50 protein-coding genes and 1 riboswitch (1 of these 51 running past the window's edge) are annotated in these 57,671 nt (G+C 36.1%); of the genes, 2 read left to right on the top strand and 48 right to left on the bottom strand.

What is annotated here, in order from left to right; translation table 11 throughout:
- From RRY75_RS04245 to RRY75_RS04125, 25 genes are all read right to left on the bottom strand, one after another.
- On the bottom strand, positions 1-1,278 hold the 5' portion of the coding sequence (locus tag RRY75_RS04245; protein ID WP_332527844.1) for a PTS transporter subunit EIIC. It extends 144 nt beyond the left edge of the window; the window shows 1,278 of its 1,422 coding nt (coding positions 1-1,278); the start codon lies at positions 1,276-1,278; the stop codon falls past the left edge of the window.
- Between the two features lie 62 nt (positions 1,279-1,340).
- Positions 1,341-2,240 carry an N-acetylmuramic acid 6-phosphate etherase gene (gene murQ, locus RRY75_RS04240; RefSeq protein WP_332494532.1) on the bottom strand — a complete coding sequence of 300 codons (900 nt, stop codon included), beginning with the start codon at positions 2,238-2,240 and terminating at the stop codon, positions 1,341-1,343.
- Positions 2,241-2,288: 48 nt separating this feature from the next.
- A complete protein-coding gene (gene pbp4b / locus RRY75_RS04235; RefSeq protein WP_332494530.1) occupies positions 2,289-4,268 on the bottom strand; it encodes a penicillin binding protein PBP4B in 1,980 nt (659 codons plus the stop codon).
- A gap of 139 nt (positions 4,269-4,407) precedes the next feature.
- Entirely contained in the window at positions 4,408-5,460 is a 1,053-nt protein-coding gene (locus RRY75_RS04230; RefSeq protein ID WP_332494529.1) for a MupG family TIM beta-alpha barrel fold protein, read from the bottom strand.
- Between the two features lie 10 nt (positions 5,461-5,470).
- The gene (locus tag RRY75_RS04225; RefSeq protein ID WP_332494527.1) at positions 5,471-6,310 is read right to left on the bottom strand and encodes a MurR/RpiR family transcriptional regulator; all 840 of its coding nucleotides are present in this window, start codon (positions 6,308-6,310) and stop codon (positions 5,471-5,473) included.
- Between the two features lie 340 nt (positions 6,311-6,650).
- Positions 6,651-7,631 (bottom strand): DHH family phosphoesterase, encoded by a 981-nt coding sequence (locus tag RRY75_RS04220; RefSeq protein WP_332494187.1) that lies wholly within the window; start codon positions 7,629-7,631, stop codon positions 6,651-6,653.
- A 202-nt stretch (positions 7,632-7,833) separates the two neighbouring features.
- Entirely contained in the window at positions 7,834-9,189 is a 1,356-nt protein-coding gene (locus RRY75_RS04215; RefSeq protein WP_332494186.1) for an extracellular solute-binding protein, read from the bottom strand.
- 58 nt (positions 9,190-9,247) lie between these two features.
- Positions 9,248-10,075 (bottom strand): carbohydrate ABC transporter permease, encoded by an 828-nt coding sequence (locus RRY75_RS04210; RefSeq protein WP_332494184.1) that lies wholly within the window; start codon positions 10,073-10,075, stop codon positions 9,248-9,250.
- A 12-nt stretch (positions 10,076-10,087) separates the two neighbouring features.
- Positions 10,088-10,966, bottom strand: coding sequence for a carbohydrate ABC transporter permease (locus tag RRY75_RS04205; RefSeq protein WP_332494182.1), 879 nt, complete (start codon positions 10,964-10,966; stop codon positions 10,088-10,090).
- Entirely contained in the window at positions 10,960-12,003 is a 1,044-nt protein-coding gene (locus tag RRY75_RS04200) for an ABC transporter ATP-binding protein (RefSeq protein ID WP_332494181.1), read from the bottom strand. The genes RRY75_RS04205 and RRY75_RS04200 overlap by 7 nt, the downstream gene beginning before the upstream one ends.
- A 358-nt stretch (positions 12,004-12,361) precedes the next feature.
- Positions 12,362-14,536, bottom strand: coding sequence for a ribonuclease R (gene rnr / locus RRY75_RS04195; RefSeq protein ID WP_332527892.1), 2,175 nt, complete (start codon positions 14,534-14,536; stop codon positions 12,362-12,364).
- 159 nt (positions 14,537-14,695) lie between these two features.
- The gene (locus tag RRY75_RS04190) at positions 14,696-15,325 is read right to left on the bottom strand and encodes a cytidylate kinase-like family protein (RefSeq protein WP_332494178.1); all 630 of its coding nucleotides are present in this window, start codon (positions 15,323-15,325) and stop codon (positions 14,696-14,698) included.
- A 236-nt stretch (positions 15,326-15,561) separates the two neighbouring features.
- Positions 15,562-15,798 carry a preprotein translocase subunit SecG gene (gene secG, locus RRY75_RS04185; RefSeq protein ID WP_332494176.1) on the bottom strand — a complete coding sequence of 79 codons (237 nt, stop codon included), beginning with the start codon at positions 15,796-15,798 and terminating at the stop codon, positions 15,562-15,564.
- Positions 15,799-15,892: 94 nt separating this feature from the next.
- Positions 15,893-17,587, bottom strand: coding sequence for a M3 family oligoendopeptidase (locus tag RRY75_RS04180; protein WP_332715765.1), 1,695 nt, complete (start codon positions 17,585-17,587; stop codon positions 15,893-15,895).
- Between the two features lie 171 nt (positions 17,588-17,758).
- Positions 17,759-19,078 carry a phosphopyruvate hydratase gene (gene eno, locus RRY75_RS04175; protein ID WP_332492650.1) on the bottom strand — a complete coding sequence of 440 codons (1,320 nt, stop codon included), beginning with the start codon at positions 19,076-19,078 and terminating at the stop codon, positions 17,759-17,761.
- A gap of 356 nt (positions 19,079-19,434) precedes the next feature.
- A complete protein-coding gene (gene gpmI, locus RRY75_RS04170; protein ID WP_332492652.1) occupies positions 19,435-20,970 on the bottom strand; it encodes a 2,3-bisphosphoglycerate-independent phosphoglycerate mutase in 1,536 nt (511 codons plus the stop codon).
- Between the two features lie 26 nt (positions 20,971-20,996).
- Complete coding sequence (gene tpiA / locus RRY75_RS04165) at positions 20,997-21,743, bottom strand: triose-phosphate isomerase (RefSeq protein WP_332492654.1); 747 nt, start codon at positions 21,741-21,743, stop codon at positions 20,997-20,999.
- A gap of 173 nt (positions 21,744-21,916) precedes the next feature.
- Positions 21,917-23,158, bottom strand: coding sequence for a phosphoglycerate kinase (locus RRY75_RS04160; protein ID WP_332492656.1), 1,242 nt, complete (start codon positions 23,156-23,158; stop codon positions 21,917-21,919).
- A 145-nt stretch (positions 23,159-23,303) separates the two neighbouring features.
- Positions 23,304-24,317 (bottom strand): type I glyceraldehyde-3-phosphate dehydrogenase, encoded by a 1,014-nt coding sequence (gene gap / locus RRY75_RS04155; RefSeq protein ID WP_332492658.1) that lies wholly within the window; start codon positions 24,315-24,317, stop codon positions 23,304-23,306.
- 74 nt (positions 24,318-24,391) lie between these two features.
- Positions 24,392-25,423, bottom strand: coding sequence for a sugar-binding transcriptional regulator (locus RRY75_RS04150; RefSeq protein ID WP_332492660.1), 1,032 nt, complete (start codon positions 25,421-25,423; stop codon positions 24,392-24,394).
- A gap of 163 nt (positions 25,424-25,586) precedes the next feature.
- A complete protein-coding gene (locus RRY75_RS04145) occupies positions 25,587-27,272 on the bottom strand; it encodes a Na/Pi cotransporter family protein (protein ID WP_332492662.1) in 1,686 nt (561 codons plus the stop codon).
- 285 nt (positions 27,273-27,557) lie between these two features.
- Positions 27,558-28,640, bottom strand: a complete 1,083-nt coding sequence (mnmA, locus tag RRY75_RS04140; RefSeq protein WP_332492663.1) for a tRNA 2-thiouridine(34) synthase MnmA — start codon at positions 28,638-28,640, stop codon at positions 27,558-27,560.
- Complete coding sequence (gene nifU / locus RRY75_RS04135) at positions 28,633-29,088, bottom strand: Fe-S cluster assembly scaffold protein NifU (RefSeq protein ID WP_332492665.1); 456 nt, start codon at positions 29,086-29,088, stop codon at positions 28,633-28,635. Before nifU ends, mnmA begins: the two co-directional genes overlap by 8 nt.
- Before the next feature lie 43 nt (positions 29,089-29,131).
- Positions 29,132-30,310 (bottom strand): cysteine desulfurase NifS, encoded by a 1,179-nt coding sequence (nifS, locus tag RRY75_RS04130; protein WP_332492667.1) that lies wholly within the window; start codon positions 30,308-30,310, stop codon positions 29,132-29,134.
- A 50-nt stretch (positions 30,311-30,360) separates the two neighbouring features.
- On the bottom strand, positions 30,361-30,807 hold the full coding sequence (locus RRY75_RS04125; protein ID WP_332492669.1) for an RrF2 family transcriptional regulator: 447 nt from the start codon (positions 30,805-30,807) through the stop codon (positions 30,361-30,363).
- 191 nt (positions 30,808-30,998) lie between these two features.
- Between RRY75_RS04125 and RRY75_RS04120 the strand changes: the two genes are divergently transcribed.
- Together RRY75_RS04120 and RRY75_RS04115 are read left to right on the top strand one after the other, a co-directional pair.
- The gene (locus RRY75_RS04120) at positions 30,999-31,391 is read left to right on the top strand and encodes a NusG domain II-containing protein (protein WP_332492671.1); all 393 of its coding nucleotides are present in this window, start codon (positions 30,999-31,001) and stop codon (positions 31,389-31,391) included.
- 11 nt (positions 31,392-31,402) lie between these two features.
- Positions 31,403-31,915 (top strand): Gx transporter family protein, encoded by a 513-nt coding sequence (locus RRY75_RS04115; RefSeq protein WP_332492673.1) that lies wholly within the window; start codon positions 31,403-31,405, stop codon positions 31,913-31,915.
- An 810-nt stretch (positions 31,916-32,725) separates the two neighbouring features.
- Here RRY75_RS04115 and RRY75_RS04110 read toward each other — a convergent pair.
- From RRY75_RS04110 to RRY75_RS04000, 23 genes are all read right to left on the bottom strand, one after another.
- Positions 32,726-33,787 carry an ADP-ribosylglycohydrolase family protein gene (locus RRY75_RS04110; protein ID WP_332492675.1) on the bottom strand — a complete coding sequence of 354 codons (1,062 nt, stop codon included), beginning with the start codon at positions 33,785-33,787 and terminating at the stop codon, positions 32,726-32,728.
- 37 nt (positions 33,788-33,824) lie between these two features.
- Positions 33,825-34,091 (bottom strand): hypothetical protein, encoded by a 267-nt coding sequence (locus RRY75_RS04105; protein WP_332492676.1) that lies wholly within the window; start codon positions 34,089-34,091, stop codon positions 33,825-33,827.
- A 372-nt stretch (positions 34,092-34,463) separates the two neighbouring features.
- The gene (gene ilvB, locus RRY75_RS04100) at positions 34,464-36,128 is read right to left on the bottom strand and encodes a biosynthetic-type acetolactate synthase large subunit (RefSeq protein ID WP_332715756.1); all 1,665 of its coding nucleotides are present in this window, start codon (positions 36,126-36,128) and stop codon (positions 34,464-34,466) included.
- Between the two features lie 35 nt (positions 36,129-36,163).
- Positions 36,164-37,825: a dihydroxy-acid dehydratase gene (ilvD, locus tag RRY75_RS04095; protein WP_332492680.1), complete on the bottom strand. Its 1,662-nt coding sequence runs from the start codon at positions 37,823-37,825 to the stop codon at positions 36,164-36,166.
- A gap of 213 nt (positions 37,826-38,038) precedes the next feature.
- Complete coding sequence (gene ilvE / locus RRY75_RS04090; protein WP_332492682.1) at positions 38,039-38,914, bottom strand: branched-chain-amino-acid transaminase; 876 nt, start codon at positions 38,912-38,914, stop codon at positions 38,039-38,041.
- Positions 38,915-38,952: 38 nt separating this feature from the next.
- Positions 38,953-40,035: a 3-isopropylmalate dehydrogenase gene (gene leuB / locus RRY75_RS04085; RefSeq protein ID WP_332715755.1), complete on the bottom strand. Its 1,083-nt coding sequence runs from the start codon at positions 40,033-40,035 to the stop codon at positions 38,953-38,955.
- A 10-nt stretch (positions 40,036-40,045) separates the two neighbouring features.
- Positions 40,046-40,537: a 3-isopropylmalate dehydratase small subunit gene (gene leuD, locus RRY75_RS04080; protein ID WP_332492686.1), complete on the bottom strand. Its 492-nt coding sequence runs from the start codon at positions 40,535-40,537 to the stop codon at positions 40,046-40,048.
- A gap of 11 nt (positions 40,538-40,548) precedes the next feature.
- Positions 40,549-41,808: a 3-isopropylmalate dehydratase large subunit gene (leuC, locus tag RRY75_RS04075; protein WP_332492687.1), complete on the bottom strand. Its 1,260-nt coding sequence runs from the start codon at positions 41,806-41,808 to the stop codon at positions 40,549-40,551.
- A gap of 146 nt (positions 41,809-41,954) precedes the next feature.
- Positions 41,955-43,481 carry a 2-isopropylmalate synthase gene (locus RRY75_RS04070; RefSeq protein ID WP_332492689.1) on the bottom strand — a complete coding sequence of 509 codons (1,527 nt, stop codon included), beginning with the start codon at positions 43,479-43,481 and terminating at the stop codon, positions 41,955-41,957.
- Positions 43,482-43,512: 31 nt separating this feature from the next.
- Positions 43,513-44,514 (bottom strand): ketol-acid reductoisomerase, encoded by a 1,002-nt coding sequence (gene ilvC / locus RRY75_RS04065; RefSeq protein ID WP_332492691.1) that lies wholly within the window; start codon positions 44,512-44,514, stop codon positions 43,513-43,515.
- Positions 44,515-44,568: 54 nt separating this feature from the next.
- Complete coding sequence (gene ilvN, locus RRY75_RS04060) at positions 44,569-45,063, bottom strand: acetolactate synthase small subunit (protein WP_332527510.1); 495 nt, start codon at positions 45,061-45,063, stop codon at positions 44,569-44,571.
- Between the two features lie 13 nt (positions 45,064-45,076).
- The gene (gene ilvB / locus RRY75_RS04055; RefSeq protein WP_332492695.1) at positions 45,077-46,684 is read right to left on the bottom strand and encodes a biosynthetic-type acetolactate synthase large subunit; all 1,608 of its coding nucleotides are present in this window, start codon (positions 46,682-46,684) and stop codon (positions 45,077-45,079) included.
- Between the two features lie 435 nt (positions 46,685-47,119).
- Positions 47,120-48,121 carry a tetratricopeptide repeat protein gene (locus RRY75_RS04050; protein WP_332492697.1) on the bottom strand — a complete coding sequence of 334 codons (1,002 nt, stop codon included), beginning with the start codon at positions 48,119-48,121 and terminating at the stop codon, positions 47,120-47,122.
- A gap of 122 nt (positions 48,122-48,243) precedes the next feature.
- Positions 48,244-48,579, bottom strand: a complete 336-nt coding sequence (locus RRY75_RS04045) for a DUF4870 domain-containing protein (RefSeq protein WP_332492699.1) — start codon at positions 48,577-48,579, stop codon at positions 48,244-48,246.
- A 316-nt stretch (positions 48,580-48,895) separates the two neighbouring features.
- Complete coding sequence (locus tag RRY75_RS04040; RefSeq protein ID WP_332492701.1) at positions 48,896-49,975, bottom strand: ethanolamine utilization protein EutH; 1,080 nt, start codon at positions 49,973-49,975, stop codon at positions 48,896-48,898.
- 32 nt (positions 49,976-50,007) lie between these two features.
- Entirely contained in the window at positions 50,008-50,607 is a 600-nt protein-coding gene (locus RRY75_RS04035; protein ID WP_332527509.1) for a lysine exporter LysO family protein, read from the bottom strand.
- Positions 50,600-50,875: a LysO family transporter gene (locus RRY75_RS04030; RefSeq protein ID WP_332527508.1), complete on the bottom strand. Its 276-nt coding sequence runs from the start codon at positions 50,873-50,875 to the stop codon at positions 50,600-50,602. The genes RRY75_RS04035 and RRY75_RS04030 overlap by 8 nt, the downstream gene beginning before the upstream one ends.
- Before the next feature lie 63 nt (positions 50,876-50,938).
- Positions 50,939-51,607 (bottom strand): HD-GYP domain-containing protein, encoded by a 669-nt coding sequence (locus RRY75_RS04025; protein WP_332527507.1) that lies wholly within the window; start codon positions 51,605-51,607, stop codon positions 50,939-50,941.
- Positions 51,588-51,887, bottom strand: a complete 300-nt coding sequence (locus tag RRY75_RS04020; RefSeq protein ID WP_332492709.1) for an HD domain-containing protein — start codon at positions 51,885-51,887, stop codon at positions 51,588-51,590. The genes RRY75_RS04025 and RRY75_RS04020 overlap by 20 nt, the downstream gene beginning before the upstream one ends.
- A gap of 136 nt (positions 51,888-52,023) precedes the next feature.
- The gene (locus tag RRY75_RS04015) at positions 52,024-53,334 is read right to left on the bottom strand and encodes a uracil-xanthine permease family protein (protein WP_332527506.1); all 1,311 of its coding nucleotides are present in this window, start codon (positions 53,332-53,334) and stop codon (positions 52,024-52,026) included.
- A gap of 22 nt (positions 53,335-53,356) precedes the next feature.
- Positions 53,357-53,458, bottom strand: a riboswitch (purine riboswitch).
- Between the two features lie 186 nt (positions 53,459-53,644).
- Positions 53,645-55,513: an ABC transporter ATP-binding protein gene (locus RRY75_RS04010; protein ID WP_332527505.1), complete on the bottom strand. Its 1,869-nt coding sequence runs from the start codon at positions 55,511-55,513 to the stop codon at positions 53,645-53,647.
- A 1-nt stretch (position 55,514) separates the two neighbouring features.
- Positions 55,515-57,329 (bottom strand): ABC transporter ATP-binding protein, encoded by a 1,815-nt coding sequence (locus RRY75_RS04005; protein ID WP_332527504.1) that lies wholly within the window; start codon positions 57,327-57,329, stop codon positions 55,515-55,517.
- Between the two features lie 57 nt (positions 57,330-57,386).
- Positions 57,387-57,671: hypothetical protein (locus tag RRY75_RS04000; RefSeq protein ID WP_332715748.1), on the bottom strand; the 285-nt coding region annotated here is incomplete at its 5' end.

Raw genomic sequence — 57,671 nt, 5'->3', positions numbered from 1 at the left:
AGCTGTAGCCATTACTTTTGTTAGCATAACATAGGCACCACCAAATCCTGCCCCCAGACCTGCTGTAATAAAAGGTTTACCCATTGGAAGGGTTACACCATAGATAAGCGGTTCACCAATACCTAATATTCCAGCTGGAAGTGCACCAGCAATAACTTGTTTAATTCTTTCATTATTAACTTTTTTAGCTTTTAAGTAAATAGCAATTGCTGCACCTACTTGACCTGCACCTGCCATAGCTAGAACAGGGAATAAAGTTACTCCACCAAGTGCTTCTAACTGAATCGCATAAATAGGGATCAATCCATGATGAAGCCCTAAAAGTACCATTGGTAAGAATAATGCTGCTAATACATATCCTGAAATCAAACTAATAATAGGGTTCGTTGAGTTAATTAATACATTAAGTCCTGCAATGAGCCAATCTGATGCAATGCCTGATACTGGCATAATAATAAATAAGAAAACAAGTGTTGTTATGATTAATGTAATGATTGGCGTTAAAATAAGGTCTAGTACATCTGGTACTTTTTTACGTACAGCTTTTTCAATTTTGGCTAAAATATATACACCTAGAATAACACCAATAACGCCACCCTTACCATTTCTCAAAATTGAATTAAGTGGTGAGTCCTCGTTAAATAGGCCCAGTATTTTAGAAATTTCATCTACTGCTGGCATAATGGACATGGCACCAATCATACCTCCAAGAGCAGGTGTTGCACCAAACTTCTGGGCAGCATTAATACCCGTAAAGATTGCGAAATAACCGAGGAATCCGCCTCCCATTAAAGATAAGAATAACCTTAAGGTATCCCATACTTGATTAACAGGGAGCGTACCCCCACTTTGTAAATTTGTAATAAGTCCTGAAAATCCGTTAAAAATACCTGCAGCAATAACTGCTGGAATCAGTGGGATAAAGATCTCACCAATTGTCTTTAGGGCACTCTTTAATTTATTCCCTTGTTGCTTACCTTTCATAGCCTGTTTATTGGCTTCCCAGTCACCTATTTGTGGTGCTTTGCCTCCCATAAACTCTACACGCAAAATTTCTTCACACTTTTTTGCTTTTCCTGGTCCTACTATGATTTGAAGGTTTTGCCCTTCTGTTACAACACCTAAAACACCTTGAATCCTTTTGATAGCTTCTACATCTACTTGTTTCATACTTTTCACATCAATACGTAGTCTAGTCATGCAGTTCGCTTCTGTTACAATATTAGTGACTCCCCCTAGTTTCTCAACTATTTGTGCTACTAATTCATTGTTCGTCATAATCCACTCTCCTCAAATTAAATAGACTTCCCTCTTTACATACTTACGTACAAGTATTGATTTTATGAATGTTTTATAGCCTCTCTAATGTGTCCTTTAGCCTGTTCTAACTGCTTAGTGGCCTGCTCCTTATCACAATTTAATAGAATCATTGTAATTGCAAGCTTTACACTTCCTCCTGCTGCCTCTAAATACACTCTTGCCGCTTCCCTCTCACAAGATGTTGCTTCCGTCACTATATTTTCTGCACGTACACGTAGTTTCTCATTGGTCTGTTGTACATCCACCATTAGATTTTTGTACACCTTACCAATTCGCACCATAGATACTGTTGAGAGCATATTCGCTACTAACTTTTGTGCTGTTCCTGATTTGAGTCTTGTAGAACCTGTCAAAACCTCTGGACCTGGCACTACTTCTATAGCTACTTGTGCTACTTTTCCTACTGCTGACCCTTTATTACAGGCTATAGCTACCGTATGAGCCCCTACTTCATTGGCATATTCAAGTGCACCTATGACATACGGTGTGCGCCCACTTGCCGCAATCCCTACAACAGTGTCATTTGTACTTAAGTGAATGGCTTGTAAGTCTGCAATTCCTAACGTCCTACTATCTTCAGCACCTTCCACTGCTTTTATAAAAGCTTGATGTCCTCCAGCTATCAAACCAACTACTTGATCTGGATGAGTCCCAAAAGTAGGTGGGCATTCTACTGCATCTAATAGACCAATACGCCCACTTGTTCCTGCCCCTACATAGATGAGCCTTCCACCACTTTCTAACGAATTGGAAATAAGCGCTACAGCCTTTTCAATGTGCTCTAATTCCTGGGCTATAGCCACAGGTACAGCTGCATCTTCTTCGTTCATTACCTCTAAAATTTCTCGTGTTGACATCGCATCTAATTCTAGTGTCTTAAGATTGCGTGTTTCCGTTGTCATACCTGCTAGTTGTATCATCTTGTATGCCTCACTTTCTCTCTGAATCTCTTTTAAAGCTTTCGTACCTTATTTCAGCTTATCTAATCTCTTCCTAAGCTGTATTTTTAACTCATGCTCTGGCAAGGCATCATAGGCTTTTTCTGCCCTTTCTTTACGTTCCTTTTGATCTTTTCCACTAGCTTCAGCCTGAGTCACCAATACATCTACCAATGCAGCTGTTGCCTTATAATCAGCTTCTGTACAGTTACTATTAGCCTCTATTGCCTCACCTAACATACTACTTCGGTCTAAGGACATTTGCAAAAGAGATTCTGCTAATGCTTCCTCTGTTGTTCCTACTATACCTTCATACACTAAAGTACTTAGCGTACCTGCTGCGTCAAATTGGAAGGCATCCCCCTCCATGCGATTTAGACTTTTATTGGTATCTGCTATCGGTGTATTTTTAGTATTAGAAAGCCATACAATTAATAAGTCATTCTTCATATCAATACTTGTTGCTGTTCCTGTCCAACCGGTATGACCAATTGTAGCATCAGGTGCTTGTTCTCCAAATGACCAAGCGTAGCCACCATTACCTTGTCTTCTCCATCCTAAACCATAGGTGTCATTTGTAGCTGATGGTGTTGTAAAAGTATCAATGGTTTTTTGATCAAACAACATTACCTGACCATATCCGCCTCCATTAATCATAACCTGCATAATGACTGCTAAATCTCTTGCATTACTAAATAATCCTGCGTGTCCAGAGATTCCACCCATTGCATAAAATGCCTTTTCATCATGGACTTCTCCTTGTACTACTTCTGTCCTAATATTACTAAATTGAATATGCCCTTCTCTTGTGTTTCCGAACAACTCTGTAGCTGCTGTCTGTTCTTTTTCAAATCCATTTTGTAAAGGATTAAATACAGTGTGTATTAAACCTAATGGTTTATAAAGCTGCTCTTGGCAATAGGTATCTATACTTTGCCCTGATACTTCCTCTACAATAAGTCCAAGCAACATGTAATCTACGTCTGAATATACATTCTTTGTACCTGGTGTATATTCCAAAGGTGTTTTTTTAATCATCTCTAAGATTTGATTAGCATCTTGGGTATACACATCATTGATTTTATCTTCATTTTTATCTAAAAGATTAATTGTCTCACCTTGTACTTGAATGGGATGTAGGTAATTTTCATTATGATATTGAGGATCTGGAATAAAGCCACCCGTATGCGTTAATAAGTGCTTAATGGTCAACTGAGTTTTATCTTTATCAAACGCATCGAATCCTGGAATAACCGTAGCTATTTTATCACCGATATTTAATTTCCCTTCGTATACTAACCTTTGAATTGCATAATTAGCTGCATACATCTTTGTATTTGAGGCTAAATCATATAAAGTATCTGTCGTAACAGCTACTTTATCTTTAACTTTTCCATTTTGATCATAAGCCTTGACAGTTCCATAAGCTGTATCCTTTATAATGACACCATCTTTAGCAACAAGAAGTTGCCCTCCTGGAATACCTCCTGCCTTTATCTCTGCTTCTAAAATAGCATCAATCGTATCAAATACTTTTCCATCTACACCAACACTTTCTGGTGTTCCCTCTCTAAGTGTTGGATAGGGTACATCTATTTCTATGGTTGCACTTACTGGCTGAACCTCAGAAATTTGCAAAGTATTATCTCCATTCTTCACAAGGTGGGATATATCTACTTTGATTGTTTTAGTTACATCCTTATCTAAATGCTTAGATAAATCAATTTGAACACCATTAACAAAAACTTTCATACTTTCTACTTGATTAAGGGTTAAATAAATTTCACCTTGTCCTGCATAGGCTTTAAAAGTTTCTCGATTGTTAATAATAGTTGCAGAAGAACTTCCTCTTTCTGGTATGACTACATTGGCAATCTGTCCATTAGTGGGGTTAATATCTACTGTATCTACCTTTATAGATTGTGAAGCTGCATAAAGAGGTGTAGCTCCTAGCATAGCTGTAAAAACAAGTGTGCATGCTACCCCTTTAGTAAGTATACTTTTCCTCATATAACTTCCCCTCTTTCAACCTTTATAGCTTCATCATACACACCTTGTATATTTGTTTCAATATTTTACCTACATCAAGGTACATTGTTGCATAATATGGATAATTTTTCCTATTTTAGTATCAATTTTGATATCTTAATTAACTGATTTCATATTTTATCAGTTTAATCTTTTGGCCATTTTTAATAATTTCCGTTAGCTTCACATACTCTTGTACAACCTTACCTATTACATTCACTCTATAATCCCTAGGTAGCGCCTCTCTTATAACTTGAATTTCTCCAGAATATCTTCCATAGTGCCTATTGTCGCAAGTAATACTTCCAACTATACGTTCTAAGCAATTTATAGGTTCTATGAGTGTCCCTTGTGTTGCAAATTCTCTAGACTCTTGCAAACGATAGGCACATTCCGGTGAATCTATTCTAATGGTAAAGACTTGCTCATATAAGGATTCAAATGACTTCTCGAGCATACACGGCAAGCTCACTATATGGGTAGTTTCATACACTTCTATCATTTGTTGGTCTAAAGGCTCTAAGGCTAAGTCTGATAGTAAAATGTTGTCCATAGCCATCCCAAGGCTCATCTCAAAGTAACTCACTGCAGTAGGCAAATAGCGTTCACTTTCTACAGTTGGAAGTCCTTGATAAATAGGCCCTCTACTTTTCTTATGATTAGGGATGAATCCAAAGACTTGGATGAACTCTTGTTGTAACCTCTGATTAATGGCTGTAAATTGTTTAGAAGATAGGCCTGTGTATTCTCTAGGGTAGTAGTTATGAATAGCAAAAATATCTTTTGAAACTTGTTTTAATTTTTGTGCTAAAGCACTATCTACTGTAGATGCATTAAATACAATTGGAAATGACTTAGCTAACGCCATCATCTCTTCATCATTAAATCCGTAATCTATTCGAATCATATAAAGTTCAAGTCGCCTCGCTAACTTGACTATATCTGCTTCCTTGAATAATTCTAAAGTTCTTTTTGAAACATCTCCTATTACTTTGAATCCCTGTTCATTCAACCACACTAACATGTCTGTCGCCTGTTGCACATACGCCTCATTCATTTCCTCTGCTATATGCAATGAAGTGAAAATATAAGTCTCCTTATTTTTGAGTGTTGCTAAAAAAGCTTTTTGTTGTGGAAAAGTAGATATATACACTGAATAACCCAAATAGCTCATCTTTTCTCCCCTATTCCTTTTCTAACTGTGTTTTCCCTATGTTTCGATAGGCTTGGTCATAACTATGATTAATATATGCTAAATAAAGCATGTCTACCATACACAATTGTGCAAGTCTAGATGTCATTGCCCCACTTCTTCTCAAAGGTTCATTAGATGCAATATACAGATTATGGTCCGCCAATGTGGCTACTTTAGATTGTCCAAAGCGAGTAATAGATATAAGTGTAGCCCCTACTTCTTTAATTTGTTCACTACACTTCACCATCTCCTCGGTTTGTCCTGAATAGCTAAATACTATGGCTAAATCATGGGGCTTCATGTTACGTGCTTGCAAAATTTGCAAGTGATAGTCTTCAAAGGCTAGACTTAACTTCCCTACACGCATCATTTTCTGCTGCAAATCTTTTGCTGCTAGAAAAGAGGCCCCTATGCCAAAGATATAGATTTGTTCTGCCTGCGTTAGGAGCTTAATACACGTTTCAAATACTTCTAGGTCTATGAGGCTCTTTGTCTCTTCAATAGAGATAATATGTCTATATGTAATTTTATCTATGATGTCCTTACTTTTTTCCTCCTTGGTCAACTCATTTTGTTCAGGTATTTTTGTACTTTCCCTCAATGTAATTTCTGCAATTAAATCTTGCTTAAATTCTTTAAAGCCCTTGAATCCAATTTTTTTGACCAATCGTATGACTGTGGATGCAGAGGTATAAGCTTCTTTAGCCAACTCATGCACACTCATTTTCACTACTTGGTCCATATGATTTTGAATATATTCAATGAGTTCTTTTTCACTATCACTTGCAAGTCTTTTATACTCTTTTAACCTAGTCCGTACTGGTTTCATGATGGCTCCTTATGATTGTTTCAAATGGTCATTCTATTTGTTAACTCTAATTATACTAAAGTAACTTATACATTTATATAGTTGTACAAAATATTCAATTTTATTTTATCTCGATGTACTTTTATCTTTATAATTTTTTATTATCTATGAGGATCATAGCGGTATTTCTCCTATACACAAAAAATACCGCTGCTCTAATTCACCTCTATCAGCTAAAATAAGAGAGCGGAATATAAGACTAATTGTTACATTAGTTTTATATCCCGCTCTCTTATCAATTGCTTTATCTACTTTTTGTATAACCTTTTATGCATTTCGCAATAACAACTTATGCTATTTTCTATTTACTTTCTTTATAATCAGCTAAATAAGCACCACAGTTTGCTTCAAAGTCTTGAATAATAGATTCCACAGTATCCCAGCTGTCTATAGTAGCACCACCTGCTAAGAAGTGCCCCCCACCACCATACTTAGCTGCAATTTCATTGACACGTGGCCCAATTGAACGGAACTCGCACATAATCTTTCCTGTTGTAGGTACTTCTGCAAAGAAGTGCCAGTTAATCACGCCTTCAATATCTTGAAGTGTATTGACCATTCTAGCTGCTACCATATAATCCATTTCATATTGCTCAATAATCTCTTTTGGAATTTTTAGAACGGCTACACCATTTTCACGTACTTCAAAGTTACTATAAATGTATCCCATAAACTTAACTGCATTCATTTTACGTTTATAGAAAGCAGCATAGAGAGGTTTTGTATTTAAGTCATATGTTAAATGCTCCATCTTCTTAAACACATTAGTTGGATTCTCTAAATATACAAATCGTCCCGTATCAGCTACAATGCCAATATAAAGTGCTTCTCTTGCTACTTTATTAATCTGTAAGCGCTTGTCACATTCTAAGAATAAATCTAAGAGCATAAGGCTCGTAGCTGGATAATTAATATCTACCCAAGCAAGGTTTGCAAACTCTTCACCAAATGAATGGTGATGGTCAATCTTAATCACATAGCCACACTCTGAATAACTTTGATCATCTACACGATGTGCATCGCCTATATCTAATAAGATTGCTAAACAATCCTTGTTAATATTCACTTGACTTGGGTCATCCATTACACCAATATAAGCTAAGTCTGGATTATGCTTACCCATTAAATATACCTTTTTTCCCGGGAAACTTTCTTCAATCATATTTTTAAGTGCTACTTGTGCACCATAAGAATCTGGGTCTGGATAGACATGTCTATAAAGTGCTATTGTATCATATGCTTCAATTTTATTAATAATCTCTTCGATAAGTGTCTTATTCATATTGATTTCTCCTATATTCTATTATATCCATCTTCACTTAAGTTTCTTCTGCTAGCTTTAAGCTATGTATCATTAAGGGCATCCTAATCATGTTATGCCTATTATAAAAGTTTATTATTCAATAAGGAAGTATTTGCTTTCTTACTCAATAAAGGAGTTGTCCCTTCGGACAACCCCTCTACAATTAAACTTTTATGAAAGACTATTGTCTTTGGATTGATGTACCAACTTCTGATACAGACTCTTGAATGAATGTATCCATATCTGCAATGTTACCTGTTACGTATGCTTCAAATTTTTCTTGAATGGTGTTACGTGCAGATTGAGCATTGTTAATAGCTGGTGTGTAGTAAGCATATTGTAATGCAAGTTGTGCTACTGGGTATACTGTTGCAAATGCTGCATTAGGATCAGCTAAGATACTTGTAATCGTTTCTGTTTGTGCTGCTGATTTACGAACTGGAAGATATCCTGTTGCTGCTGCAAATTTTGCTGTGTTTTCTGTGTTTGTAGCAAATTTAATAAATTCATATGCTCCATATTGTTCTTGTAAAGAAACATCATTTGTGATAAATAATGAGCCACCTTGTTGGATAACTGCTTTATCTTTACCTTCGAAGTATGCTGGTTCTACAGCCACAAGTTCGAATTGACCATTTGTATCAATGAATGATGCACCTGCAGATGAACCTTGGTACATTAACATTTGTTGATTGGAGAATGGTCCAGATAAGAAACCGTCTTCACCTGGTGTACGGAAGTAACCATTTTGAACTTGTTCTTTGTAGAAGTCCATATATGTTCTAACCCATTCGTTGTCAACATTGATTGTTCCATCAAGTTCTACGAAGTTCATACCCTCTTCTTTAAGTGTTGATATAAATCCATTTGAACCACTATCAAATCCGAATCCTGGGATACCAAGTTGTTCTTTAGATGCTTTTGATACTTCTGCTAATTTTTCCATTGTCATACCTTGAATATCTTCTACAGTGTAACCGATTTTTTCAAGTAAAGTTTTATTTACATAAATAACTTCTGTTGATTTTGTCATTGGCATACCATAAAGTTTGCCCTCTTCCCATTGAGCTACTTCACTAATGAATGCTTCAACAAAATCATTTTGAAGGTCTGGTAAAATACCTACTTCTGGATGAGCAGCGAATGCACCCATATCATAAATTTTACCTTCATTAATTAACCCTGTTGCAAGGTCAGGATAGACATTAATAATTGCTGGCAACGTATTTGATTGTGATGCAGCAATTACTTTTTTATTCATATCATTTACTTTACCTTGTGGTATAGCACTTACTGTAATGTTCATATCATTTGTTGCATTGAACTCATCAACAATTGCTTGAAGTGTTTCTTGTTGTTTACCTGACATATAGTGCCATAACTCTACTGTTACAGGTCCTGTCATCTCTGGTAATTCTACAACAACTGGTGCTGTTCCTGTATTTCCAGCGTCTGGATTTGTTCCACTTGAACATCCTACTAATGCAGATGCAGTCATAAGTGCTGCCATAGCAGATGCGAATACTTTTCTTTTCATTTGTTTCACCTCATAATAATATTAGTTTAAATGCTATTTATATAATTTTATATAAATTTTAACCTTTAACGCCGCCTACTGAAATACCACTCATAATCTTCTTGTGTAAGAAAATGTAAGCAATCATAACTGGTAATGTAATAATAGTCGATGCTGCCATTAATAATTCATAACGATTTCCTGCATCTGATTGGAATGCTGTAAGACCGTTAGAAAGTAGACGCATACTTTCTTTATTCGTTACAAGAAGTGGCCATAAGAAAGAGTTCCATGAGTTAATCCCTACAAGTATACAAATTGTAATAATTGACCCTTTTGCCATTGGCACTATAATGCGCCATAGGAATTTCCAGTCATTTGCACCATCTACTTTAGCTGCAAAGTAAAGTTGCTTTGGAATTTTTAAGAAGAATTCTCTTAACATATAAATATAAAGTACGTTTGCCATATAAGGTACTACTAAGGCTTGGTACGTATCCATCCATCTTAATGCTGAGATTGTTTTAAAGTTTGTAATAATTAGTACTTCTCCTGGAATCATCATAGAAGCTAAAAAAAGTGAGAAAATAAAGTCTCTCCCTTTAAACTCAAGATGTGAAAAAGCAAAAGCTGATAAAATGGCAATAATAACTGAACTTATAATACTTAATGCTGTGACAATAAGTGTATTGATAAAGTATCTGCCAAATGGTGCCATTGTTAAGGCAACGCTGTAATTGTTCCACATAAACTCATTTGGAATAAGTGTAGGTGGTGTTTGAATCACTTCAAATCCTGACTTTAATGAGGACGCTATCATCCAATAGAATGGAAATAACGTTACAATAGCAAAGATTGTAAGTAGAAAATATTTTAGTGCTACTTTTAGGTTCATTTTCTTTTCCATAGCGTTCTCCTTTTAATAATGAACTTTATTACTTGCAATAGTTCTTTGGATAAGTGTTACTGTTAAAATGATAACAAGTAACACAACTGCTGCAGCAAAGGCAAGTGGGAAGTCTTGGTCCCCGTAGAATCTATCAATAATATACATTACAACTGTAGATATACGACCATTAAGCGTACGTCCATTAAAGAGAACAAATACTTCTGTATATACTTTGAAACCAGCAATTAAACTAATGATATAAGTATAAAGAATAATTGGAGATACTAATGGTATTGTAATCTTTCTAAAGATAGTACTATTTGTCGCTTGGTCAATTTTAGCTGCTTGGTAATATTGTGGATTAATAGATGCAATACCTGTTGTTAAAATAAGGGTATTGAATGCCAAACTCTTCCATACAGCAAAAATAACTAAAGCAGGCATAGCCCAATTAGGGTCTGAAAGCCAGTTAATAGGGTTGATCCCTATAAGTCCTAATAAGTGATTAATAATCCCATATTGACTATTGAATAGCCATGACCATACAACACCAATGGCTACAAGACTTGTTACATAAGGTAAGAAGTAGATACTTTGGAATACACCTTTTATTTTTTCATTTTTTAAGTTTGCTAATGCATTTGCAAGAATTAAACTTAATCCTACAGATAATAAAGGTACAATCGCCGCATATACAACTGTGTTAAGAAGCGATTGAATAAATCTTTTATCTTTAAATAAATACCCATAGCTACCAAACCCAAAAGAATAACCTGCTGCTTTTGTTTCATCAAAGCTGAATACAATGGCATTGATAATAGGATAAAATACGAATACACCTAAAATCACAAGGGCTGGTAATAAGTATAAATAACCTTTATAACTTTTACTTCCTTTTTTGTTTAGCATTTTGTAATGAACTCCTCTGTTTCAGTATCAAATACATAAGCTTTACCTACTTTAGGTCTTATTTTAAGTGTTGTCCCCTCTTCAATCATAAACTCTTTGTCTACAAGCATTTTGAAGGTTTCACCTTTAAATCCTAAGGTAAGTAGTCTTTCACGACCTAAAACTTCAACAGTTTCAACAACTGTTTCAAATCCCTCTTCACTTACTTCCATATCTTCTGCTCTAAAGCCTAAGTCTACAGATTTTTTATTTGTTGGAAGTCCATTAAATACGCAGTGATCTACCTTTGCAGTTCCATTGTTTAAGTCAAGTCTAATAAAGTTCATTGCTGGACTACCAATAAATGAGGCCACAAATTTATTACATGGATTCATGTAAATCTCTGTTGGTGTAGAAACTTGTTGAATACGTCCATCTTTCATTAAGATAATTTGGTCAGAAATACTCATAGCTTCTTCTTGATCATGGGTTACAAAAATAGCTGTTACACCTGTTTCTTGTTGAATACGACGAATTTCTTGACGTGTTTCTACTCTTAACTTTGTGTCTAAGTTTGAAAGTGGCTCATCAAGTAAGAGATTTTCTGGTTTTTTTGCAAGGGCGCGCGCAATCGCCACACGTTGTTGTTGCCCACCTGAAAGTTGACCTGGTTTACGATCTAACAAACCATCAATTTTAACGATTTTTGCTACTTCTATAACACGTTTTTCTGCTACTTCTTTATCCCATTTTAAGTTTTTAAGAGGGAATAAAATGTTTTCTCTTATTGTCATGTGTGGATAAAGTGCATAGTTTTGGAATACAAGACCTATACCTAGTTTTTCTGGTTCAAGGCCTGTTACATCACGTTCACCAAAGTAGATTTTTCCACTTGCAGGCTTATGAATTCCACAAATTGTAAAAAGTGTTGTAGACTTTCCACATCCTGATGGTCCAAGTAATGAAATTAACTTACCTTTTGGAATCTGGATAGTTAAGTCATTAATAGCAGTAAAATCTCCAAATTTTACTACTAAATTTTCTAATCTAATTCCCATTTATTCGCACCTCATTTGTTATAATGTTGTTAAAGTTCATATTAGATTGGCTAATTCATGACATATGTCATCTTTTTTATATACGTATCTTATATTAATAGATGGTTTCCATAAAGTCAATCACTTCATGAATAATGTTCCAAATTATATGCTACTCCAACCTTTGTCTTGTGTAACACTTATTTTATGACACTTCTATTTCTTTATTTGTTAGTATTATAACTTTTTCCCTTTTTCATGTTATTAAATTAAAGTTTTTTTACCCATTTCAACTCTTTATCATAAAAAGGCAAAATAAAAACGTGCAACTCTATCTATTTTGCACGTTTTTACATTGCTTATTCACTTTAGACTATTCTTATTTTTTGATTTCAACATCTTCTTCTAATTCCTCATCTACAAATCTAAAGTCTACTGTACGAGTAAGGCGATTGGTATTTAACACCTCTACTTTTACAGGATCACCTAGTCTATAAACTTTCTTAGTATGCTCTCCAATCCATCTTAAACCTGGCTCATCATAAATGTAGTAGTCATCATCCATCTCACTCACATGGACTAAACCTTCTACTGTATTTGGAAGTTCTACATAAACACCCCAAGAAGTAGTACCTGTAATAACACCATCAAATACTTCTCCCACAAAGCCTTCCATATATTCAGCCTTTTTAAGCTTAATGGTTTCACGCTCTGCCTCTTCTGCTCTTCTTTCACGTAGAGAAGATTGTTTAGAAACAGTATCTACATGGTCAAACATCTTTTGTTCTTTCTCACCTTGCATCTTACCATGTAAGTTGTACTTAATGATACGGTGAATTTGAAGGTCTGGATAACGTCTAATAGGTGATGTAAAATGACAGTAGTACTTAGCTGCAAGACCAAAGTGTCCTGTACATTCCCCGCTGTAACGTGCTTGCTTCATAGAACGTAATAATAAACGACTAATGATATTTTCTTCTGGTTTATCTTCTATCATCTCTAAGATTTTTTGCATATCTTTTGGATGTGTCTTTGCTTGCCCCTTCATGTTGTAACCAAAGTTAGTCAAGAACTCATTGAGAGATGCAATCCTTTCTGGATCTGGGTCCTCATGGGTACGGTATACAAAAGGCTTTTCTTGCCAGAAGTAGTCCTCTGCAATGGTTTCATTACAAAGCAACATAAACTCTTCAATAATACGTGTCGCTACGTTACGGTCATAAGGCTTGATATCAATTGGATGACCGTCTTTATCTAAAATGACCTTTGTTTCCTCAAAGTCAAAGTCTACAGCACCTCTTTTTATACGTTTCTCTCTTAAGATTGCTGCAAGCTCTTCCATTGTTTCAAACATTGGTACAAAGTCTTTGTATCTTGTAATAAGCTCTTCGTCATGATCCATCAAAATTTTCTTAACTTGTGTGTAGCTCATACGCTCATCAATTTTAATAACAGTCTCTGCAATTTTATGCCCTTGTACATGCCCATTAGCATCTACTTCCATTAAGCAACTTAGTGCTAGACGGTCTACTCCTGCATTAAGGGAACAGATTCCATTACTTAACTTATGAGGAAGCATAGGGATTACACGGTCTACAAGATAAATACTTGTGCCTCTTTCAAGGGCTTCCTTATCTAGTGGTGACTTTTCTTGTACATAGTGCGTCACGTCTGCTATGTGTACCCCAAGTTCAAAGTGACCATTGTCTAACTTTCTAATGGAGATGGCATCATCTAAGTCTTTAGCATCTTCCCCATCAATCGTTACCATAGGTACATGTCTAAGATCTAGACGCCCTTTCTTATCTCTATCTGCGACTTCAGCTGGTACATCTTCTATCTCTTTCATCACTTCTTCTGGGAATTCAGTTGGTAAGTCAAACTGATAGATAATAGATAGGATATCTACTCCTGGGTCATTGATATGCCCTAAAATAGATATAATCTTACCTTCTGGATTGCGCTTTTCCTCTGCCCAGTCAATAATTTCAACAAGTACTTTATGCCCTGTTACAGCACCTTTTGAATATTTTTTAGGAATAAAGATGTCTCTGGCATATTTGTTTTCATCTGCAATGACAAACCCAAAGTTTTGACTTTCTTCATATCTTCCAACAATACATTGTGGACCACGTTCAATAATTTTTATAATTTCACCTTCAACGCGTTTGTCCCCTACTGCTGGTTTTGTGATGCGGCACATAACTGTATCCTTATGGAGCGCTCCATTGACATTGCTTGCTGAGATGAAAATATCTTTTTCCTCACCCTCTACTGTCACAAATCCAAATCCTTTGGCATGCCCCGTAAAAGTACCTGTCATTAAATTCAAAGTTTTTGGGACTACAAATTTACCTCTTTTATTACGAAGTAGTTTACCTTCGGCAATGAGATCTTCTAATATTTTTTCTAAAATAGGTCTATCTTCTTGTGATACATGAAAAAACATCATAAACTCTTTTATTTTAAGGGGTTGATACTGTGGTAATCCGATAAATTCTAATATTTTTTGTTTACGTGTTTCGTAAATTGTTTCATAATCCTTTTTGGACATTAAGTCACCTCTTCCATATTGCTTCAAAGCCTATTATATATTATTTTTAACATCTATACTAATTTTTATTACACTCTACCTAATAAAATTAATATTAAATGATTATATTCTCATAAAAGAAGGTCTACACCATCATTAGTGTAGACCTCTTCCTAATTTTTAAGCATCAAATTTCATTTTTATATAAGATTGAATCAATTTAACTGTATTATCAATGCCAAGTGTCCCTGTATCAATTGTCAAATCATATTGTGTGGCATCTTTCCATTTAAATCCTGTGTAATTTGTATAGTAATTTGAACGTTCCTTATCTACTCGCTTCATTTCCTTTTCGATATTCTCTACTTTTGTGAAGTGGTAAACTTCTTGAATCATGGTCTTCTTAAATACTTTATCTGCGTGTAAAAAAACTGAAACCGTACGTGGATGATCTTCTAATATTTTGTTAGCACAACGTCCTATAAAAACACATGAGGATTCTTTTGCCATCTTCTCTATCAAATTCACCTGTGTCACATAAAGGTCATTATTCGTTAAGCTATAAAAGTAACAAGGTACAGCCATACCATGGTAACTTCCCATATTGATACTTGAAGTTTGCCAAATAGACGGTGCCTTTTCATCAAATCCCTTAAGGTGCTCTTCTGTAACCCCCATTAATTTAGCTGCTTCAGTAAGTATAAGTCTATCTACAAATTTCATATTTAAAGCTTCTGCTAACTTTTCCCCAACAAGTCTGCCACCACTTCCAAATTCTCTATTGATTGTAATTGTAACTGGTTGTTTCATACTAACCCCTCCACTCTATATAACTTTCTCTATTATGTTTTTACATTGCATTATTTTATCCTTTAATATATTATATACCAAATCTACAATTTTCGCATCTTTATTAGTATATTAAATAAATTTATATTAAATTTCAAAATTAACAATATCTCTTACTCTTCCTATAAGTTCGTGATTTATCCTATCAAAAAAGCTCTCCAAATGGAGAGCTTTTTGCTTACTACGTATTGAATGTATTAGATGAGTGTTAAGACAACTGCTAATACAACAAAGAGTCCTGCTGTAATCTTTGTCCATGTCTCAAACTTACCTTCTAAAGTATGCTTTTTGTTCTTGTTCCAGTAACTCTCTTGGTTTGTAGCAAATGCTGCGCCAAGACCTGCTGACTTACCTTCTTGAAGTAATACAACAACAATAATTGCAAGTGCAGCGAGCACATAAACACCTGTAAGAACCATTTTTAAAATATCCATGGTTTTGCCTCCTTCTTACCTTCATACGTTTTACACTTATTCTATCATAGCATAGGCTTGTTTAAATTGCAATAAACGATATATCACGCTTTTCTTACAATTTACTGTCATCTATTGCCATCAAATAACTTTCAATATCACCAATAATATTTTTAACACAGCCATCAGCAAATGGTGAAATAAGCCCACCAATTTCTACAATTTCTAAGAAGGATTTTGTCCCTCCGACTTTACAAGTCTTAAGGTAGTCCTCCCATCCTTTTTCACGGTCTTCGTTCATTTTTTTCCAAAATTGAAGGGCACAAATTTGAGCTAATGTATAGTCAATGTAGTAGAATGGTGAAGCAAATATGTGGCCTTGCTTAAACCACCATGCTCCACGTTCTAGAATGTCACATTCATTGTAATCTTTGTGTGGTAAATATTGGTTTTCTAGCTTACGCCAAGCTGCCTTACGCTCTGCTGGTGTCATTTCTGGATTTCCATAGACAATGTGTTGGAATTCATCTACTACGATTCCATAAGGAATAAACTTGATTGCACTACTTAAATGTTCATACTTATATTTGTCTACATCTTCCCCAAAGAAATTTTCCATCCAAGGCCATGTGATAAACTCCATACTCATAGAATGAATTTCGCAACTTTCATAAGTTGGGAAGTATAGGCCTGGCACATCTATCCAACGAGAATTATAAACTTGGAAAGCATGTCCTGCTTCATGCGTCAAGACATCCACATCTCCGGAAGTACCGTTGAAGTTTGCAAAAATGAATGGTGTTTTGTAGGAAGATATAAGCGTACAATATCCACCTGCTTGCTTGCCTGGCTTTGTCTCTAAGTCCATAAGTTCATTTTCTGTCATAAAGTCAAAGAACTCTTTTGTTTCTGGTGAAAGTTCACTATACATCTTCTTCCCATTTTCTAAGATGAAGTGTGCATCTCCCTTTGGTGTTGCATTACCTGTTTCAAACACAAAATCAATATCATAATAACTTAGTTTAGAAAGCCCTAATCTTTTTGCTTGTTTGTCATAAAGCTTATTTGCTACAGGTACAATTTCTTCTAATACTTGCTTTCTAAAAACTTTAACCATCTCTTCATTATAGTCTGTACGATTCATCATATGATAGCCATACTCTATATAGTTTTTAAAACCTAGTTTCTTAGCTTGTCTATCACGTACTTTGACCATTTTATCAAAGATGGCATCAAATTGTGCTTCATATTCTTCAAAGAACTTATAATAGGCCTCACTTGCACACTTACGCGTCTGTCTATCTTTTGCAATCATAAATGGGCGCATACTTGATAAGTTATACGTTCCACCTTCAAACTCAATTTCTGCTGAAGCAATCAACTTATCATACTCAGTTGTAAGTTTATTGAGTTCTTGCATTTCCTCTAAAATAAGGTTAGAAAAAGTTTTCTCTCCATTTTCTAGAATATCAAAATATTGTTTGCTAAAAGTTTCTTCTAATGCGTTTCTATAAGATGAGTTTAAAAGGACTTTTTCAAGTGCTTTCATTTGTTCTAAGTAAAGAGGCATATACTCATCCCAGTATTCACTTTCTTGTTCATAAAAGGCATCTTTGGTATTAATAGAATGTCTCACCTCTACCAAATCATTACATGTGTAGATTTCATTGATATAGTGATGTGCCTCTTTGATTTTTGCAACTTGCTCTTCACTGCTAGTGGCATTTGCAACCGCTTCTGTCATCACTTCCAACTTACTTTTAAATACTTCAAAATCTGGTCTTTCATACTTAAGCTCTGAGAATTTCATAGTTTTTAATTCCTTTCTAAACCTATAAGTTTTCATAATTTTATTATAAATGAATCTACTCTATCTAACAACTAGCAAAAAATAAGCCTAAAAGTATTTTAACTTTTAGGCTTATTCACTATTCGTCGCATTTTTAATTCTAAACTTAGTCTTCGTCTTAAGAGTGTTATGTTATCTAGTGAGGTTAAAGAAAGAACGAAGACCTCTATATTCTGCTACTTCATCTAGTTCTTCTTCTATACGAAGAAGTTGATTATATTTCGCTGTACGGTCAGAACGTGCTGGCGCCCCTGTCTTAATTTGACCTGCATTAACCGCTACTACTATATCTGCAATAATCGCATCTTCTGATTCCCCAGAACGATGCGATACCACTGATGTATAGCCTGCTCGGTTTGCCATTTCAATCGCATTAAAGGTTTCTGTAAGTGTACCGATTTGATTCACTTTGATAAGAATAGAGTTGCCCACTTTTTTAAGAATACCTTTTTCAAGGATTTTTGTATTGGTTACAAATAAGTCATCCCCAACAAGCTGTATACGGTCTCCTAGCCTTTCGCTAAGGAGTGCCCAGCCTTCCCAATCCTTTTCACCTAAACCATCTTCAATGGAGATGATAGGGAATTGGTTTACAAGATTTTCGTAGTAATCTACCATTTCTTCTGATGTACGCACAATTTCAGTACCTTTCATCTTGCTTTCGCCTTTGAAATAATACTTGCCGTCTGCATCATTGTAAAGTTCTGATGCTGCAGCATCCATTGCAATACGTACTTCTTCTCCAGGTTTATAACCTGCTTTTGTGATTGCTTCTACAATAAGGCTCAGAACTTCTTCTGATGTTGCAAGGTCTGGTGCAAAACCACCTTCATCACCTACACCTGTAGCTAAACCTTTGTCATTAAGTACTTTTTTCAGTGTGTGATAAATCTCAGCACACATACGAAGTGCTTCTTTAAAGGAAGTTGCCCCTACTGGCATAATCATAAATTCTTGAAGGTCTACTGTGTTATCGGCATGCTCACCACCGTTTAAGATATTCATCATAGGTACGGGAAGCACTTTTGCATTGATACCTCCTAAGTATTGATAAAGAGGCATGCTTTGTGCCTTTGCAGCTGCTTTTGCCACTGCCATAGAAACACCTAGTATAGCATTTGCACCTAATTTACTCTTGTTTGGCGTGCCATCTAAGTCAATCATAATTTTGTCTATTGCAGCCTGATCAAGGGCATTCATACCTATAACTTCTTCCGCAATGATATCGTTGACATTCTTAACGGCTTGTTGTACACCTTTCCCTAAGTATCTAGACTTATCTCCATCACGAAGCTCTATGGCTTCTAGTTCACCTGTAGAAGCGCCTGAAGGTACGATGGCGCGCCCAACGTAATCTCCCTCAACGACTACTTCTACTTCAACTGTTGGATTCGCTCTAGAGTCTAACACCTCTCTTGCAAACACATCCAAAATCTCAATGTAACCTTTCATATGCATATGACTCCTTTCGGCCTACATGATTATCGTGTTCTATTCTATCCACTTTCCATGTAAATCATACGAGAAACCACTAACTATTATGCAAGATTATCATCTTTACTTATCCAGATACTTTATCTTGCCCATAAAGTATCTTTACCTAGAAGCGCTCAGTACCCTTTTAATATCTTTATTACTACGGTCTTATTCTTACAAAAGTCACTACGTTATCTTGTGCTTCATTTCTTCCTAAATCGCTATGTCATCCCTCTGGGCCATACTCCTTCAAGACTACCTAGTGCTTTGGTTCAAGTAACTTCTATCTGTCTTTTCTACGACTTACACATGCTTACATACAATCACTTACATTATTTAACGAGTAAAGATTCCCCATCCATTTCTGCTGGTTGTTCCATACCCATCATTTCAAGTAAAGTTGGTGCGATGTCAGCAAGCTTGCCGCCTTCTTTAAGTGTCACACCTTCTTTGTAGTTTACAAGTACAAATGGTACTGGGTTAGTCGTATGTGCTGTGAAAGCTCCATTTGTTTCATAATCTTTCATTTGTTCTGCATTCCCATGGTCAGCACAGATAAATGCATAGCTATTTGTTTGTTCGATCGCAGTAATTACATCATCTACTGCTTTGTCTACAGCTTCGATTGCACGAATTGCTGCATCCATATCCCCAGTATGACCTACCATATCTGGGTTAGCAAAGTTACAAATAATCATATCGTATTTGTTTGAACGAATTGCATCTTCTAATTTAGAAGATACTTCAAATACACTCATCTCTGGTTGAAGGTCGTAAGTTGCAACTTTTGGAGAAGATACAAGTACACGGTCTTCGTTTGCGTATGGTTCTTCTACACCACCGTTGAAGAAGAATGTAACGTGAGCATATTTTTCTGTTTCAGCAATACGAAGTTGAGTTTTACCTGTATTTGCAAGGTACTCACCAAATGTGTTAGTAAGTGTTTGTGGTGTAAACGCTACTTCCTTATTGGCAATTGTAATATCGTATTGTGTGAAAGTTACAAAGTGAGTTTTCACTCTATCTCTTTCAAATCCTTTGAATGCATCATCACAGAATGCACGAGTCAGTTCACGTGCACGGTCAGGACGGAAGTTAAAGAAGATTACTGAGTCGCCTTCTTCTACTTTTGCTACTGGCGCACCATCTTTAGTGATAATTGTTGGAAGTACGAACTCATCGTTTACTTCTTGAGCATAAGAATCAGCAATAGCAGTTACTGCATCAGTTGCTACTTCACCTTTTCCGTTAACGATTGCATCGTATGCTTTTTCAACACGATCCCATCTGTTGTCACGGTCCATAGCATAGTAACGACCAGATACTGTAGCGATTTCGCCTACACCGATTTCTTTAATTTTAGCTTCAAGTTCAGCTGTAAAGTCTTTACCTGAAGTTGGTGCTGTGTCACGGCCATCTAAGAATACATGTACATATACTTTTTCAACGCCAAATTTCTTTGCCATTTCTAAAAGTGCGTAAACATGTGTATTGTGGCTATGTACGCCACCATCTGATAAAAGTCCAAGTAAATGAAGTGCTTTATCATTATTTTTTGCATTGTGCATCGCACCCACTAATGCTTCGTTTTCGAAGAAATCTCCGTCTGCAACAGCCTTTGTGATACGTGTAAGTTCTTGGTATACAATACGTCCAGCACCCATGTTAAGGTGACCTACTTCTGAGTTACCCATTTGTCCATCTGGAAGACCTACCGCCATACCACTTGCGTAGCCTGGTACTGTAGGGTATTTTGCCATGATTGCATCAATGTTTGGTTTTTTAGCATTTGCAATGGCATTGCCATCTTTTAAATCATTAAGTCCAAACCCATCAAGGATAAGGAGTAAAGTTGTTTGTTTATCCATTTTGAATCTCCTTCTAAAAGAGGGTCTTATTTGTAGTTAACGATTGAAGCAAATTCTGGTTTAAGACTTGCTCCACCTACTAAACCACCATCGATGTTGCCCATGTTGAATAACTCGTTAGCGTTAGCACCATTTACAGAACCGCCGTATTGTACACGAACTTCGTCTGCAACTTCTTGTGTGTAAACTTCTGCAACAACTTGACGGATTGCAGCACATACTTCTTCTGCTTGAGCTGAAGTAGCTGTTCTACCTGTACCGATAGCCCAGATTGGTTCGTATGCAATAACAACTTTTTTAGCATCTTCTGCTGTTACATCTTTAAGTGCGATTTTTGTTTGAAGACGTACAAGGTCGATTGTTACACCTTGTTCTCTTTCTTCTAAACTTTCACCAACACATACAACTGGTACTAAGTTGTGTTCAATAGCTTTTAATGTTTTTTTGTTAACTGTTTCATCTGTTTCAGCGAAGTATTGTCTTCTTTCTGAGTGACCGATTACTACATATTTAACACCAAGTTCTACTAACATGCTTGGAGCGATTTCGCCTGTGTAAGCACCGTTTTCTTCGAAATGCATATTTTGAGCACCTACAGCAATGTTTGTATCTTTTACAGCTTCAAGTACAGCTGGAAGACATACATATGGAGGACATACTACTACGTCAACTTCATTTGTATTAATTTCATTTTTAAGTGAATTGATAAGTTCTACAGCTGTAGCTGGAGTCATGTTCATTTTCCAGTTACCTGCAACGATTTTTTTACGCATAAGTAATCTCCTTTTTAAGTCACTAATGACTTTTATCCTTTTATAAAGAAAGTTAAAATTTGTAAGTTATGAATAGAGGTGACGAATACTCTAGCTCATGAAAGAGATAGAGTACTCGCACTACCCCTTAAATTATTTATAAATAATTTAAGCTTTATTATGTTTAACTTGGATTATTTACATCCACAGTTGCATCCGCAACCTTTATTATCAGCTGCAGCAACACCTGGAAGTTCTTTACCTTCTAAGAACTCTAAAGATGCTCCACCACCTGTTGAGATATGGCTCATTTTATCAGCGAAACCAAGACGTTTAACAGCATTTACAGAGTCTCCTCCACCTACTACTGTTGTAGCATCTTCAAGGTTAGCTACAGCGGCACATACTGCAAGCGTACCTGCTGCAAAGTTTTCGAATTCGAATACACCCATTGGTCCATTCCATACAACTGTTTTAGCACCAGCTAAAGCAGCTTCGTACATTTCAATTGTTTTTGGTCCGATATCAAATCCTGACCAACCAGCTTCGATTGTTTCTACTACAGCTCTTTCTGTGTCGTTAGCAAATGTTTTACCAACTACGTGGTCAACTGGAAGAAGGAGTTTAACGCCTTTTTCTTCAGCTTTTTTAACCATTTCTAAAGCGTAATCCATTTTGTCTTCTTCAAGAAGTGAGTTACCAACTTCTTGACCTTGAGCTTTAAGGAATGTGTACGCCATACCACCACCAATGATAAGTGTATCCACTTTTTCAAGAAGGTTATTGATAACAGCAATTTTATCAGAAACTTTAGCACCACCAAGGATAGCTACGAATGGGCGAACTGGCGTTTCAACAGCTTCGCCTAAGAATTTGATTTCTTTTTGCATTAAGTAACCTACTACGTTATCTTTACAACATTTTGTTACACCAACGTTTGAACAGTGTGCACGGTGAGCTGTACCGAAAGCATCGTTTACGAATACTTGGTTTTCGCAAAGAGCAGCTAATTCTTCTGCATATTTAACAGCAGCTTCATCTTTACCGTATTTTGTTTCTTCTGCTCTGTAACGTGTGTTTTGAAGTAATAATACTTCGCCATCTTTAAGTTCAGCAGCAACTTTTTGTGTTGCTTCACCTGTAACTTGTGCGTCGTCAACGAATTTAACATCTAAGCCTAATCTTTCTGTAAGAGCCGCAGCAACTGGAGCTAAAGAAAGCTCTGGTTTAGCTTCTCCTTTTGGTTTACCAAGGTGTGAGCAAAGAATAACTTTTGCACCTTGTTCTAATAATTTTTTGATTGTTGGAAGTGCACCATCGATACGGTTATAGTTTTGGATAACGCCTTCTTTAAGAGGTACGTTAAAGTCACAACGTACTAATACTTTTTTGCCTTGAAGGTCTTTAAGATCTTCAACTGTTTTTTTGTTTAACATTTGTGTTGCTCCTTTCAATATGTGTTTGATTTTAAATTTATATGTGAATTAAAATGGATAAGATTTTAATTTTTTTCAAAGAAAAAAGGGCCGGTCCTATAATCCTTACAAGACCGGACCCTTTTAGGATCTTGTTTACAATAAATTATTTGCTAAGTTCAGCAAAGTATTTAATTGTTCTAACCATGTTGCTTGTGTATGAGTTTTCGTTGTCATACCAAGAAACAACTTTTACTAAAGTTTTGTCGCCAAGTTCAGTTACTTTTGTTTGTGTAGCATCGAATAATGAACCGTATGTGCAACCGATGATATCTGTTGATACTAATTCTTCTTCTGTGTAACCGAATGATGGTGTAGCAGCAGCTTTCATTGCAGCGTTAACGTCTGCAGCTGTTACTTTACCGTCTACTACAGCAACTAATTCTGTTAAAGAACCTGTTGGAACTGGTACACGTTGAGCAGCTCCGTCTAATTTACCAGCAAGTTCTGGAATAACAAGACCGATAGCTTTAGCAGCACCTGTTGAGTTAGGAACGATGTTACAAGCAGCAGCACGTGCTCTTCTTAAGTCACCTTTTGGATGAGGACCGTCTAAAGTCATTTGATCACCTGTCCAAGCATGGATAGTTGTCATGAAACCTTTTTCGATTTTAGCAATGTTGTTTAATGTGTTAGCCATTGGAGCTAAACAGTTTGTTGTACATGAAGCAGCTGAGATAATTGTATCTTCTGCTGTTAAGATGTTTTCGTTTACGCCGAAAACAACTGTTGGAAGGTCGTCACCAGCTGGAGCTGAGATAACAACTCTTTTAGCACCTGCATTGATGTGTGCTTGAGATTTTTCTTTTGATACGTAGAATCCTGTACATTCAAGAACTACGTCTACACCGATTTCTCCCCATGGAAGATCTGCAGCATTTCTTTCAGCGTAGATTTTGATTTCTTTACCATCTACTACGATTGAAGATTCTTTTGCTTCTACTGTTTCAGCTTTAGCATATCTACCTTGAGCTGAATCATATTTTAATAAGTGTGCTAACATTTTAGGATTTGTTAAGTCGTTGATTGCTACTACTTCATATCCTTCAGCACCAAACATTTGTCTAAATGCAAGACGTCCAATACGTCCAAAACCGTTAATTGCTACTTTTACAGCCATTGATACATCCTCCTTAAAATAACTATGAATATTATTTTTTATATACAAAGCGCTTTCATTAGTATGTAACCTAACTAGCGAATTGATACCTCTATCATTTTTTTGGCAGCTCCTTCATCAAGAATAAGGTAACTGTCTTTAAGTAATTCTTTTGTAGCCAATAATGCCACTGCTTTTGACGAACCACCTGCAAGTACTACTCTTGTTGAAATACGTTTAACCATTTCTAAATCCAACCCAATATTGGTTGCACTATAGATGACTTCACCTTTTTCATCAAAGTAATATCTGAAAGCTTCTGCCACAGCACCTTTATGTTGGAGCAGCGCGATAACTTCTTGTGATTCATTCCGTCTTTTAGCCATTTTCATAGCATCGCCCAAACCCAATATAATCATATCTGATTTTGCCATTTTTTGCAATGTTTTTTGGATATGAGGCTCTTGTTTGATTGTTTCAATAGAATTTGCACTTAAATTATCTGGAATATTTAAAACTTCATGCTTTCCATTAATCTTTTTCGCAAATTCTCCCGCTAATATATTAGCTTGATACTCCATACGTTTGCCTATACTTCCTCGAGCTGGAATGATTGTTGTACGAGTGGGTTCTTTCTGCTTTGCAGGCATAAGCTCTACCATTTTAGCAATAGTACTGCCTCCTGTTATAGCAACAACATCATCCTCACCTAATAAACTTAATACTAAATTGCTTCCCGCCTTCCCAATCTGCCATTTGGCACTTTCATCTTGGTCTACATTCCCTGGAACAATCGTAACTTTTCTAGCACCTATTAATATTTCTATTTCACTTTCAAGTGCACTTAGTGCATGGAGCGTTTGTAATGGCTCGTATAACTCATCTAACAACACTTTGCCACTTGTGGTCACAATCATTCCACTATGTGCTACTTCTATAAGCCCTTGCTTATTAAGTAAATCTGTAGCTGTTCGAATCGTTCGTTCTGAATATGTAGTAAGGTTTGCAAGAAGTCTTCGACCTATAGGCTCATTTTCCAAAATTGTTTGTAAGACAGCATACCTTATTTTAAAATCTTGCATACCTTCGGGGATAATTTGTTCTAGTCTTAGCATGGTATCTTTCATTTCAATCACCTTGCGGGACTTTTTCCGCCCCGTTATTTTATTTTGTTCCCACTCCTACATTCTATCCATTTATACATGATTTTTCAAGACTTTATTAAAAATTTAACAATTTTTTTAGATAAAGCAAAAACGCACAAGAAAATCTTGTACGTTTTTATGTATTTTATACCATTGTTTCACTAGCCATATAAATTTTCTTTTCATCTAACACAGAATTCCCAATATTAGATGCATGGTCAGAAATACGTTCTAAGTTACTAATTGAATCTAAGAATACTACTCCTGCCATAGAACTACATTTATTTTCTGAAAGACGTTTAATATGTCTTGCTCTTAAATCTTCTTCTAATTGATCCACTTGTTGTTCAATTGGTTGTACTTCTTTTGCTATAGCACGATCATCAAATTCACAAGCTTGAAGTGCTGTATCAAAGCATTTGATTGCTAAGCTTGAAATTGTTTTTAATTCTTTCATTGCACTTTCAGAGAATTCTACTTCATCTCTTATACGAATCTCGGCAAGTTCTGCTAAGTTTTCTGCATGGTCGCCTACACGTTCAATATCACTCACAGTGTGGAAGAGACTATTGACAACACCATGTTCATTTTCTGAAATTGGCAAATTAGAGAGCTTGATTAAATAATGGTTAATCCCATGTTGTAATTGATTAATAACTTTTTCTCTTTTGAATACTTCTTGAATCTTAGTTTCATCTTTTTCAAAGATAGCTTCCATACCCATTTTGGCATTATGACTTGCCATTTCACCCATACGTACAACTTCTTTAATTGCATTTTGCACAGCAAAAGATGGTGTTTCAAGAATACGTTCATCTAGATGTTTAAGCTCACTTTCATTCTCTTCTTCCCCTGTATCAGGTATAAGTCTCTCTGCAATTTTTACAAGTAGACCTGCAAATGGGAATAATAAAAGTGTGTTTAAGATGTTAAAGATACTGTGAACAACACTAATCTTCGTTGGATCAATAAGCGATGTACCAAATGTCGCAAGTTTTGGCATAAGTCCACCGAATGCTGCAATTGCTATAATCGCAAACACTACCGACCCTATGACATTGAAAAGCAAGTGTATTACAGCTGCACGCTTACCATTTCTACTTGCTCCAATACTAGAAAGCATAGCTGTCACTGTTGTACCAATATTTTGTCCTAAAATAATATAAATAGCTGTGTTCCATGGCACAAGACCACTTAATGCAAGTGTCTGTAAAATCCCTACAGACGCTGATGAGCTTTGAATCACGGCTGTTACAATTGTTCCGACTAAAATACCTAAGAAAGGATTTGCACCCAAGCTTACGAAAAGCTGTTTAACAGACTCTAGTTGACTAATTGGTTTCACTGCATCCCCCATAAGATCAAGTCCTAAGAAAAGTGCACCAAAGCCAAATACAATTTGGCCAACTTGTTTTACCTTTTGTTTCTTACAGAATAAAACCATAATAACACCTATACCTATACAAAGTGGTGCTATTGTAGATGGTTTTAAGAATGACACCCAATCTCCTAAAGACACAATCCAAGCTGTTACTGTTGTACCAATATTGGCACCCATAATAACTCCAACGGCTTGTCTTAAAGACATAAGGCCTGCATTAACGAAACCTACAACCATTACTGTGGTTGCTGACGAACTTTGGATAATAGCTGTGACACCTGCACCTACAGCAACACCTAAGAATGGGTTACTTGTTAAGGCACTAAGAAGATTCTTCATTTTGCTACCAGCTGCTTTTTGAAGTCCCTCTCCCATGTAGTCCATCCCAAACATAAAAAGACCAAAACCACCAAGAAATGCTAGAGCTATCTGAAATACATTAATATCCATCGGTATCCTCCCATGTTGTTTTCATACAGGGACATTCTAACACGAACTATTTTGCCATACAACAATTACATTTACACTTCACATTAATTTGTACAATTTACCCTATATCTTCATTATTTATCCCCAAAATATAGACTATGTGTTAAATTCATCAAATAAAAGAATTAATTATTCTATTAATTTAGAGCCCTATTTAAAACAGATAAAATATATCTTCAAATACGAAAAAAGGCATGAAATTACTGACTGAACAGCTTTCTCACACCTTGTAAAATTTTGTATTATTTATCTAATGATAGTACCGCCACCTACTACAATGTCACCATCGTAAATAACAAGTGCTTGTCCTGGAGTAATTGCACGTTGTGGCTCCTTAAAAGTACACTTAATAGTCTCTTCGTCTATCATTTCAATGGTACATGCTTGTGGTGGATGGCTGTAACGAATTTTAGCAGCTACTTCCATCTTACCTTCTAGCTTTTCAAACGGCATAAAGTTTAACTTATTTGCATAGACTTCACAAGTAAATAAGTCTGTATTATCCCCTACAACAACAGTATTGTTAACGGGGTCAATTTTAGATACAAAAAGTGGCTTGCCATAAGATAATCCAAGTCCTTTGCGCTGTCCAATGGTATAGTGAATAATACCTTTGTGTTCACCTAAAACTTTTCCTTCTTTTGTAACAAACTTACCTTTTTGTTGCTTCTTGCCTGTCTCTCGTTCAATGTAACCTGCATAATCATCATCTGGTACAAAGCAGATTTCTTGACTATCTGGTTTACTTGCTACAGTAAGTCCAATCTCTTTGGCAATAGCACGTATTTCATCTTTTGTATAGTCTCCTAGTGGCATCAGTGTATGCTTTAACTGTTCTTGTGTTAAGTTATATAATGCATAAGTTTGGTCTTTTGCCATTGTCTTAGAAAGCTTAAAGGCATAGCGTCCTGTTACTTCATCTTTTACAATGCGTGCGTAATGCCCCGTTGCAATATAATCTGCTCCAATTTGGAGAGATTTATGAAGCATAGACTCCCATTTTACATACCTATTACAAGCTATACACGGATTAGGTGTATGACCTTTTTCATATTCTTCAATGAAATAGTCTATAACATGTTTCTTAAAATCGTTTCTAAAGTTCATTACATAGTGTGGAATATCTAGCTTTTGACAGACACGTCTTGCATCGTCTACAGCTGAAAGACCGCAGCATCCCCCGTCACTGTCTTCTGGTGCATCTTCTTGCCAAATCTGCATCGTCATTCCAATAACTTCATAGCCTTGTTCTTTAAGAAGGTAGGCAGCAACTGAGCTGTCTACCCCCCCTGACATTCCAACAACTACTCTACCTTTACTACTAGGCATGACAAGCTTCGCCCTCTTCATCATCATGTCCGTGGTCATGGTGATCTGTCTCTTTAGGTTCTTCTAAACCTTCAATTTTAATATCATTTTTTGTGGCATAATCCCAAAGTGCAGCTTGAAGTGCTTCTTCTGCAAGAACTGAGCAGTGTACTTTTACTGGTGGAAGTCCATCAAGCGCTTCCATAACTGCTTTGTTTGTTACTTGTAAAGCTTCTTGAATTGTTTTACCTTTTACAAGTTCTGTAGCCATTGAGCTTGTTGCAACCGCAGCGCCACATCCAAAAGTTTTGAACTTAACGTCTTCGATAAGGCCATCTTCAATTTTAAGGTATACTTTCATGATATCGCCACATTTAGCGTTACCTACTGTACCAACACCACTTGCATCTTCAATTTCACCTACATTACGTGGATTCATAAAATGATCCATTACTTTTTCACTATACATATTTTTCACCTCGTTAATAGTTTTATCTTATTTTTATAACTTATTATTTGTTTTCTTTAAGAAAATCTTCGTATAATGGAGACATATCTCTCATACGTTGTACAATTGTTGGTAATTTCTCAAGTACGTAGTCAATCTCTGCTTCTGTTGTTTTCTCACCTAAAGTCATACGGAGTGAACCATGTGCTTTTTCATGTGGTAAGCCAAGGGCTAATAGCACGTGTGAAGGATCTAATGATCCTGATGTACAAGCTGAACCACTAGATGCTGCTACACCATTCATATCTAACAGAAGAAGAAGTGACTCCCCTTCAACAAATTCAAATCCAATGTTGACATTGTTTGATAGACGTTGAACTGGATCTCCGTTTAGTTTGGCATAAGGAATAGCCTCTAAAACGCCATTTATAAGTTTATCGCGTAGTCCTTGAATACGTACAACTTTGTCATCAAAGTCTGTATATGCAAGTTCTATTGCTTTTGCAAGACCTACAATACCTGGTACATTTTCTGTTCCAGCACGTCTACCTCTTTCTTGGGCACCACCATGGATAAGATTTGTGATTTTAAGTCCTCTTCTAATGTAGAGTACCCCAATCCCTTTTGGTCCATAGATTTTGTGTCCTGACATAGAAAGTGCATCAATGTTTTGGTCTTTTACATCAATTCTTATTTGACCTACTGCTTGCACAGCATCTGTATGGAATGCAACACCACGTTCTTTAGCAATTTGACCAATTTCTTTAATTGGCATAATGCTTCCAACTTCATTGTTTGCATACATAATTGTAATAAGAATAGTATTTTCTTTTATAGCTGCTTTAAGTTCTTCTAGGTCAATTTGACCCTTTTCATTAACATTTAAGTAAGTTACTTCATAACCTTGCTTTTCAAGATATTCACAAGTGTGAAGTACCGCATGGTGTTCAATCTTACTTGTGATAATGTGGTTACCTTTATTTTTATTGGCTTCTACAATACCTTTGATTGCCCAGTTATCTGATTCACTTCCACCTGCTGTAAAGAAAATCTCATTTGGATGAGCACCTAAGAGATTAGCTACAGTCTCTCTTGCATCATCAATAGCTTTTTTATTAATTTGAGCAATTTGATACACACTTGATGGATTCCCAAAGCTTTGTGTAAAGTAAGGCATCATTGCTTCTAATACCTCTGGTTTCACTGGTGTGGTCGCTGCATGATCTAAATATATTCTATCCATTTTCAACACTCCCAACTTTATAAATAAGTAGAATTTCTATCTATATAAAATTACATATAAAATTTATTACATGAGTTATCGCCTATAGACTCATAATCGTCTATAAGTTCCTGCAAGGATATACCATCTACCACATCATTGATGCCGTCTCTAATCTTCTCCCATACAGGTCTGGTGACACATCTTGTATTTCTTTCACAATGCTTGCCACCTTCACAAGTACAATCTGTAGGTGCTAGTGACCCTTCTAAAGTACGTAGGATCTCTCCTATACTAATATCTTTAGCAGTTCTTGCCAAGGTATATCCACCTTGAGCACCGCGTATGCTTGTAACAAGTTTATTTTTTTTAAGTAATGCAATAAGCTGTTCTAAGTAGTTCTCTGATACATCTAACCGCTCAGCTATGCTTTTTAAAGAAATATGTTTTTCTTTTGCATAAACCCCAATATCAACCATTGCTTGGAGTCCATACCTACCTTTAGTAGATAATTTCATACTCTCGCCTCCAATTCCTAGTTATTTTGTAGGAATTACATTTTCAGCATATCACTCCCATTTTTGTTTGTCAATTATTATTTTTTATGCTATAGTAGTGTGTTCCTATTAACCCTTGATAAACCCCTTAATGTTTGTCTATACTGATAGGTGAATATATGATATTTTTTCCAAGAGAGGTTGTTTTAAAAATGAATAAGCATATGAATAAAATTATCATTGGTGCCATCGGTATCATTGTAGCTTTATGTGTTATCGCTATTTTACTCATCATGAATTACGAGCCTACTGGCACTCAGATTGCAACAATTAAATTAGATGGAAAAGTTATGCGTGAAATCGATTTATCTAAGGTTACTGCACCCGAGAGTATCTCCATTGACAACAAACGAGGTGGTCTTAATACTATCCATATTGAACCTGGTCAAATCGGCTTTACTGAAGCTAACTGTCCAGACCAACTTTGTGTAAGTCAGGGCTATATTTCAAATAGTCTTTTACCTGCCGTTTGCTTGCCTAATGGTGTTGTTATAGAAATTCAAGCTACTGATAAACCTCTAGAGCTTGACGCAATTGTTGAATAAAAGGAGTCTCTATGAGTAAAGTTCAAAAAATGGTCTACTTAAGTTTATTATGTGCTATTGCACTTGTTATCTTCATAATCGAACTACAGATCCCACCTATCGCCCCCATTCCAGGACTTAAGTTAGGACTTGCTAATATGGTTTCCCTGGCAGTCCTTATCTTATACGGTCCCAGAGAAGCTTTAACCGTACTATTGCTTCGCATTTTCTTAGGCACTATAATTACAGGCAAAGTCTCCACTATCTTCTTTAGTTTAGCAGGCGGGCTACTCAGCAATATAGGCATGATTGTTCTGTATCAGTACTGTCGCAAATATTTAAGCATTTGGATCATTAGCATTGTAGGTTCCATCCTTCACATTGTCGGTCAGCTTGTTATTGCTGTTCTTATTACAAATACCCCTGGTATATTTTTCTATGCACCATTCTTACTCATTAGCAGTATTGTTTCAGGCTACTTTATAGGATGGGGTGCCTTATTTATTAGTACACACTTCAAGAAATTCACTCTATATAGACAGTAAAAACTGTATGCAAAAAAGGTGTTTCCATACGGAAACACCTTTTTACATGTCAAAATATCAAAATTTAGTCTAACTTTATATCTTTAAGCATATACATAGAGTGTATTATATATGTCATATTTATAATTATTATATAATTAAATGAGTCTAGCATTTAGCAGATATATCGTAGGATATAAATGGCTTATTCGTGACTTCTACCTTTAAGCGGCACCTTAAATGGTAGGGCCTTCTTTTGTTTAAATCAGTTTTTGTAAACGCTAGGCTCATTATTGTAGAATAAGGAAGATGTTCAAGGGGGGATACTATACCATCTTACACTGTATAGTAATACTATATGCAATTTCACCTAAAAGGTTACTTTTAAATTTATTCTTTCAAAAATAATTTTTGCTTTTCTTAATACTATCTTATTCTAGTACAAGTCAGTTTTGTTCCGCTTTTTTCAACAAAATTTTTCTTACTGTGTGTTCTATCCGTTCTTTGGTTAATGCCTTCCACACCTTCCTCATCCCTTAATAACAGCCCCTTTGTCCATATCTCTTGTCTCTTACTTACCCCTAAAAAACTGTTAATTACACTGTTCTTGAACTCCTTTGTTTGCGTGACATCCCACGAGTATAACATACACTATTGCAGCCATCTCCTACACATTGGATGACTTATACCACCGCCAAGTCTTACTTAGGTGAAGTCATTATGCGTTCTAATAACAAACTCAAGACGCTTCTAAACATTAGAACTTACCACATAAATGAGGACGTTACACACTTGTGTAACGTCCTCATTTAACTTTTATCTACTTATGCTCTACCATCCAGGATATCTTTTTTGCCATTCTTCAGTATCCTCATATCCCACATATAAATCCTCTGCTACTTGCTCAACCTCTTTACAAATTTCTAAGATTTCTATTAGTTTTGGATTAATAGCTTCCATACCTAAGTAAGTGCCTAATATTTGCCCTGTAATAGCTGCTGCACTATTGCTATTGCCATTTTGATTAATTGCAAGCTTTAAAGCTTCTTCAAAGTTATCTGGTGAACTTAAACTACAGTATAACGCCATCCCCAAAGCATCTTCCGCCATAAATCCATCTCCAAAAGCTTGTAAGTTTTCTCTTGAGGATTTATCATTTTGTGCAAGTACAATAGCTTTTTCTATGCACTTTAGACAGGATTCATGATGCTCATACAGCTTTAACTGATCTATGGCTTTTTCTATACTTTCTTGTAAGCTAAAACCTTCAACCAAATAGAAAATCAAAGTTGCAAGAGTCCCTGAAGCCAAGTAAGCTGATGGATGTCCATGTGTAATAACCCCCACTCTACTACCTACTTCAAATACATCTTCTTCTGATTCTACTAAGCCTACAGGTGCAATACGAATAACTGTTCCACACTTTTTACTATTATTAAGAGGCCTTTCAAGTGTACCCATGACGCCTTTCCCAAGCGAAGTAATGCACGTAATACCAGGTTCTTTATAACCATATAGCTTTTTGACTTTTACAAGCCATCCATCATAGGATTTATTATTCCAATTAGGTGTAGAAAGTCCTTGGGTATAGAGCCATCTTAAATAAGCTCTAAACACAATCATTGCTGTGTCTTTATTGGTACGCATAAGTCCTTTTTGTTTGGTACGCACAATACTTCTAAGTAGCCCCTCAGCTGTAAATAGCGTAAGTTGTGTATCATCCGTAATAGTTGCCTTTGGCCCTTCTACCACAGCCATTAAATCTGTAATGCATTCATCTCCATAAACCTTTTGAATTTGCTCGTAATTCATAAATTTAACAGGTGCACCAAACGCATCCCCTATTGCACCACCTACTAAGCATCCATAAAACTGATCTTTATTCCTTCTCATTGCGTGGCACCTCCAGATTTATCACATAGTGTAGCTTCTATATTGCTTCCATCCATCGTCCAAGTTGAGCGCATACATCTTTTCTAAATGTATCATTCTCTTGATGATTACTTACATAGTTTTCGAAATACCTTAACCAATTAGTGTATTCCTTAGTTTCCCATACACTTCTACCTTTAAGTTTCAAGTAAGACCTATCTGCATAATCACAAGCATCCCATAAACTTCTATAATAATAAGCATATTGTCCATTTGTCTCTTTATCATAGGAATTTACAAACTCATCAAACTTAGACTTTCTCATTACTATTCCCCCTATTTTTATTTGGTAATACTATTCTAACAACTTTAATCGTTTTTTTCAATATTATACATAATACTTTCTGTATTGTATTATGTTTTTTATATATTCTTACCAATGCCATGTCCTTTCCTAAATCATCCCTTTACATACTCTAATATTTTTCCCCGCTTTTTCCAAGGCCCTATTCTTTCTATTTACAAATCTCATGTCCTTTTCTCTATATATTCCGCTATTAGACTTGGCAATAAACCTTTTATCTTAGTAGATCAGAAACTCTTTCCAAATCACTATTTACTAGCTATAACAAATAAAAGTCCTATATACCTAGCGCTTTTAGCCTAGGTATATAGGACTTCTTGATGCCAAAGAACTTTATTCTAGTATCAAATCGTTAATAGGTGCACCTGGTGCTACCATAGGCAATACTTTTTCATCTGCATCTATATGACAGTTAATAAGGACTGGCTTATCACTTGCTAACGCTTCTTTAAATGCTTTTTGGAATGCTTCTTGCGTATATGCATCATACCCTTTTATGAAATAAGCTTCTGCTAACTTCACAAAATCAGGGCCTCTATCTAACACCGTTTCTGAGTACCTAGCTTCGTAAAACATAGTCTGCCATTGTCTTACCATACCTAGCACACTGTTATTCAGTATGACAATGATAACAGGCACATTATAGTGCGAAATGGTTGCTAGTTCATTACAGTTCATTCTAAAAGATCCATCACCTGCAATGTGTACAACTTGCTGACCCGGTTTTGCAAGCTGAGCCCCTATACTTGCTCCTGTACCATAGCCCATTGTTCCTAATCCCCCCGATGAAATATAGGTTCTAGGCTTAGTATATTTATAGAACTGAGCTGCCCACATTTGATGTTGCCCCACTTCTGTTGTTATGATGGCCTTGCCTTCAGTTTGCTCATAGATATTTTCTATAATAAATTCAGGGCGTAGTTTCTCATCTCTTTGATAGTCAAATTTAAACTCCGCTTTCCACCTGCTTACATCATCTAGCCACTCTGTATGATCTTGTTGCGATAGTAGTTCATTTAAACTCGTAAGAATTTCTTTTGCATCCCCTATAATACTTGTATAGCAACTAATGTTTTTACTCATTTCAGCAGGATCTACATCTATGTGGATAATTGTAGCATTAGAAGCGAAGGTATTCACACTACTTGTTACCCTATCACTAAACCGCGCACCTATGGCAAGCAGTAAATCACACTCGGTAGTTGCCACATTGGATGCTTTGCTCCCATGCATTCCGATCAATCCAGTAGACAGTCTGTGGGTTTCTGGGAATCCCCCGATTCCCATCAAAGAGGTGGCAACGGGTGCTTGAATCTTTTCAGCAAACTCCAAAAGCTCTGTATCGGCACCACTTGCAATAATGCCACCACCACTATAAATCATAGGCTTCTTACTTGCTTTAATAAGCTTTACAACTTGGTCTAAATCTTTTTGTTTAATCGTATAAACTTGCCTACATACCTTCTTGGGTGCAGCAGGTACATAGTCACACTTTGCTGCTGTAATATCTTTTGGGATATCAATCAATACCGGCCCAGGCCTACCTGATTGGGCAATATAAAAAGCCTCCCTAATTGTCTGTGCCAACTTACAGACATCTTTAACAATATAGTTATGCTTAGTAATAGGCATAGTGACCCCTGTAATATCTACCTCTTGAAAACTATCCTTTCCAAGAAGTGGTCTGCCTACATTTCCTGTAATTGCCACCATCGACACAGAATCCATATAAGCCGTAGCAATCCCCGTTACAAGGTTGGTTGCCCCTGGACCTGATGTGGCTAAACATACACCTACTTTTCCTGTTGCTCTTGCATATCCATCTGCAGCATGAGATGCACCTTGCTCATGGGCAGTTAAAATATGGTGGATTCTCTCACTATATTTATATAATTCGTCATAAATGTTAAGTACAGACCCCCCTGGATAGCCAAACACGGTGTCAACGCCTTGCTCTAACAAACATTCCATTAATATTTGTGCACCATTAAGCTCCATATTTCCCCTCCTATCACAATTAGTCTAACCCTCTTTTATCCTTTAAATATTGCACCTGTATTGGCTGATGTTACTTGTTTTGCATAGCGTGCTAAGTAACCATGCTTGACCTTAGGCTCAGGTTTTATCCAAGTAGCACGTCTTGCTTCAATAATTGCTTCATCTACTAATAGATTTAATGTGCATGCTTCCATATCTATTTGAATCTTGTCACCCTTTTCTACAAGAGCAATCATTCCACCTTCTGCAGCTTCTGGAGATACATGACCAATACATGCCCCACGGGTAGCACCTGAAAAGCGTCCATCTGTAATAAGGGCTACATCTTTATCTAGTCCCATGCCTACAAGCACTGCTGTAGGTGAAAGCATTTCTCTCATACCTGGGCCACCCTTTGGTCCCTCATATCGAATGACAACTACATCACCTTTTTCAATCTCCCCATTCATAATACCCGCTTTAGCTTCTTCTTCGCTATTAAAGACTTTTGCAGGCCCTGTATGCTGAAGCATTTCTTTAGCTACAGCTGAACGTTTTACCACACAAGAGTCTGGTGCTAAATTTCCACGAAGCACAGCAATTCCACCGGTTGCACTATAAGGATTTTCTATCGGACGTATAACTGTTTCATCCTTGTTGATTACTTTTTTTAAGTTTGTGCCTACCGTTTCACCTGTTACAGTAAGGAGTGTTTCATCTAGCAAGCTTTTCTTAGTAAGTTCTTTCATAACAGCTGCCACACCACCCGCTTGGTATAAGTCTTCCATATGGTTTGGACCTGCTGGTGCTAGCTTACAAAGATTCGGTGTACGACTACTAATATCATTGGCCATATCTAGATTAATCTTAACCCCTGCTTCATGGGCAATAGCTGGAAGATGAAGCATTGTATTTGTACTACATCCTAATGCCATATCTACTGTTAATGAATTTTCAAAAGCTTTATCATTTAAGATATCACAAATCTTAATATCCTTTTCTATCATTTTCATAATGGCCAATCCTGTTTTCTTAGCTAAACGGACACGTTCTGCATAAACGGCTGGAATACTTCCATTTCCAGGTAATGCAATCCCCAATACTTCACTCATACAGTTCATACTATTTGCAGTAAACATCCCCGAACAGGACCCACAACCTGGGCATGTATGCTCTTCAAATTCATATAATTCTTCTTCTGAAATCTTGCCTGAATTAAAAGCACCTACTGCTTCGAAGATAAGCGATAAACTTACCTTTTTGCCACCTACTGTTCCTGCTAACATAGGCCCACCACTCACAAGTACTGTTGGCAAATTCATACGTGCTGCTCCCATAAGCATCCCCGGTACAATCTTGTCGCAGTTTGGTACAAGTACAAGCCCATCAAATCCATGCGCCATGGTCATACACTCAATAGAGTCTGCAATAAGCTCACGGGTTACAAGTGAGTACTTCATCCCTTCATGCCCCATAGCAATGCCATCACACACCCCAATTGCTGGAATTTCTACAGGTGTTCCTCCTGCCATACGAATCCCTGCTTTTACCGCCTCTGTAATACGGTCAAGATGCATATGCCCAGGTACAATTTCACTTTTAGCTGTTACAACGCCTATTAAAGGTTGATTCAACTCTTCCTCTATGTATCCCATGCCTTTGAATAATGAACGGTGTGGTGCACGGTCTGCACCTTTTTTAACAACATCACTTCTCATAAGTTACCTCCTTCTATCTATTCATTTTATTTTTACGCTAATCGTTACAAGCACTTTTATTTGGCTCTATCTTTCGCCTTCCAAGTGATAGGTTTACTTATATTACATACTCTATTTAGTACTTATTAGCTAAGGGCTTATGCCAAGGATGGGGTATAGCATCTTTTCTTCTTGCTATACCCCTATTGAACCTTTTCTATTGTCTATCTTCTGCTAGAAAATATCTGTACCATTTTCATTGGCATAAGCTTTGAAAGCAGCAAGAATTTCTTTTGTGACTTTCCCTGCTACACCACTTCCAATAACACGTTCATCTACACTTGTTACTGGTATAGCTTCTGCTGCTGTTCCTGTTAAGAAGCATTCATCTGCACTATACACATTAAACAAAGTAAATTCCTTCTCTTCTACTGCATAACCTAACTTTTTAGCTAGTTCAATAACTGTACTTCGTGTAATCCCATCTAATATACCTACATGAATAGGTGGTGTATAGATAACATTATTCTTTACAATAAAAATGTTATCTCCTGTACACTCTGCCACAATCCCATCATGATTAAGCATTAACGCTTCAGGTACACCTGCACGATTAGCCTCTATTTTAGCTAAAATGTTATTTAAATAGTTAAGCGATTTAACTTGTGGGTCTACAATCGTTGCTTTATTTCTTCTTTGTACAGCCGTGATAATAGGCATTCCCTTTGTATACATTTCCTCTGGATAAAGTGTAATAGAACCTGCTATACAAAATACAGTCGCCACCTTACAACTTTTAGGATTAAGACCTAAATCCCCTTTTCCTCTTGTTACAACAAGACGTACGTAACCATCTCTTATGTCATTTTTTCTACACGTTTCAAGGAGTACTTGTGTCATCTCTTCTTTTGCTAATGCTATGTCTAACATAATCGCTTTAGCCGCATTGTATAGTCTATCAATATGTTCCTCACATTTAAAAATGCGCCCATTGTACACCCGAATCCCTTCAAACACGCCATCTCCGTAAAGTACACCATGATCAAATACAGATACTTTAGCTTCTTCCTCTGGCACATATTGACCATCTAAATATATGATTCTACTCATTACTCATACCTCCCTATCTCACTTTTTACAATGTCTTTTTATACACAAAGTGCCTTACAGATTAAGTCACCTATTTCTTTCGTTCCTACAAGTTGCATCCCTGTATTCATAATATCAGCAGTTCTATAGCCTGCATCCAAGACGCTTTCTACTGCATTTTCTATAGCCAGTGCTTCTCCTTCAAGTCCCAAGGAATAGCGTAACATCATAGCCACTGACAAAATAGTCGCTATGGGATTCGCTTTATTTTCACCTGCTATATCTGGAGCACTCCCATGACTTGGCTCATAAAGGCCTAAAGTGCCTTCTCCTAAGCTTGCTGATGCCAACATCCCTATAGACCCTGTCAACATACTTGCCTCATCTGACAAAATGTCCCCAAACATATTGTTGGTAATCATCACATCAAACTGTCTCGGATTCACTACAAGTTGCATCGCCGCATTATCTACATACATGAAGCTATATGTCACTTCCGGAAAGTCCTTGGCCACTTCTTGGGTAACTTCTCTCCAAAGCTTAGAGGTTGCTAATACATTTGCCTTATCTACAATGACAGCGTTCTTACTTCGTTTCATAGCTGCTTCAAATCCAACGCGCAAAATACGTTCAATTTCTTCTACGTTGTAGTACTCTACATCTTCTGCATAAGTTGCTTTAGGATTTTCCATAACGATACGCTCGTGCTTTCCAAAATAAATCCCACTCGTAAGCTCTCTGACAATTAAAATATCTAAGTTATCCCCTATGATTTCTTCTTTTAAAGGACTGGCCGATTTCAGTTGTTTATACAAAATAGCTGGCCTTAAGTTGGCAAATAATTTAAGGGTTTCACGAATTTTAAGAAGTCCCTTTTCTGGACGGTCACCATTAGAAGTGGTATCCCACTTAGGCCCGCCAACTGCGCCTAATAAGACTGCATCACTTTTAAAGCAAGCATCTATTGTAGGTTGAGGCAAAGATGCACCTGCTTGGTCTATACCTGCTCCCCCTATAAGTTGTTCGTCTATATTAAAAGTATGATTAAATTTACTACCAACTTGTTCTAAGACTTTTACAGCTCCTTGTACAATCTCAGGCCCGATGCCATCTCCTGGTAACGTCACAATCTGATAGTTCATCTCAGCTCACCTACTTTCTATTTTCTTTCACATAATTGACAAGCCCATTGGCTGCAATAATGCGTTGCATAAACTCTGGGAAAGGTTGTGCTTTATAACACATCCCTGTTGTAACATTTTGAATAACTCCTGTATTAAAATCCACTTCTACTTGATCCCCTTGGCTAATGCCGTCTACCGCCTCTGGGCATTCCAAAATAGGCAACCCAATATTGATAGCATTTCTATAAAATATACGGGCAAAAGTCTTTGCAATTACACAAGATATACCTGAAGCTTTGATTGCAATAGGGGCATGCTCACGAGAAGAGCCACAACCAAAATTCTTATCTGCCACAATCATATCGCCTACTTCTACCTTCTTACTAAACATTGGGTCAATGTCTTCCATACAAAACTTAGCAAGCTCTATAGGGTCAGAAGTGTTGAGATATCTTGCCGGAATAATAACGTCTGTATCAATGTTGTCTCCGTATTTAAATACTCTTCCTAATGCTTTCATCTTCATTCCTCCTATAAACTTTCTGGATTTGCAATTTTACCACAAATAGCAGATGCTGCTGCTACTGCTGGACTTGCTAAATAGATTTCTGATTCTACATGTCCCATGCGTCCTACAAAGTTACGATTAGTAGTGGCTACACATCGTTCACCTTGTGCCAATATCCCCATATGACCACCTAAGCAAGGTCCACAAGTTGGTGTACTCACCACACAACCTGCCTCTACTAAATCTTGAATAATACCTTCTTTAATCGCTTGTAAATAAATCTTTTGAGTTCCAGGAATAATAATCGCACGCACACCACGAGCCACCTTTTTCCCTTTCATGACCTCTCTTGCCATACGTAAGTCTTCCATACGTCCATTGGTACAAGAGCCAATCACCACTTGGTCAATGGCAATGTTACCTACTACATCTATAGTTTTTGTGTTCTCAGGTAAATGTGGAAAGGCTACTGTTGGTCTGATTGTACTTAAGTCAATTTCTATCACTTGCTCATATACTGCATACTCATCTGCTTTATACACGGTATAAGGTTTGATTGAACGCTCCTTCACATACTCAAGTGTGACATCATCCACTTCAAAAATACCATTTTTGGCCCCTGCTTCTATTGCCATATTTGCCATAGAAAGTCTAGAGTCCATAGATAAGTATTTTAGCCCCTCTCCTACAAATTCCATAGATTTATATAAGGCACCATCTACACCAATCATTCCTATAATATGAAGAATGATATCTTTGCCTGATACAAACTTTGTAGGCTCACCTGATAACACAAACAAAATGGCTGCTGGCACTTTGAACCACGCCTTACCTGTAGCCATTCCAGCCGCCATATCTGTACTTCCGATTCCTGTAGAGAATGCACCAAGTGCACCATATGTACATGTATGAGAATCTGCACCAATGACTACATCACCAGGTACCACAAGTCCCTTTTCAGGGAGCAGGGCATGCTCAATCCCCATCTCACCCACTTCAAAATAATTTTCGATAGCCTTATCATACGCAAAGTGTCTTACACATTTACATTGCTCTGCAGCTTTAATATCTTTGTTAGGCGTAAAATGGTCTGGTACAATCGCCACTTTAGCTTTGTCAAAGACTTGTTCTAAACCAATCTTCTCAAATTCCTTAATGGCTACAGGCGTTGTAATGTCATTTCCAAGTACCAGATCAAGATTAGCCTCTATTAATTGTCCTACTTCAACTTGGCTAATCCCTGCATGTGCTGCTAAAATTTTTTGTGTCATGGTCATTCCCATACTGTGTTCCTCCTTTTTAAGTTCTAATTTTTATGACTATCCGATATAACCCTTATACTTTATTTTCCTTATTATGGAAATATATCTAAATTGCATAAAGTGCAAGGCCTAATTTCATAGTCCCTGCACTCTCAGCTTTTCACTCTTTATTTCATACTTTCTAAATCATAAAGCATATTGTTAATGGCAGATATATAAGCTAAAATACTTGCTTCTACAATATCCATACTCACGCCATGTCCATTATATGTTTTATTCTTACACTTAATTTTAAGAGTTACCTCACCTTGTGCATCTGCACCACCTGTAACAGAATTGATAACGAAGTCTTCTAGTGTAAACTTCTTACCTACCATCTTATCAATCGCTTTGAAAGAGGCATCAATCGGTCCATCATAAGAAGACATCACATCTTCAAGTACCGCACCTGTCTTACAGTAAAGACGTACAGAAGAGGTTGCTGTAATCGTATTCCCCGAATTGACTACAAAGCGATCTAATGTATACGTTTGTGGAATCACAATTGTCTTACGACGTACCAGCGCTTCAATATCTTTATCCGATACGACTTTCTTCTTATCTGCTAAAGCCTTAAATTGCTCAAATGCTTTATTCAACGTATCTTCTTCTAGGATATAACCCATAGTCTCTATGCGGTCTACAAAGGCATGGCGTCCAGAATGTTTGCCCAGTACCATTTTATTCTCCGTAAGGCCTATAGACTCTGGTGTCATAATCTCATAAGTCTCTTTGTTCGCAAGTACACCATGTTGATGAATACCAGATTCATGTGCAAAAGCATTTTCCCCTACGATTGCTTTGTTTGGTTGTACTTTAACCCCTGTAATACTACTAAGTAGCTTACTTGTTTTATAAATTTCTTTTGTATTAATTTCTGTGCCTATATTATAAAGGTCTTTTCGAAGGCCTAGATTCATCACTAGCTCTTCAAGTGCCGCATTACCTGCACGTTCTCCTATACCATTCACAGTACATTCAACTTGTGTTGCACCTGCCTTAATAGCAGAAAGAGAGTTAGCCACTGCTAAGCCTAAGTCATTATGACAATGCACAGAAATATCTACTTTATCAACATTGGCTACATTTTGACGTATGCCTTGAATCAGTGCATAAAACTCTTCTGGACTTGTATAGCCTACCGTATCTGGAACGTTAATAACCGTAGCACCAGCCTCAATAACAGCTTCAAAAATTTGATAGAGGAAAGCTGGATTACTTCTTGAAGCATCCTCTGCCGAGAACTCTACATCCCCACAGTACTTTTTAGCGTACTTAACCATCTCTACCGCTGTTTGTAGGACTTCCTCTTTAGATTTTTTAAGTTTGTATTGCATATGAATATCTGATGTAGCAATAAAAGTATGAATACGTGGGTAAGCCGCATTTTTAAGTGACTGTGCCGCTGCATCTATATCTTTTTCGAGAGCTCTTGCTAGGCTGGCTACTGTTGTATTCTTAACAACTTTCGCAATTTGACTTACGGATTGGAAATCACCAGGTGAGGCAATTGCAAAACCTGCTTCAATCACATTCACGCCTAGTCTTTCTAGTTGTAGTGCCATCTCCAGTTTTTCGCTTAGGTTCATACTACATCCTGGTGATTGTTCGCCGTCTCTAAGTGTAGTGTCAAAAATTTTAATAGCTTTTGCCATAATAAAAGCCCTCCTTTACTCATTTATCATCTTATTTATCGTCTTCTTTAATCCAGCTCATCATTTTTCTAAGTTCTTTTCCTACTGTTTCAACTTGGTGCTCCGCTTCGATACGACGGATTGAACGGAAGTAAGGACGATTTGCTTGATTTTCCAAAATCCAGTTTTTTGCAAACGTACCATCTTGAATTTCTGTAAGTACTTTCTTCATTTCTTTTTTGGTATCTTCTGTAATAATACGTGGCCCTACTGTGTAGTCACCGTATTCTGCTGTATCAGAGATAGAATATCTCATATATTCAAAGCCACCTTGGTTAATAAGGTCAACAATAAGTTTCATTTCATGTACACATTCAAAATATGCACTCTCTGGTTGATAGCCTGCTTCTACTAATGTTTCAAAACCAGCTTTCATAAGTGCTGTTACACCACCGCAAAGCACCGCTTGTTCTCCAAAAAGGTCTGTCTCTGTCTCTTCTTTGAAAGTTGTTTCAAGAATACCTGCACGTGCACCACCAATACCATCTGCATAAGCAAGTGCAATGTCTTTTGCATTACCCGTAGCATCTTGGTATACAGCAATAAGACATGGTACACCACGACCTTCTTCATATTGACTTCTTACTGTATGACCAGGTCCTTTAGGCGCAATCATCACAACGTTTACGTCACTTGGTGGTACGATTTGTCCATAATGAATGTTGAAGCCATGTGCAAATGCAAGGGTTTTACCTTTTGTAAGACCTTCTTTAATACTTTCTGTATAAAGTTTTGCTTGTTTTTCATCATTGATTAGAATCATAATAAAGTCTGCAGCTTTTGCAGCCTCTACAGCCGTCATGACTATAAGACCAGCTTTTTGGGCTTTAGCCCATGAAGGACTTCCATCATAAAGACCTACAATAACGTCCACACCTGATTCATGTAAATTAAGTGCATGTGCATGACCTTGACTACCATAACCAATAATCGCTACTTTTTTACCTTTTAATAAATTCAAATTACAATCCTTTTGATAATATAACTTTGCCATAAATAAATCCTCCCTAATCTATATGTTTTATTTATAAGGCTTCTGTAGGAAGTCTTAGTTTTTTAGTTCTTTTTCGCCTCGTTGAAGTGCCGTGAGTCCTGTACGGATTACTTCTCGTATTCCATAAGGCCTGAGCATTTCTGTTAAGGCATGGATTTTACTTTGGTCACCTGTTGCTTCTAATATCAAAATCTCTTTTGATACATCTACAATATGGGCCCTAAATATATTTGCAATTTCTATAATCTCTGCTCGGTTACTTTGATTGGCACAAACCTTAACCAGTGCCAATTCTCTGTAAACAGCATCCTTTTCTTCTAATTCTACAATTTTAATCACTTCTACCAGCTTGTTAAGCTGTTTCTTGATTTGTTCTTGTATTTGTTTATCTGCTTTTGTCACGATAGTCATACGAGAGATAGAAGGATTATCCGTCTCCCCTACTGACAAACTATCAATATTGTAGCCTCGTCTACTGAACAACCCAGATATACGACTAAGTACTCCCGAATGGTTCTCAACGAGTACGGATATAACGTGTTTTTCCATACTTTCGCCTCCTCTACAGTGTACTTTCTTTATCATTAACAATGAATTCAAAGAAATAAGGCTCACGGCTTGCTACCGCTTCACGAAGTGCCTCTTCCACTTGACTTGGATCCGATATGGTTCTTGCCTGAATCCCATAGGCTCGCACAATAGCTGTAAAATCCGGATTTTTAGATAGGCCTACACCATACTCTTTCAATTCAGATTTACGCTGAATCTCTCTTACCATCCCCAGTCCACTATTATTAAATAAAATTAAAATAGGATGGACCTGCTCTTGTATCAGTGTTCCTAGTTCAAAGAAGCTCATTTGGAAACTTCCATCTCCAAATACACCTACAACTTTTTTCTCCTTACTCCCTATACAAGCGCCTATACAAGCAGGAATGGAGTAACCCATTGTCCCAAGTCCACCGGAACAAATCATTTGCCTTTGGCCTTTCATTTCCATATTGCGCATGGTCCAAAACTGGTTTTGCCCAACGTCTGCCGTAATAATTGCATCTTCTCCTAATAAGTTAGAAAGTGTACGTATAACCATTTTAGGGTTTACACCTTTCTCATAGTTCACATCCACTTGATCTTTTTTACATGCCAAAATGGTCTTGCTCCATTCATCCGTATCAACAGCTTCCACCATTTCATTCATCACCTTTAAGATTTCCTTTGCATCCCCCACAACTGGAATATTGGCTGACGTAATCTTTCCAATCTCCGCAGGGTCTACATCAATGTGAATAATATTGGCATTCTCATCTAGAATACCTACCTGAGCCACTGCACGGTCTGCAATGCGTGCCCCTACAAAAAGAATAGTATCTGCATTTTTTAGAGCCCAGTTTGCATGAGCATAACCATGGCTACCTATCATTCCTAAGTTATACGGCGATTGGGTATCAAGTACGCCTGTACCCATTAAAGTATGTACCACCGGAATATTAGATTTTCGAACTAACTCACGCAATTCCTCTTTTGCATGGGCAAGAATCACACCTCCCCCTACACAAATAAGTGGTTTTTTACTGTGTTGTAAAAGCTTACTGGCTCTTTTAATCTGTCCCACATGTCCTTTTATAGTAGGTTTGTAACCTCTAATATCTACATTCTTAGGATAGTTAAACTCAATCTGTGCATCTTGAAAATCCATAGGAATATCAATGAGTACAGGTCCCGGTCTACCTGTTCTTGCTATGTAAAAAGCTTCTTTTACAATACGTGGAAAATCTTTAGGATTTTGCAAAAGGTAACTGTGCTTAATAAACGGTTCTGTACATCCTGTAATATCTACTTCTTGGAATACATCTCTGCCTATAAGTGTGGATTTGACTTGCCCTGTAAAAATAACAATAGGGATAGAATCCATATAAGCTGTTGCAATACCTGTTACCAAGTTAGTAGCACCTGGTCCTGATGTTGCCATACATACGCCTACTTTACCCGTTGTTCTTGCATATCCACTTGCCGAATGCACTGCCGCTTGTTCTTGTCTTACTAATACATGGTGTATACAAGAAGCGCGCAAAGATTCATACAGTGATAGGACTGCCGCACCTGGATAACCGAATACTGTATCAACGTCCTCCTCCATTAAACATCTTACTAATACATCTGATAATTTCATCTTTGAACCTCCTTATATAGAACTTGTATAAACAAAAATCTCACCCAACAAAGGACGAGACATAACTCTTTCATTGCATTTATCTGACAATTCAATTTATAAGTATTGTATCAATTGTCTGTTATAGTGTCAATAATATACTTTTATTTAATTTTAATTTTTCTTATATTCGTTATATATTACAAAGGTTACTTTCTTTCATAATTTATACTCTCATTTCTAAAAGTTAACATAACTAATTTCCAAATTTTTTTAATTTATTTGTTATATGATTTAATTTACTATTAAAAATTTCATTTTAATCTTAAAAACATTATTTTTATAGTTATCTTTGTTTACACCCACTCCTATAACTTTACATAATTCTAGTTAAACCTAAAAAAAAAGCGTAGTTCGGAATATTTTTTCGTTCCAAACTACGCTTTAATCTATTTATTATTTTTGTACAATACGTTTATAGATTTGTGTCACAACGGGATTTTCTCTTTCATTTTTGTAAGCCATTTCTATAGCTTCTTCCGCTTTTGCCTTATTTCCTTGAACAAAGTAAATATATGCACGTTCTGCTACTACATGATAATCTTGACTTCTACGTTCTAAATATTGGTCAAAGTAAGGGAGGGCATCATCATACATCCCTTTAAGTCCTAGAATAAGCCCAATACAGTAATAAGCTAAATCATTACTTTCATCTAGTGCTACAACTTTTTTATAAAGTTCTAAAGCTTCATCATACATTTTAAGGCTAAGTAAAATACTGGCTTTACATTCATACCCTAATGTCTCATTAGGTTCTTCTTGAATTGCTCTGTTGAAGCATCGAATAGCTTTTGCGTATGCATCTTTTGCTAAGAACTCATCTGCTTTGTAAAAATAGCGTTCATAATCCATGTTGATAGAAAGAACACCTGTAAGTTCTTTTTCTTTTAAGACTAAATTCATACAGTCTCCTGCATAGTTATGAATATAGCTTAAAAGCTCAGCGCGCTTAGCTTCTTCCATATGATAGGCAAGAGGTGCTTCTAATCCTTCTACCACATAACTTCTTTCTTCTACCGGTAGCAAGATTGATCCTTTACTTGCTGCTACAATGGTATATGTTTTCTCAAATTGTTCACTATCTAAGGTAAGTTCAGTCATCGCATCACTATATACTGTGGCATTTTTGTACCACCCTATAACACAAGTTTCACCTTTACGATTTGGTGCTAACCATACAACAAGTACATCTTTTACCTGGTCATCTTCTATCTCTATAGTTTCTTCATTTACGCCTTCTAGCTTTTCTAAATTAATCTTTTCTAACCCTGCTCCATAACCATAGTAAAGCCCATTTACATTTTGAAAGTTGTACCCACAAAGTGGAACCACTTTTTCTTCATCTCCTTCTCCTACGTAGTACTTCATCCAGTCCGTTGTCACAAATAATATTTTCATTGTCTAATCTCCTATTACATCATAAGTATCATAGTACTAGCTTATCATATTCTAAAAAAAATGTCTAAAAAGAAAATAAAAAGCTTATGCCTCAACCACATAAGCTTTTATATAGACTGTTATTAAATCAGTTGGATATGCCCAATGAGTGGCAACTCTTTTGCCTGCCCTTGTAGTGCATTAACAAGCCCCATAATGAAACCTGCTGTAATTAGGAACCACACTGCAAGCGAAAAAATCCATCCAATGAAAGGAATAAGCGCTAAAATATTTCCTACAACAGGTACAATGATTGATGCAATAAAAAATACCATTCCTTGATTTGCATGGAACTGAGCATACCTCGATTCTTTTGCTGCAAGTAACGGCACTAAAAATAAAATACCCAAATAAGACAAAGCTGCCATTCCCTTATTACTCGCTATGTCTTGTTCACTAAAGTTTTTTTGTGTTGACATGTTTCATCTCCCCCTAACTTTATATTCTTTTTATTATACACTATCTAGATAACATATAAAACTTATATATATTCTCACTATAGCGAAAAAAATGCACAAGTTCAAGGAACCTGTGCATTTCACTCTCTTATTTTTTCTTAGGTTGAATTTCTTCAGCTACTTCTAAGTTGTTGTTTTTGACCTTTTTACTCTTTGTATTTACTTTGTCTTTGTTATTCTTGTTTTTCGCCATGCTCAAACTCCTTTAACATTGATTTTAATCCTTATCATTGTTTCCAAGTTCAAGCCATTTTATACTTATTATATCCTTTTTACATCAATCCTTGATTTTGTTGTACACGCTTAACACAATCACCACGCTTAATAAGCCTGCTACAATTTTAGAAGTTAAAAAAGGCAAAATCATGGACTCTTCCATTGCACTTACAAATGCCAGCTGCCCACCTAGCATAAATCCTGCACTTATACTAAAGGCACTTGCCATCACTTTACCCTTCTTGTCCATCTCTTCCAAATCTCCAAAAGTTAAAAGATTACTTGCCAATGCACCAATCATCCCCACAATGGTTGTATCATTAACCCCCAATTGTATTGCTAAGGGCTTTGTGACCTTTTGAAGGCCTTTTTGCAAACAATAAAGCATAGGATAAGCACCTGCTAAAAATATACCTATACGGACAACCACTTCTGCAGCTTCACCTAATGGGGGCATCGTACTTGGTAGAAAACTTATACCTAACACCACTTCCACCCCTACTGCAATAAGTCCTAAAATACTAATCATCGTAATCACTTTACTAAATCCAGCAAAAAATTTGACAACGCCCGCTGTGTACTTGAGTGTACAGAACCCTAGCACACCACTTAATACCAAAAGAGGAATGCTATTTACAAAGAGCACGCTAAGTTCAACACCTTGCACCAATCCACCTACAAAGCTTCCTATTGGTAAAGTAATCATAGCAATCACTAACCCCTTCAAGAAAAAAGGCAAGTCTTCTTTTTTTACCATGCCTAATGCCACCGGAATAGAAAAACTTAAAGTAGCCCCTAAATTAGAAGCTAATAGAATTCCTGAAAAGCTCGCCATTTGTGATGTATGTGCCAATTGCCTCCCCAGTTGCAACCCGCCCATATCCACAGCCAAAAAGGTAGTTGGAATAATAGAAGGATCTATGTTTAGTAGGTTGGCTATAGGTTCTAACATCCCTATAAGCCCACTTGCTAATAATGGTGCTAACATATAGATTCCTATCATATTTAAACTTAGTGCACCCACTGTCTCTATTCCTTTTTTAAATTGTCCACCAAGCTTTAACTTATTTCCTAGCAGATAATCTATACCACCTATTAGAAGAAAGCCTGCAATAATCACAAATAATATCTTTGTTACCATACGTTGAACCTCTCTTTATATCTTAAGTTTCTTTATAACACATTATAGAAAAAGTTGATTAATATAGGTACCATCATAGAACAAACAACCCCGTTAATGACAGCCATTACCACCACTTCCTCACTAGTATACTTAATAAGTACAGGCAAGGTTGTGTCTTCACTGGTAGCGGCGGCTGGTGCTATAGCTGTATAATGGTTACAATACTTTGCAATAACAGGAATCAACATAAAAGATAGAATTTCTCTAAATAAGTTCGCCAAAAAGGCTATTGTCCCAATATCTGCACCTGCTAAGTCCGTCAGAAGCACCCCTGATAAGGTATACCAACCAAGTCCTGATGTAATGGCTACACTTGCATTGAGTGGCATATTCATCAGTTTACTACAAACAACACCACCTAATATAGACCCACCAACTATGCCTATTGGAATAAGCAAAATTTTCACATGATGCTCTTTAATTTTATGAAAGACTTGTCTATTGCCACCTACACTAATCCCTACAGAAAACATTAAAACCGCTAAAGTAATATCTGAAAGTCCATTAAAAAACTCTATTTGACTGCCTTCTAATCCTGTTCTCGCATAGAGTATACCTAACACCAAACTCATCATAATTGCTTTAATCATCTTTTTTCTCCTTCATAAATACCTGAGTCAATATGTATACTGCTATAACCGATATAATGATAGGAATAATAGCAAAAAGTAATCCCTTAATACCCATTCCCAATAATTTATCCATAATCGCATCATTGCTTCCTAGTGTTACACCCATACAAAAAATCAAAAGTACAATACTTCCAACTTGTACTTTACTATTATGTTGTTGCCACTTTTCGGGAAACATGTAGGCACCTATTGCTACACCTACACACATAATTAATAAAATAATCATCCTCATTCTCCTCTAGTCATATTTAAAGCGTGAAGCCTTTAATCTCTTCACGCCTTTTGTCATTTATTCAATAAATATCTCATATCTACAAATTGCATCTGTCTGTTCAACTTCCCTCATGGCTACTAAATCTTCATAATTATCTTTTAACAATTTAACCAAGTATTTGAATTCCTCGTCATCTTGATCAATTTTATCAAAAATTTCAAACACCTCTTGCTCATCCATAGAAGGCCTATATGGCCTTTCCTCTGTCAAGGCTGTAAAAATATCTGCTACTTTCATAATTTTACACCCTTCGCACATCTCTTTGCCTTGAATTCCAAAAGGATACCCTGTACCTTTTATATTTTCATGATGATAGGCTGCCCACTTTCTTACAGTATCCATCCCTTCTATATCACTCAAAATTTGATGCGTATAATAAGTATGCATCTTCATAAGACTACATTCTTCATCTGTAAGTTTACTCGGTTTTTCTATAATTTCAATAGGTACGGCTAGCTTACCTATATCATGTACATATCCAGCAAAGCGCATCAATGTACAATCATAGTGATTATATCCTTTTAATCTTGCAAGTTCACTCGCTACTGCTGCAATACCACTAGAATGGGTAGCTGTAAAGTGACACCTAAAGTCAATAATTCGAGAGCAGAATAAACCTAATTGAATCATCATATCTGTTGTAAATTCTATACTTTTATAATATTTACTTTTGGCACTCAACATTACACCACTTATAACCTCTTTCCGCATGAATATTGCCATTGCATCCTTTAAACTCTAATAAATCAGCCCGTTCTTGTCCAGATAGTTCCCCTATATCATGAATAAGTCCCGCTAGCACAATCTCATCTTGCTCTTTGGCTGTCATATTAAGTTCCCTCGCAATGATACCTGCAATATAAGCTACTCGCTTATTATGTCCAGTCAATTGCGTATCTACTAAATCAGCTATCTTCCCCACTGAATGTGCAATATTGAAGATGGATACATTATATTTCCCCATATTCAGTTCCTCTCTAGTCTACTTCTAGTATTTTATAGATACTAGTATATCATTTATTTGTGGTTAATAAAATATTCCATCTATACAAAAAAACTTACTAGGTTTTAAATAACCTAGCAAGTTTACCTATTCTAGTCTATTCTGCTTGATTTGCTTGCTCATCTTTTGGCAAAACAAAGTTCAAAGTAGCCGCTACCAAGAATGCTACGACAATACCACTTTGTGCAAAGATAAGTTTTGCCCAAGCCGGTAAATATTGAAGTGCATCTGGCACTCCCCCTAAACCAAGTCCAAGTCCTAAGGCAATGGCAACAATCATACCATTACGTCCACTCATATCTTGTTTGAATACAAGTTGCATACCACTTACTGCAATCATGGCAAACATGATAACTGTTGCCCCACCAAGTACAGATTGTGGTGTAGCCGCTACAACTGCCCCAAGTTTGGGGAAGAAGCCAGCTAAGATTAAGAATACAGCACCTGTCATAATCGTAAAACGGTTTACAACTTTTGTCATGCTTACAAGACCAACATTTTGACTAAATGAAGTATTTGGAAGCACACCAAATACAGAAGCAATCGCACTACCAAATCCATCTGCAAGAACACTACCAGCAAGCTCACGATCACTCGGTTCACGGTCAAGCCCACCCATAGTAATCCCAGAAACGTCACCTACCGTTTCAACTGCTGTGGCTATGTACATAATACACATAGGAATAATAACCTCTAACTTAAATTCAAACGGAAACATGAAGGGCTGTGGCATACTAAACCATGCTGCATTTGTCACTCCGCTAAAATCTACTTTACCCATACACATCGCTACAATATAGCCTACTACAATCCCTATTAATATAGAAGAAACACTAGTAAATCCTTTTGTAAATTGTTTAAGCCCTATGATAATAATCATAACTAAGAAGCCTAAGAAAAGATTTTCAGGTGCACCAAAGTCTTGTGCACCAATACCACCTGCTAAGAATTTTACCCCTGTAGGAATAAGTGAGAATCCAATAGCGATAACCACTGTACCTGTTACAACCGGCGGGAAGAATTTCTTAAGAGGCTTAATAAAGAACCCAAGTATCATTTCAATAATTGCACCTGTAAAAGATGCACCCATAATTGCACCATAGCTATAGCTCCCTGCCGCAGCTTGTACAGTTGGCAAGAACCCTGAACTTGTACCCATAACAATTGGAAGCTTTGCCCCAATACGTCCTAATGGATACAGTTGAATCAATGTGATAAGCCCTGCGATAAACATGGCATTTTGAATCAATGCCGCCTTTTGTTCTGCTGGAATTTGAAGCATTCCACATACAATAATAAGTGGTGAAACATTCCCTACAAACATCGCTAATACATGTTGCATCCCCAATGGTATAGCTTTTTTAAGTGGCACTCTGCCATCTAGTTCATAAATACTCTCTTTTGTCATATTTTCCCTCTTCCTAATATTTTTTGGAAGGTGAAAATTTCGTAGTCTACTCATTTACGGCAAGTAGGTAGAAACCTTCGGTCCTTATCACCAAAATTATACGATTAAATATTGTTTTACATAAGTTAATAATAATATAGCATACTTTTTTCTTTTTGTGAACTATTTTATTATATTTAAATATAACGTTCGACTTTTGTTCATATCATCCCATTCTGATTATTAAAATGAACCTAACAGATTCTAGCATCTGTTAGGTTCTATAAATTGTGTCTAAATTGTCATGTACATGGTACCATACGCTAAATTCTTATACTGAACTCACATAATGCTGACTTTGAGTTTTCCACAGTGTATAGTATACTCCTTTCCTTTCTACCAACTCTTCATGTTTTCCTTCTTCTACTACCCGTCCCTCATCAATAACAATTATATGGTCACAAAGTCTACAACTTGAAAGCCTATGAGAAACCATAATTGCCGTCTTACCTTTCATAATTTTTTTAAATTTATTATAGATTTCATATTCTGAAATCGGATCTAACGCAGCTGTTGGTTCATCCATAATTACAATTTCTGCATTACGCCAAATTGCTCTTGCTATAGCAAGCTTTTGACTTTCTCCTCCTGAAAATTCTATTCCATCACTCTCAAAATATCTCGTTACGGCTGTCTCTATCCCGTTATACTGTCCTAATACTTCTTTCATTCCTACTTTATCTATAACTTGAGTAATACCATCTTTGTTAGATTGTGTATCACATGCTATATTTTCCGCAACACTACATGCAAATAATTTAAAATCCTGAAACACTACCGAAAATAATTTATAATACTCTGTTTTATCTAATAAGCTTATATCTTTTCCATTCAATAAAATTCTTCCTTTATTAGGTTGATAGAACCTAAGAATTAGCTTAATTAATGTGCTTTTCCCTGCACCATTAAGACCTATTACAGCCATTTTCTCCCCCTTATTCAAATTTATACAAAAATCTTTTAAAATCCATATTTCTGAACCAGGATATCTAAACCAAACATTTTCAAAACACAACTCATATCCTTTATTTATTGGTGGTACAGGTTCACCTTTTCCTGCTTCACCTCCAAGCTTTAAGATATCTTCATATGCCTTATAATACTGTAATGCCCTACGAATACTTGTAAAATTAGCAAAGATATTTCTTACTAATGTATTCAAATTTGTCACAGACTGAATATACATATAAAAGCTTCCTACTGTAATACTCTTCACAAATACCTTTAGCGTAATCATTGAATATACCAAGAATGTTTGTATTTGAACAAGTGATATACTACCTATAGTATACTTATACTCTTCATTCATCAATTTTTTTAAAAACTTTTGAGAAAAAACAATATATTCATTCATTCTAAGCCTTAATAAATCATATCCATTCTGCAAACGAATATCTTGCCCCACCTTATAATCTTTCTCTAAGTTTTTATAATATCTGTATTCTCTATTAATAGGTGCTGCTTCTTCAATAAATTTGTGAAAACATTGATTGGATCTTACTTGAATATAGGCATTAGCTACATTAAGAACTAGTAAAATAACTAGCACCAATAAACTATTAGTTGTTATGAAATCTATAATACTTATTCCTGTTAACTGCCCCCTATAATCTGATTCAATCAAACTTGCTAGAATAACTCCGTATCCTACTAACGAAGCCATCCCTGTTAAAATACTGAAACAATTTTCTATTAGATTATGTATACTACCTGACCTTACTTTTGCTTCCTGGGCTTTTTCCCTCAAGTCTAATACTTCAGGCTTTTCAAGGTTCTTATACTCTGTATTCATAAAACTTTGCCCAAGCTTTAGGTCTAATTGATATTGAACTTCTAGCGCCCTTAGATTCTTACACTTTCCTAACCATCCTGTCATTATACTACATATAAATGTTACTATTAGAGTCAATACAACATATCCTATTAATATATCCAGATTTTGATTACCTACTAATTCATTCATGATAAGGCCTGGCATAATAACTAATACAAAAGGTAGTATTGCTTGTATAACTGCAATACCTATAACCATAATTAAATATGTAGGAGAGATTTTATGTACAGTTTTCATTAAGAAAATAAATAATCTAATTGCATTTCTTACTCCATCTAATTGATTTAACTTATTTCTAGGTTTCATACTACACCTCCCCTACTGCAATCTCTTCTTCTACAATCTTTTCTTGATAATAATATCTCTGTGCATTAAACATCTCCCAATAAATTCCTCTTAAGTCCATTAATTCTTTATGTGTCCCATATTCTACTACATGCCCCTCATCTACCAACACTACTTTGTCACAAAAGCGTGTACTTGACAGGCGATGTGAAATATAAATTGCTGTTTTATCTCCTACAAGATGATTAAATTGTTCATAAAGTTTTGCCTCTGCTAATGCGTCCATTGCTGCTGTTGGTTCATCTAAAATCAAAATAGGTGCATCTTTATATAATGCTCTTGCTAGTGCTAATTTTTGAGCTTGCCCTCCTGAAAGATCTACTCCTGATGGATCAAAATCTTTTCTTAATGAAGTTTCTATACCATTCTGCAGCCCCTCTACAACCTTAACTAAGCCAGATTCATCTATTACATTCTTTAATTTATTTGTTTCTATAGATCCTTGTTCTTGAAATGCTATATTTTCTTTTAAAGAAAATGCATATTGATTAATTTGTTGAAATACAACTGAGAAAAAGCTATATAATGTCTTACTTTCTATTTCTCTAGTATCTTTACCGTCAATCAATATCCTTCCACTATCACATTTATGTAGCCCTACTAGTAATTTGGTAAGTGTCGTTTTCCCAGCCCCATTCTTTCCAACAATTGCAACTTTTTCTCCTGCTTTAATACAAAGATTGAAATCTTTATAAATGGTCTTATCACATCCTGGGTATTTAAATTCTACCTTATCAAATATAATTTCACCCTTTATCTTATCTGTATATTTTCCCCCTAGTTCATTCTCCATTTCCATCAATAACCTCATATCCGATATACACTTTGAAAATTGAATGATACTTGTTCCACTAGTAATTATTCCTATTAGTACTGTCGAAAAACTAGCAATAGCACCAAAATATAGTGAAAAATCGTCTATTCCCATCCCTTTAATAACTACTTCATAAATTAAAAAGCTATATATTAGGCTTTCTTGAACAAGTATATACATTCCTCTAAATAAATCTATACTAAAGTATGCATTGCTAATTTTCTTTTGGTTTACCAATCTACCTGAAGCCGCTTCCTTATGTTTATTACTGATCCACTCTGTTAATTGATAAAGTCTTATATCCTTTCCATAAGAAAAGTCACTCATTTTATCCTGATAATAATTCAACTTACGATCATAGGCTGTATTTTCATCTCTCATAAGTAACTCTTTATTCTTTACCTTATTAAGAATCCAAATATTACTGCTTACACCTATTACTAGCAGTATAACAATTAAGGGGCTTAATTGTGCTATAATCACCCCTAATCCTATAATAGTCAGCCCCTTACTTAGAATGAGTTGTAAATTTCGAAGTATGCCTTCTACTCCCTCTTTATCACTAAATGAAACCATTCTAGCCTTTTCAAATAATTGTTGTATCTTGGGATCTTCCAAAAGATAATATCGCATCTGATAGGTTTTATTCATGAGGAGATCTCCAAAACAATCTGTTCTTGCCACACTAATCATACGATTATATTCTTTTTGTAAATATCCTACCCAAATATTAAGTCCCCATACTCCAAAGGCTAAGAAACTTAAAAGAATAATCATTTCTCTAATATCACGATCTTTAATAATACCTTCTAGTAATACCTTTGGAATCCAGATTTCAATTAATGGTACTATACTTGAAAAGATTACAATACTCATAAATAACACAAAAATCCTATGATTATACTGCCATAGGATTTTTATTAAATAAAATAAATTTTTCAAGAAATCTTTCTTTGTTTCCATTGTCTCCTCCTCTTAATTTTATTTTATTATCACCACAGCTACTTATTAATATATCATTTATTGGCTAAAAAATTCTTCTACATGATTAGTTAATCTTTCTATTTCATTATCTTGATTTAATATATATGTTTTTAATTTTATTTCTTTGGCAATTCTATCTCGTTCTTTCTCTAGCCTCTGACTTTCTATCTCATCTTTTCTATGACTTAGAACTGACCATCTAGCAGTATTTTCCATAGGAAATACAACTAATGCAATTACCTTTGATGATATAATAGCTTCTAAATATGCGATTGTTCTTTTTATATACTCTATCTCATCATCTACATTAACACATAAAAT

Origin of the sequence: Niameybacter sp. (assembly GCF_036655075.1) — a bacterium.
Taxonomy (GTDB): Bacteria; Bacillota; Clostridia; order Lachnospirales; family Cellulosilyticaceae; genus Holtiella.
The sequence above is the reverse complement of the archived record's forward strand: the minus strand, read 5'-3'. Positions and strand labels throughout refer to the sequence as shown.

Bases quoted from the DNA above. Each gene is read 5' to 3' on its own strand.
- murQ (WP_332494532.1), bottom strand. From the start codon at position 2,240: ATGATACAACTAGCAGGTATGACAACGGAAACACGCAATCTTAAGACA.
- pbp4b (WP_332494530.1), bottom strand. From the start codon at position 4,268: ATGAGGAAAAGTATACTTACTAAAGGGGTAGCATGCACACTTGTTTTT.
- RRY75_RS04230 (WP_332494529.1), bottom strand. From the start codon at position 5,460: ATGAGCTATTTGGGTTATTCAGTGTATATATCTACTTTTCCACAACAA.
- RRY75_RS04225 (WP_332494527.1), bottom strand. From the start codon at position 6,310: ATGAAACCAGTACGGACTAGGTTAAAAGAGTATAAAAGACTTGCAAGT.
- RRY75_RS04220 (WP_332494187.1), bottom strand. From the start codon at position 7,631: ATGAATAAGACACTTATCGAAGAGATTATTAATAAAATTGAAGCATAT.
- RRY75_RS04215 (WP_332494186.1), bottom strand. From the start codon at position 9,189: ATGAAAAGAAAAGTATTCGCATCTGCTATGGCAGCACTTATGACTGCA.
- RRY75_RS04210 (WP_332494184.1), bottom strand. From the start codon at position 10,075: ATGGAAAAGAAAATGAACCTAAAAGTAGCACTAAAATATTTTCTACTT.
- RRY75_RS04205 (WP_332494182.1), bottom strand. From the start codon at position 10,966: ATGCTAAACAAAAAAGGAAGTAAAAGTTATAAAGGTTATTTATACTTA.
- RRY75_RS04200 (WP_332494181.1), bottom strand. From the start codon at position 12,003: ATGGGAATTAGATTAGAAAATTTAGTAGTAAAATTTGGAGATTTTACT.
- rnr (WP_332527892.1), bottom strand. From the start codon at position 14,536: ATGTCCAAAAAGGATTATGAAACAATTTACGAAACACGTAAACAAAAA.
- RRY75_RS04190 (WP_332494178.1), bottom strand. From the start codon at position 15,325: ATGAAACAACCAGTTACAATTACAATCAATAGAGAATTTGGAAGTGGT.
- secG (WP_332494176.1), bottom strand. From the start codon at position 15,798: ATGGATATTTTAAAAATGGTTCTTACAGGTGTTTATGTGCTCGCTGCA.
- RRY75_RS04180 (WP_332715765.1), bottom strand. From the start codon at position 17,587: ATGAAATTCTCAGAGCTTAAGTATGAAAGACCAGATTTTGAAGTATTT.
- eno (WP_332492650.1), bottom strand. From the start codon at position 19,078: ATGAAAGGTTACATTGAGATTTTGGATGTGTTTGCAAGAGAGGTGTTA.
- gpmI (WP_332492652.1), bottom strand. From the start codon at position 20,970: ATGGATAAACAAACAACTTTACTCCTTATCCTTGATGGGTTTGGACTT.
- tpiA (WP_332492654.1), bottom strand. From the start codon at position 21,743: ATGCGTAAAAAAATCGTTGCAGGTAACTGGAAAATGAACATGACTCCA.
- RRY75_RS04160 (WP_332492656.1), bottom strand. From the start codon at position 23,158: ATGTTAAACAAAAAAACAGTTGAAGATCTTAAAGACCTTCAAGGCAAA.
- gap (WP_332492658.1), bottom strand. From the start codon at position 24,317: ATGGCTGTAAAAGTAGCAATTAACGGTTTTGGACGTATTGGACGTCTT.
- RRY75_RS04150 (WP_332492660.1), bottom strand. From the start codon at position 25,423: ATGAAAGATACCATGCTAAGACTAGAACAAATTATCCCCGAAGGTATG.
- RRY75_RS04145 (WP_332492662.1), bottom strand. From the start codon at position 27,272: ATGGATATTAATGTATTTCAGATAGCTCTAGCATTTCTTGGTGGTTTT.
- mnmA (WP_332492663.1), bottom strand. From the start codon at position 28,640: ATGCCTAGTAGTAAAGGTAGAGTAGTTGTTGGAATGTCAGGGGGGGTA.
- nifU (WP_332492665.1), bottom strand. From the start codon at position 29,088: ATGTATAGTGAAAAAGTAATGGATCATTTTATGAATCCACGTAATGTA.
- nifS (WP_332492667.1), bottom strand. From the start codon at position 30,310: ATGGATAGAATATATTTAGATCATGCAGCGACCACACCAGTGAAACCA.
- RRY75_RS04125 (WP_332492669.1), bottom strand. From the start codon at position 30,807: ATGAAATTATCTACTAAAGGTAGGTATGGACTCCAAGCAATGGTTGAT.
- RRY75_RS04120 (WP_332492671.1), top strand. From the start codon at position 30,999: ATGAATAAGCATATGAATAAAATTATCATTGGTGCCATCGGTATCATT.
- RRY75_RS04115 (WP_332492673.1), top strand. From the start codon at position 31,403: ATGAGTAAAGTTCAAAAAATGGTCTACTTAAGTTTATTATGTGCTATT.
- RRY75_RS04110 (WP_332492675.1), bottom strand. From the start codon at position 33,787: ATGAGAAGGAATAAAGATCAGTTTTATGGATGCTTAGTAGGTGGTGCA.
- RRY75_RS04105 (WP_332492676.1), bottom strand. From the start codon at position 34,091: ATGAGAAAGTCTAAGTTTGATGAGTTTGTAAATTCCTATGATAAAGAG.
- ilvB (WP_332715756.1), bottom strand. From the start codon at position 36,128: ATGGAGCTTAATGGTGCACAAATATTAATGGAATGTTTGTTAGAGCAA.
- ilvD (WP_332492680.1), bottom strand. From the start codon at position 37,825: ATGAGAAGTGATGTTGTTAAAAAAGGTGCAGACCGTGCACCACACCGT.
- ilvE (WP_332492682.1), bottom strand. From the start codon at position 38,914: ATGAGTAGAATCATATATTTAGATGGTCAATATGTGCCAGAGGAAGAA.
- leuB (WP_332715755.1), bottom strand. From the start codon at position 40,035: ATGAACTATCAGATTGTGACGTTACCAGGAGATGGCATCGGGCCTGAG.
- leuD (WP_332492686.1), bottom strand. From the start codon at position 40,537: ATGAAAGCATTAGGAAGAGTATTTAAATACGGAGACAACATTGATACA.
- leuC (WP_332492687.1), bottom strand. From the start codon at position 41,808: ATGGGAATGACCATGACACAAAAAATTTTAGCAGCACATGCAGGGATT.
- RRY75_RS04070 (WP_332492689.1), bottom strand. From the start codon at position 43,481: ATGGCAAAAGCTATTAAAATTTTTGACACTACACTTAGAGACGGCGAA.
- ilvC (WP_332492691.1), bottom strand. From the start codon at position 44,514: ATGGCAAAGTTATATTATCAAAAGGATTGTAATTTGAATTTATTAAAA.
- ilvN (WP_332527510.1), bottom strand. From the start codon at position 45,063: ATGGAAAAACACGTTATATCCGTACTCGTTGAGAACCATTCGGGAGTA.
- ilvB (WP_332492695.1), bottom strand. From the start codon at position 46,684: ATGAAATTATCAGATGTATTAGTAAGATGTTTAATGGAGGAGGACGTT.
- RRY75_RS04050 (WP_332492697.1), bottom strand. From the start codon at position 48,121: ATGAAAATATTATTTGTGACAACGGACTGGATGAAGTACTACGTAGGA.
- RRY75_RS04045 (WP_332492699.1), bottom strand. From the start codon at position 48,579: ATGTCAACACAAAAAAACTTTAGTGAACAAGACATAGCGAGTAATAAG.
- RRY75_RS04040 (WP_332492701.1), bottom strand. From the start codon at position 49,975: ATGGTAACAAAGATATTATTTGTGATTATTGCAGGCTTTCTTCTAATA.
- RRY75_RS04035 (WP_332527509.1), bottom strand. From the start codon at position 50,607: ATGATTAAAGCAATTATGATGAGTTTGGTGTTAGGTATACTCTATGCG.
- RRY75_RS04030 (WP_332527508.1), bottom strand. From the start codon at position 50,875: ATGATTATTTTATTAATTATGTGTGTAGGTGTAGCAATAGGTGCCTAC.
- RRY75_RS04025 (WP_332527507.1), bottom strand. From the start codon at position 51,607: ATGTTGAGTGCCAAAAGTAAATATTATAAAAGTATAGAATTTACAACA.
- RRY75_RS04020 (WP_332492709.1), bottom strand. From the start codon at position 51,887: ATGGGGAAATATAATGTATCCATCTTCAATATTGCACATTCAGTGGGG.
- RRY75_RS04015 (WP_332527506.1), bottom strand. From the start codon at position 53,334: ATGACAAAAGAGAGTATTTATGAACTAGATGGCAGAGTGCCACTTAAA.
- RRY75_RS04010 (WP_332527505.1), bottom strand. From the start codon at position 55,513: ATGAAACCTAGAAATAAGTTAAATCAATTAGATGGAGTAAGAAATGCA.
- RRY75_RS04005 (WP_332527504.1), bottom strand. From the start codon at position 57,329: ATGGAAACAAAGAAAGATTTCTTGAAAAATTTATTTTATTTAATAAAA.